This is a genomic window from Millisia brevis NBRC 105863 (assembly GCF_001552615.1).
Taxonomy (GTDB): Bacteria; Actinomycetota; Actinomycetes; order Mycobacteriales; family Mycobacteriaceae; genus Millisia; species Millisia brevis.
Window position 1 is genome coordinate 230,687 of the sequence record NZ_BCRN01000003.1, and the last position, 56,283, is coordinate 286,969.

The 56,283-nt window shown below is 69.6% G+C and carries 58 protein-coding genes and 1 tRNA gene (2 of these 59 only partly in view); 29 read left to right on the forward strand and 30 right to left on the reverse strand.

Features of this window, described 5'->3' with window-relative positions; genetic code table 11:
* The 6 genes from MB1_RS05830 to MB1_RS05855 form a co-directional block, all read right to left on the reverse strand.
* Positions 1-70 carry the start of a DUF8010 domain-containing protein gene (locus MB1_RS05830; RefSeq protein WP_157083922.1) on the reverse strand. It extends 569 nt beyond the left edge of the window, so 70 of the gene's 639 nt are visible here — the first part of the coding sequence; it begins with the start codon at positions 68-70; the stop codon falls past the left edge of the window.
* Positions 67-507 carry an acyl-CoA thioesterase gene (locus MB1_RS05835; RefSeq protein WP_066905017.1) on the reverse strand — a complete coding sequence of 147 codons (441 nt, stop codon included), beginning with the start codon at positions 505-507 and terminating at the stop codon, positions 67-69. Before MB1_RS05835 ends, MB1_RS05830 begins: the two co-directional genes overlap by 4 nt.
* A gap of 72 nt (positions 508-579) precedes the next feature.
* On the reverse strand, positions 580-5,460 hold the full coding sequence (locus MB1_RS05840) for an NAD-glutamate dehydrogenase (protein WP_066904711.1): 4,881 nt from the start codon (positions 5,458-5,460) through the stop codon (positions 580-582).
* A 137-nt stretch (positions 5,461-5,597) separates the two neighbouring features.
* Positions 5,598-7,271, reverse strand: a complete 1,674-nt coding sequence (ettA, locus tag MB1_RS05845; protein ID WP_066904713.1) for an energy-dependent translational throttle protein EttA — start codon at positions 7,269-7,271, stop codon at positions 5,598-5,600.
* 91 nt (positions 7,272-7,362) lie between these two features.
* A complete protein-coding gene (locus MB1_RS05850; RefSeq protein ID WP_084350978.1) occupies positions 7,363-7,788 on the reverse strand; it encodes a single-stranded DNA-binding protein in 426 nt (141 codons plus the stop codon).
* A 161-nt stretch (positions 7,789-7,949) separates the two neighbouring features.
* Positions 7,950-8,648, reverse strand: a complete 699-nt coding sequence (locus MB1_RS05855; protein ID WP_084350980.1) for a DUF305 domain-containing protein — start codon at positions 8,646-8,648, stop codon at positions 7,950-7,952.
* A 275-nt stretch (positions 8,649-8,923) separates the two neighbouring features.
* On the opposite strand from MB1_RS05855, the gene MB1_RS05860 reads away from it, so the two are divergent.
* A complete protein-coding gene (locus MB1_RS05860; RefSeq protein ID WP_066904717.1) occupies positions 8,924-9,361 on the forward strand; it encodes a hypothetical protein in 438 nt (145 codons plus the stop codon).
* Between the two features lie 22 nt (positions 9,362-9,383).
* On the opposite strand, the gene MB1_RS05865 is transcribed toward MB1_RS05860, so the two are convergent.
* From MB1_RS05865 to MB1_RS05880, 4 genes are read right to left on the reverse strand one after another with little or no spacing between them, the layout of a single operon-like run.
* Complete coding sequence (locus tag MB1_RS05865; protein ID WP_439646924.1) at positions 9,384-9,767, reverse strand: nuclear transport factor 2 family protein; 384 nt, start codon at positions 9,765-9,767, stop codon at positions 9,384-9,386.
* A gap of 47 nt (positions 9,768-9,814) precedes the next feature.
* The gene (locus MB1_RS05870; RefSeq protein ID WP_084350982.1) at positions 9,815-10,354 is read right to left on the reverse strand and encodes a P-loop nucleotide/nucleoside kinase family protein; all 540 of its coding nucleotides are present in this window, start codon (positions 10,352-10,354) and stop codon (positions 9,815-9,817) included.
* Positions 10,351-11,058, reverse strand: a complete 708-nt coding sequence (locus tag MB1_RS05875) for a CPBP family intramembrane glutamic endopeptidase (protein WP_066904720.1) — start codon at positions 11,056-11,058, stop codon at positions 10,351-10,353. Before MB1_RS05875 ends, MB1_RS05870 begins: the two co-directional genes overlap by 4 nt.
* A 47-nt stretch (positions 11,059-11,105) precedes the next feature.
* The gene (locus tag MB1_RS05880) at positions 11,106-12,920 is read right to left on the reverse strand and encodes an ABC transporter ATP-binding protein (protein WP_084350984.1); all 1,815 of its coding nucleotides are present in this window, start codon (positions 12,918-12,920) and stop codon (positions 11,106-11,108) included.
* 119 nt (positions 12,921-13,039) lie between these two features.
* Between MB1_RS05880 and MB1_RS05885 the strand changes: the two genes are divergently transcribed.
* The 3 genes from MB1_RS05885 (at position 13,040) to MB1_RS05895 (ending at position 15,652) form a co-directional block, all read left to right on the forward strand.
* On the forward strand, positions 13,040-13,540 hold the full coding sequence (locus tag MB1_RS05885) for a MarR family winged helix-turn-helix transcriptional regulator (RefSeq protein ID WP_084350986.1): 501 nt from the start codon (positions 13,040-13,042) through the stop codon (positions 13,538-13,540).
* Between the two features lie 169 nt (positions 13,541-13,709).
* Entirely contained in the window at positions 13,710-15,326 is a 1,617-nt protein-coding gene (locus tag MB1_RS05890) for an FAD-dependent oxidoreductase (RefSeq protein ID WP_066904721.1), read from the forward strand.
* The gene (locus MB1_RS05895; protein WP_066905024.1) at positions 15,323-15,652 is read left to right on the forward strand and encodes a 4Fe-4S dicluster domain-containing protein; all 330 of its coding nucleotides are present in this window, start codon (positions 15,323-15,325) and stop codon (positions 15,650-15,652) included. Before MB1_RS05890 ends, MB1_RS05895 begins: the two co-directional genes overlap by 4 nt.
* A 76-nt stretch (positions 15,653-15,728) precedes the next feature.
* Here the strand turns inward: MB1_RS05895 and MB1_RS05900 are convergent, their stop codons facing one another.
* The 4 genes from MB1_RS05900 to MB1_RS05915 form a co-directional block, all read right to left on the reverse strand.
* Complete coding sequence (locus tag MB1_RS05900; RefSeq protein ID WP_066904723.1) at positions 15,729-16,778, reverse strand: ABC transporter substrate-binding protein; 1,050 nt, start codon at positions 16,776-16,778, stop codon at positions 15,729-15,731.
* Positions 16,775-17,566: an ABC transporter ATP-binding protein gene (locus MB1_RS05905; RefSeq protein WP_066904725.1), complete on the reverse strand. Its 792-nt coding sequence runs from the start codon at positions 17,564-17,566 to the stop codon at positions 16,775-16,777. Before MB1_RS05905 ends, MB1_RS05900 begins: the two co-directional genes overlap by 4 nt.
* Positions 17,563-18,567, reverse strand: a complete 1,005-nt coding sequence (locus MB1_RS05910) for a FecCD family ABC transporter permease (RefSeq protein WP_066904727.1) — start codon at positions 18,565-18,567, stop codon at positions 17,563-17,565. The genes MB1_RS05905 and MB1_RS05910 overlap by 4 nt, the downstream gene beginning before the upstream one ends.
* A gap of 219 nt (positions 18,568-18,786) precedes the next feature.
* A complete protein-coding gene (locus MB1_RS05915) occupies positions 18,787-19,350 on the reverse strand; it encodes a CGNR zinc finger domain-containing protein (RefSeq protein ID WP_066904729.1) in 564 nt (187 codons plus the stop codon).
* 153 nt (positions 19,351-19,503) lie between these two features.
* On the opposite strand from MB1_RS05915, the gene MB1_RS05920 reads away from it, so the two are divergent.
* Entirely contained in the window at positions 19,504-20,004 is a 501-nt protein-coding gene (locus tag MB1_RS05920) for a VOC family protein (RefSeq protein ID WP_084350988.1), read from the forward strand.
* Between the two features lie 2 nt (positions 20,005-20,006).
* Positions 20,007-20,903 (forward strand): pyridoxamine 5'-phosphate oxidase family protein, encoded by an 897-nt coding sequence (locus MB1_RS05925; protein ID WP_066904731.1) that lies wholly within the window; start codon positions 20,007-20,009, stop codon positions 20,901-20,903.
* 19 nt (positions 20,904-20,922) lie between these two features.
* Here the strand turns inward: MB1_RS05925 and MB1_RS05930 are convergent, their stop codons facing one another.
* From MB1_RS05930 to MB1_RS05940, 3 genes are all read right to left on the reverse strand, one after another.
* Positions 20,923-22,599: an ABC-F family ATP-binding cassette domain-containing protein gene (locus tag MB1_RS05930; protein WP_066904733.1), complete on the reverse strand. Its 1,677-nt coding sequence runs from the start codon at positions 22,597-22,599 to the stop codon at positions 20,923-20,925.
* 63 nt (positions 22,600-22,662) lie between these two features.
* The gene (locus MB1_RS05935) at positions 22,663-23,964 is read right to left on the reverse strand and encodes a DUF3500 domain-containing protein (RefSeq protein WP_084350990.1); all 1,302 of its coding nucleotides are present in this window, start codon (positions 23,962-23,964) and stop codon (positions 22,663-22,665) included.
* Between the two features lie 76 nt (positions 23,965-24,040).
* Positions 24,041-26,044, reverse strand: a complete 2,004-nt coding sequence (locus MB1_RS05940) for a bifunctional copper resistance protein CopD/cytochrome c oxidase assembly protein (protein ID WP_066904735.1) — start codon at positions 26,042-26,044, stop codon at positions 24,041-24,043.
* Positions 26,045-26,152: 108 nt separating this feature from the next.
* On the opposite strand from MB1_RS05940, the gene MB1_RS05945 reads away from it, so the two are divergent.
* Positions 26,153-26,226: transfer RNA gene (locus MB1_RS05945), tRNA-Arg, on the forward strand.
* A gap of 131 nt (positions 26,227-26,357) precedes the next feature.
* Here MB1_RS05945 and MB1_RS05950 read toward each other — a convergent pair.
* Both MB1_RS05950 and MB1_RS05955 read right to left on the reverse strand, forming a co-directional pair.
* Complete coding sequence (locus tag MB1_RS05950) at positions 26,358-27,113, reverse strand: SDR family oxidoreductase (RefSeq protein ID WP_066904737.1); 756 nt, start codon at positions 27,111-27,113, stop codon at positions 26,358-26,360.
* The gene (locus MB1_RS05955) at positions 27,106-27,591 is read right to left on the reverse strand and encodes a MarR family winged helix-turn-helix transcriptional regulator (protein ID WP_066904739.1); all 486 of its coding nucleotides are present in this window, start codon (positions 27,589-27,591) and stop codon (positions 27,106-27,108) included. The genes MB1_RS05950 and MB1_RS05955 overlap by 8 nt, the downstream gene beginning before the upstream one ends.
* Before the next feature lie 81 nt (positions 27,592-27,672).
* Between MB1_RS05955 and MB1_RS05960 the strand changes: the two genes are divergently transcribed.
* Entirely contained in the window at positions 27,673-28,491 is an 819-nt protein-coding gene (locus MB1_RS05960; RefSeq protein WP_066904741.1) for a siderophore-interacting protein, read from the forward strand.
* Positions 28,492-28,507: 16 nt separating this feature from the next.
* Here MB1_RS05960 and MB1_RS05965 read toward each other — a convergent pair whose 3' ends face one another.
* Genes MB1_RS05965 through MB1_RS05980 form a run of 4 tightly spaced genes read right to left on the reverse strand, consistent with a single transcriptional unit; the run spans position 28,508 to position 32,897 of the window.
* Positions 28,508-29,713, reverse strand: a complete 1,206-nt coding sequence (locus tag MB1_RS05965; RefSeq protein ID WP_066904743.1) for a cytochrome P450 — start codon at positions 29,711-29,713, stop codon at positions 28,508-28,510.
* A 30-nt stretch (positions 29,714-29,743) separates the two neighbouring features.
* Positions 29,744-30,196, reverse strand: coding sequence for a flavodoxin domain-containing protein (locus MB1_RS05970; protein ID WP_066904745.1), 453 nt, complete (start codon positions 30,194-30,196; stop codon positions 29,744-29,746).
* Positions 30,193-31,461, reverse strand: coding sequence for an FAD-dependent oxidoreductase (locus tag MB1_RS05975; RefSeq protein WP_066904747.1), 1,269 nt, complete (start codon positions 31,459-31,461; stop codon positions 30,193-30,195). Before MB1_RS05975 ends, MB1_RS05970 begins: the two co-directional genes overlap by 4 nt.
* Positions 31,461-32,897, reverse strand: a complete 1,437-nt coding sequence (locus tag MB1_RS05980; RefSeq protein WP_066904749.1) for an APC family permease — start codon at positions 32,895-32,897, stop codon at positions 31,461-31,463. Before MB1_RS05980 ends, MB1_RS05975 begins: the two co-directional genes overlap by 1 nt.
* A 297-nt stretch (positions 32,898-33,194) precedes the next feature.
* On the opposite strand from MB1_RS05980, the gene MB1_RS05985 reads away from it, so the two are divergent.
* The 3 genes from MB1_RS05985 to MB1_RS26775 all read left to right on the forward strand — a co-directional run bounded on the left by MB1_RS05985 (position 33,195) and on the right by MB1_RS26775 (position 35,628).
* Positions 33,195-33,758 carry a TetR/AcrR family transcriptional regulator gene (locus MB1_RS05985; RefSeq protein WP_066904751.1) on the forward strand — a complete coding sequence of 188 codons (564 nt, stop codon included), beginning with the start codon at positions 33,195-33,197 and terminating at the stop codon, positions 33,756-33,758.
* 117 nt (positions 33,759-33,875) lie between these two features.
* Entirely contained in the window at positions 33,876-34,247 is a 372-nt protein-coding gene (locus tag MB1_RS05990; protein WP_066904753.1) for a cupin domain-containing protein, read from the forward strand.
* A gap of 76 nt (positions 34,248-34,323) precedes the next feature.
* Complete coding sequence (locus tag MB1_RS26775) at positions 34,324-35,628, forward strand: LuxR C-terminal-related transcriptional regulator (RefSeq protein WP_084350996.1); 1,305 nt, start codon at positions 34,324-34,326, stop codon at positions 35,626-35,628.
* A gap of 79 nt (positions 35,629-35,707) precedes the next feature.
* Here the strand turns inward: MB1_RS26775 and hxlA are convergent, their stop codons facing one another.
* The 3 genes from hxlA to MB1_RS25970 form a co-directional block, all read right to left on the reverse strand.
* The gene (hxlA, locus tag MB1_RS06000; RefSeq protein ID WP_066904754.1) at positions 35,708-36,334 is read right to left on the reverse strand and encodes a 3-hexulose-6-phosphate synthase; all 627 of its coding nucleotides are present in this window, start codon (positions 36,332-36,334) and stop codon (positions 35,708-35,710) included.
* A gap of 23 nt (positions 36,335-36,357) precedes the next feature.
* Complete coding sequence (hxlB, locus tag MB1_RS06005; protein WP_066904757.1) at positions 36,358-36,942, reverse strand: 6-phospho-3-hexuloisomerase; 585 nt, start codon at positions 36,940-36,942, stop codon at positions 36,358-36,360.
* A 90-nt stretch (positions 36,943-37,032) separates the two neighbouring features.
* A complete protein-coding gene (locus MB1_RS25970) occupies positions 37,033-37,185 on the reverse strand; it encodes a hypothetical protein (protein WP_169801603.1) in 153 nt (50 codons plus the stop codon).
* Between the two features lie 47 nt (positions 37,186-37,232).
* Between MB1_RS25970 and MB1_RS06010 the strand changes: the two genes are divergently transcribed.
* Entirely contained in the window at positions 37,233-37,892 is a 660-nt protein-coding gene (locus MB1_RS06010; protein ID WP_066904759.1) for a hypothetical protein, read from the forward strand.
* Between the two features lie 92 nt (positions 37,893-37,984).
* Here the strand turns inward: MB1_RS06010 and MB1_RS06015 are convergent, their stop codons facing one another.
* Positions 37,985-38,809, reverse strand: a complete 825-nt coding sequence (locus MB1_RS06015) for a dienelactone hydrolase family protein (RefSeq protein WP_066905032.1) — start codon at positions 38,807-38,809, stop codon at positions 37,985-37,987.
* Positions 38,810-38,947: 138 nt separating this feature from the next.
* On the opposite strand from MB1_RS06015, the gene MB1_RS06020 reads away from it, so the two are divergent.
* Genes MB1_RS06020 through MB1_RS25975 form a run of 5 tightly spaced genes read left to right on the forward strand, consistent with a single transcriptional unit; the run spans position 38,948 to position 41,510 of the window.
* Complete coding sequence (locus tag MB1_RS06020) at positions 38,948-39,322, forward strand: cupin domain-containing protein (protein ID WP_066904761.1); 375 nt, start codon at positions 38,948-38,950, stop codon at positions 39,320-39,322.
* Complete coding sequence (locus MB1_RS06025; RefSeq protein WP_066904763.1) at positions 39,319-40,158, forward strand: class I SAM-dependent methyltransferase; 840 nt, start codon at positions 39,319-39,321, stop codon at positions 40,156-40,158. Before MB1_RS06020 ends, MB1_RS06025 begins: the two co-directional genes overlap by 4 nt.
* Positions 40,158-40,580: a group III truncated hemoglobin gene (locus MB1_RS06030; RefSeq protein WP_066904765.1), complete on the forward strand. Its 423-nt coding sequence runs from the start codon at positions 40,158-40,160 to the stop codon at positions 40,578-40,580. The genes MB1_RS06025 and MB1_RS06030 overlap by 1 nt, the downstream gene beginning before the upstream one ends.
* A gap of 10 nt (positions 40,581-40,590) precedes the next feature.
* Positions 40,591-41,364 (forward strand): helix-turn-helix transcriptional regulator, encoded by a 774-nt coding sequence (locus tag MB1_RS06035; RefSeq protein ID WP_066904767.1) that lies wholly within the window; start codon positions 40,591-40,593, stop codon positions 41,362-41,364.
* Positions 41,361-41,510: a hypothetical protein gene (locus tag MB1_RS25975; protein ID WP_169801604.1), complete on the forward strand. Its 150-nt coding sequence runs from the start codon at positions 41,361-41,363 to the stop codon at positions 41,508-41,510. Before MB1_RS06035 ends, MB1_RS25975 begins: the two co-directional genes overlap by 4 nt.
* A gap of 3 nt (positions 41,511-41,513) precedes the next feature.
* Here the strand turns inward: MB1_RS25975 and MB1_RS06040 are convergent, their stop codons facing one another.
* On the reverse strand, positions 41,514-42,857 hold the full coding sequence (locus MB1_RS06040; RefSeq protein WP_084350997.1) for an aspartate aminotransferase family protein: 1,344 nt from the start codon (positions 42,855-42,857) through the stop codon (positions 41,514-41,516).
* Between the two features lie 83 nt (positions 42,858-42,940).
* On the opposite strand from MB1_RS06040, the gene MB1_RS06045 reads away from it, so the two are divergent.
* A complete protein-coding gene (locus MB1_RS06045) occupies positions 42,941-43,873 on the forward strand; it encodes a LysR family transcriptional regulator (protein WP_066904768.1) in 933 nt (310 codons plus the stop codon).
* Between the two features lie 64 nt (positions 43,874-43,937).
* Here MB1_RS06045 and MB1_RS06050 read toward each other — a convergent pair whose 3' ends face one another.
* On the reverse strand, positions 43,938-44,426 hold the full coding sequence (locus tag MB1_RS06050; protein ID WP_066904770.1) for a TetR/AcrR family transcriptional regulator: 489 nt from the start codon (positions 44,424-44,426) through the stop codon (positions 43,938-43,940).
* Between the two features lie 82 nt (positions 44,427-44,508).
* Here MB1_RS06050 and MB1_RS06055 point away from each other — a divergent pair, with 82 nt between their 5' ends.
* The 11 genes from MB1_RS06055 (at position 44,509) to MB1_RS06105 (ending at position 55,425) form a co-directional block, all read left to right on the forward strand.
* Entirely contained in the window at positions 44,509-45,642 is a 1,134-nt protein-coding gene (locus tag MB1_RS06055; RefSeq protein WP_084351065.1) for an FAD-dependent monooxygenase, read from the forward strand.
* 49 nt (positions 45,643-45,691) lie between these two features.
* Positions 45,692-46,714, forward strand: coding sequence for a FecCD family ABC transporter permease (locus MB1_RS06060; RefSeq protein ID WP_066904772.1), 1,023 nt, complete (start codon positions 45,692-45,694; stop codon positions 46,712-46,714).
* The gene (locus tag MB1_RS06065) at positions 46,711-47,763 is read left to right on the forward strand and encodes a FecCD family ABC transporter permease (protein ID WP_084350999.1); all 1,053 of its coding nucleotides are present in this window, start codon (positions 46,711-46,713) and stop codon (positions 47,761-47,763) included. Before MB1_RS06060 ends, MB1_RS06065 begins: the two co-directional genes overlap by 4 nt.
* Before the next feature lie 43 nt (positions 47,764-47,806).
* Positions 47,807-48,598, forward strand: coding sequence for an alpha/beta fold hydrolase (locus MB1_RS06070; RefSeq protein WP_066904774.1), 792 nt, complete (start codon positions 47,807-47,809; stop codon positions 48,596-48,598).
* Positions 48,599-49,111: 513 nt separating this feature from the next.
* Positions 49,112-49,639, forward strand: coding sequence for a hypothetical protein (locus MB1_RS06075; RefSeq protein WP_066904776.1), 528 nt, complete (start codon positions 49,112-49,114; stop codon positions 49,637-49,639).
* Between the two features lie 26 nt (positions 49,640-49,665).
* Positions 49,666-50,454: a hypothetical protein gene (locus tag MB1_RS06080; RefSeq protein WP_169801606.1), complete on the forward strand. Its 789-nt coding sequence runs from the start codon at positions 49,666-49,668 to the stop codon at positions 50,452-50,454.
* Positions 50,455-50,544: 90 nt separating this feature from the next.
* Complete coding sequence (locus tag MB1_RS06085) at positions 50,545-51,858, forward strand: HNH endonuclease (RefSeq protein WP_066904780.1); 1,314 nt, start codon at positions 50,545-50,547, stop codon at positions 51,856-51,858.
* Positions 51,859-51,958: 100 nt separating this feature from the next.
* Positions 51,959-53,026 carry a lactate/malate family dehydrogenase gene (locus tag MB1_RS06090; protein WP_066904781.1) on the forward strand — a complete coding sequence of 356 codons (1,068 nt, stop codon included), beginning with the start codon at positions 51,959-51,961 and terminating at the stop codon, positions 53,024-53,026.
* On the forward strand, positions 53,023-53,493 hold the full coding sequence (locus MB1_RS06095) for an ACT domain-containing protein (protein WP_066904783.1): 471 nt from the start codon (positions 53,023-53,025) through the stop codon (positions 53,491-53,493). Before MB1_RS06090 ends, MB1_RS06095 begins: the two co-directional genes overlap by 4 nt.
* 82 nt (positions 53,494-53,575) lie before the next feature.
* On the forward strand, positions 53,576-54,193 hold the full coding sequence (locus MB1_RS06100; RefSeq protein WP_066904785.1) for a hypothetical protein: 618 nt from the start codon (positions 53,576-53,578) through the stop codon (positions 54,191-54,193).
* Complete coding sequence (locus MB1_RS06105; protein ID WP_066904787.1) at positions 54,190-55,425, forward strand: flavin-dependent oxidoreductase; 1,236 nt, start codon at positions 54,190-54,192, stop codon at positions 55,423-55,425. The genes MB1_RS06100 and MB1_RS06105 overlap by 4 nt, the downstream gene beginning before the upstream one ends.
* Before the next feature lie 10 nt (positions 55,426-55,435).
* Here MB1_RS06105 and MB1_RS06110 read toward each other — a convergent pair whose 3' ends face one another.
* Positions 55,436-56,283, reverse strand: the final stretch of a protein-coding gene (locus MB1_RS06110; RefSeq protein WP_157083931.1) for a heavy metal translocating P-type ATPase. It continues 1,300 nt past the right edge of the window; the window shows 848 of its 2,148 coding nt (coding positions 1,301-2,148); its start codon lies off the right edge, out of view; its stop codon occupies positions 55,436-55,438.

Genomic DNA, 56,283 nt, shown 5'->3' on the forward strand with positions numbered 1-56,283 from the left:
GTTGGGCGAGGCCGAGGAAGGCGACCAGGTCGGCGCGCGACGCCGGGTCGAGCAGGCGCAGCGAACTCACGAGCGCTTCCACTGCCCCAGGTAGGCCCGTTCGTCGGGGGTGATGCGCCGCAGCCGCTGGGCGTCGATGTCGAAGGTCGCCAGCTGGGTCGATGCGGTCACCGCCGCCGGCCGGTCGAGGCCGACCCCGCGGGGTCGGACCTCGTAGCCGATCGTGAAGTCGACCGCGCGCAACCGCTCGACGAACAGCAGCACGTCGAGCGGCCCCTCGTCGTGCCGAATCTGCTCGCGGTAGCGCACGGTCGCCTCGACGACGACCAGACCCGTCCGCATCCCGGCGGTCGGCGCCCCGGCGACGAAGAGGAACGGGATCCGCGACTCCTCGATCAGCGTCACCATCCGGGCGTGGTTGATGTGCTGATAGGCGTCCATATCCGACCAGCGAACCTGCACCGGGGAGTGGAATCCGATCACTGTCGGATCCGCCCCCGTCGGCATTCCCTTGAACGGTTCGAACGGGTCGAACGGTTCGATCGTGCCGAGCTCGGTGTCGGGTTCCGGCCGGGTCATTCAGGCTCCTTCCGCGCTGCTCCCCGAGCCGCGCACCACACGTCGAATATTTCGCATCGCCACCGACAGCATCGCGAGGTCCGGCAGGTCCTCGCCGATCTTCCAGGCCGCGCGGGCCCGGTCGAGTTTGACCGAGTTGGTGGTCAGCCACTCGTCGATCATCTGCTGCGGGGTATCCCCCGGCTCGCGTCCCTCCAGGACGTTGAGCGTCAGCGTCCGCCACGCCCCGTAGAGGTCGTCGCGCAACGCCAACCGAGCGAGCGTCTGCCACCGGTCGCCGCGCGGCAGGTCGGTGATCCTGGTGAGCATACGGTCGAAGTCGAACATGCGGTTGAGTGCGAAGTACACGTTCGCGGCCTCCGCATCGGAGACCCCGGCGATGTCGGCGACGTCGATCACATCCAGCAGGGTGAACATGTCGAGCTTGGTCGCGACGGTGCGGGCGAGAGCGTCCGGCGCGCCGAGCGCGATCGCCTGCGAGGCCCGCCGATCGATGTCGTCGACGATCGGCCCGGACAGGTCCCGCACCACGTGCGATTCGAGCCGCCGGACCCGATCGCGGTATCGGTTGATCTCCGCGCCCACCGCCAACGGCTGGGGCCGACCCCCGGCGAGGAACCAGCGCGCCGCCCGGTCGAGCAGGCGATGCGATTCGAGGATCAACCGGTCGGCCGCGGCCGCCGGCATCGCCGTGCCGCGAATCGCCGCCCACAGCTCGTCGAGGCCGAAGACCGAGGTGGTCACGACGTAGGCGCGCACCGCGTCGGTGCCGCTCGCGCCGGCGTCCTCGCGCAGCCGGAACGGGAAGGTCATCCCGCCGTTGTCGATCGTCTCGTTGGTCAGCCGGTTCGCGACGATCTGGCGACGCAGCGTGTGCTGCCGGATCTGATCGGCGAAGCGCTCGCGCAGCGGCGCCGGGAAGTAGGCCAGCGCCCGATCGGCGAAGACGTCGTTGTCCGGCAGATCGGATTCGAGCAGTTCGTGGTTAAGGGCGAGCTTGATGTGCGCGCCGAGGGTAGACAGCTCGGGCGAGGTCAGCGGCGGCCCGGCGACCACCCGCTCGGCGATCTGCGCGTCGTCCGGCAGCACCTCGAGTTCGCGGTCGAGACCGGCACGCTCGACCAGGTCGTCCAGGACGCGACCGAAGACGCCGGTCAGCGCGGCGGACTCGGCGCGGGTGGCGCCGAGTTGCTCGTTCTGGGCGAAGTTGTGCGCGAGAACCAGCTCACCGACCTCGTCGGTCATCGACGCGAGCAGGTCGTTGCGCTCACCGGCGGGCAGCGATCCGTCGGTGACGGCGCCGTTGAGCAGGATCTTGATGTTGACCTCGTGGTCGGAGCTGTCGACACCGGCGGAGTTGTCGATCGCGTCGGTGTTGATGTGGCCGCCGTTGCCCTTCGGGCCGCCGATCTTCGCGAACTCGATGCGCCCGCGCCGGGTGACGCCGAGGTTGCCGCCCTCACCGATCACCCGGGCGCGCACCTCGCGCCCGTCGATGCGCACCGCGTCGTTCGACTTGTCGCCGACGTCGGCGTGCGTCTCGTCCGCGGCCTTGATGTAGGTGCCGATGCCGCCGTTCCACAGCAGATCGACCGGCGCGCGCAGGATGTACTTGATCAACTCCGGCGGGGCGAGGCGGTCGACGCCGGGCTCGATACCGAGCGCCTCGCGGATCTGCGGGCTGATCGGCACCGACTTGGCCGACCGCTCCCAGACCCCGCCGCCGGCGGAGATCAACGAGCGGTCGTAGTCGGCCCACGACGAGCGCGGCAGGCGGAACATCCGCCGACGCTCGATGAATCCGGCGGTCGCGTCGGGGTTCGGGTCGATGAAGATATGCCGATGGTCGAAGGCGGCGACCAGCCGGATATGCGGCGAGAGCAGCATGCCGTTACCGAAGACGTCGCCGCTCATGTCGCCGATACCCGCGACGGTGAAGTCCTCGCTGCGGGTGTCGTGGCCCAACTCCCGGAAATGCCGCTCGACGCTCTTCCACGCGCCGCGGGCGGTGATGCCCATCGCCTTGTGGTCGTAGCCGTGCGAACCGCCGGAGGCGAACGCGTCGCCGAGCCAGAATCCGTACTCGTCGGCGACCGAGTTCGCGAGGTCGGAGAAGGTCGCGGTGCCCTTGTCCGCGGCGACGACGAGGTAGCTGTCGTCCGCGTCGCGGCGCACGACCCCCGGCGGCGGCAGGATCGTGCCGTCGACGTCGATGTTGTCGGTGACGTCGAGCAGGCCGCGGATGAACCAGCGGTAGCTGCGCCGGGCCTCCTCGAGCTGGGCGGCGCGATCGGCGGCCGCGTCGCCGGTGGCGATCGGCGGCTGCTTGACCACGAAGCCGCCCTTCGCGCCGACCGGCACGATCACCGCGTTCTTGACCTCCTGGGCCTTGGCGAGGCCGAGCACCTCGGTGCGGAAGTCCTCGAGGCGATCCGACCAGCGCAGACCGCCGCGGGCGACCGCGCCGAACCGCAGGTGCACCCCTTCGACCCGCGGGCCGTAGACGAAGATTTCGAAGCGCGGCTTGGGGCGCGGCAGCTCGTTGATCCGGTGCGGGTCGAACTTGAACGAGATGACCTCGCGCTCACCGTCGATGTCGGTGCGGTAGACATTGGTGCGCAGGGTCGCATCGATCAGCCCGAACAGCGCGCGCAGGATGCGGTCGACGTCCAGGCTGACCACCGCGTCGATACGTTCGCGCAACCGGGTGCGCAGTTCCCCGGCCCGCCGCGTCGACTGCTCGCGCGGATCGAAGAGGGCGACGAAGAGGTCGACCAGCATGCGGGCGATATCGGGCTGCGCGAGCAGCACGCCCTCGATGTTGTATTGGCTGTACGCGAAACCCGCCTGGCGCAGGTACTTGGCGTAGGCGCGCAGAACGGCGGCCTGCCGCCAGTCGAGCCCGGCGCGCAGGACCAACTCGTTGAACCGGTCGACCTCGGCGCGACCGGACCACAGCGCGGTGAACGCCTCGCCGAAGCGGCGCCGCAGACTCTCTCCCGCCGGCAGTCCGATATCGGTATCGAGATCGGGGTCGATCGCGGTCGCGAGCAGGTCGCGCCCGACGTGTACGCCGAAGTCGTAGATGCGGTACGTAGGATGCTTGTCGCTCGCCGGTACGTGGTACGGCCGCTCGTCGAGGACCTCGACCCCGAGGCTGCTCAGGACCGGGAGCACCCGGCTGAGGGAGACCTCCTCGTCGCGCACGTAGAGCGTCAGTCGCCAGGCGCCGGTGGCGGCGTCATCCGGGCGATGGACCTGAAGGTCGATATCGCCGGGCTCCAGGGCGCGCAGCCGCGCCGCATCGGCGAGGGCGCGCACGGGGGTGAAGTCGGCCTTGTAGGCGGTCGGGAAAGCGTGCGCGACCGCCTCGGTGGCCTGTGGGTGGGCGCCGGTGTCGTGGGCGAGGGCGTGCAGCCCGTCGTCCCAGGTGCGGGTGGCACGGGTGACCGCCTCGCGGATGCGCTGCGCGTCCTCCGGCGAGAGCGCGGCCTTGGTCTTCGGCGGGGCGTAGCGCACCACGAAGTGGACCAGCGCGCGGTTCTGGTCGGAGACCCGGATGGTGAAGTAGGACTGGTCGCCGCCGAGTTCGTCGCGCAGCACCCGTTCGATATCGCGGACCACCTCGGTGGAGAACCGCTCGCGCGGCAGGTAGACCACCGCCGAGACGAAGCGACCGTAGATGTCGGACCGCAGGAAGGTCGGCACGCTGCCGGCGTGCACCCCGGTCACGACGGACACCGCGTCGGTGAGCATCTTCGGGCTCATCGCCATCAGTTCCGAACGCGGAAGCGCCTGAATGGATTCCAGCAGAACCTGGCCGGAGTAGGCGGAGGTCTCGTGGCCGGACTCGGCGATGACCCGGCGAACCCGATCACCGAGCAGCGGAATGTCGAGCACGAACTCGTGCCGCGCCCCGGTGCCCAGGACACCGACGAAGCGGTGCTCGCCGGTGGTGGCGCCGGCGTCGTCGAAGGTGCGCACCACGATGACATCCGGGTACTGCGAGCGCTGCACGCTGACGCGGGTGGCGGACTTGCTGACCAGCAGGGTGCGCTCGGGCAACGGCACCGGACTGTTCGGGACGTCGAAGGCCCGATCCTCGCCGATTCCGGCACCGAGGACGCCGAGCCCGGAGTCGGCCACCGGGACCATCGTCGCGGCGCCGTCCGCGGCGGGCTCGTAGGTGTACCGCCGGTAGCCGAGGATGCGGTAGCGGTCCTCGGAGAGCCAGCGCAGGAAGTCCGCGACGTCCTGGTGGACGCCGCGCGCGGATACCTCGTTGGAGACCGCCCGCAAGGTCTCGGCCATCGGGACCCGGTCGCGCACCTCGGCCTCGACCTCGCCGATGGCGACGAGCGCCGCGTCGCGAATCGGTTCGACGCGTTCGGCATCGATCGGCTCGGTCGGCAACAGCAGCAGCCAGGACTCCGCCTGATCGACGACATTCCTCGTCGCCGGACCGTCGGAGATCTCCTCCGCCGGCGATTCCCCCGGTACCGCGACCGATCGCAGCACCCCGTGTCCATCACGTTCGACCCGAACCACCGGGTGAACCACCTCCTCGACGTTGACCCCCACCCGCCGCAAGGCGGCCAGTACCGACTCGACCAGTGCCGGGGCATCGGCAGTCACGATCCGAATCGATCCGACCGCATCGTCGTCCCCCGGAGTGACCGCAACCAACGATTCGCCGGCCTTGCGCACGCGCGCCATCGCGCAATGCGAGGCGGCTGCCTCGTCCAGGCTGATCCCGGTGATGTCCCCGTGCCCCAGCGATTCCTCGGCTCGGGCGAATGCCCGCCGCACGAGTTTCTCCACGTCTGCGTCCGGGACCAGAACTCCGGTCGACCGGGACGCCGTGTCGCGCACTGACGCCATTGTCAATCCTCCACGCGCTCGGTGTTGTTCGAACCACGAGCGTAGTCGGAATCGAGGGCGGTTTTCCGACTACACGACCAAGCCCCGCCCGGAACGCATCCGAGCGGGGCTTGTTTCCGCAGCCTGTTCCGCAGTGTTCAGTCGCGGGTCAACTTGCGGTGGGTTACCCGATGCGGGCGAGCCGCATCCGCGCCCAGTCGCTCGATCTTGTTCTTCTCGTATCCCTCGAAATTGCCCTCGTACCAGAACCACGCACCCTCGGAGGTGTCGCCCTCCCACGCCAGGATGTGGGTACAGGTCCGGTCGAGGAACCACCGGTCGTGGGAGATGACCACGGCGCAGCCGGGGAAGACCTCGAGGGCGTTCTCCAGCGAACCGAGGGTCTCGACGTCGAGGTCGTTGGTCGGCTCGTCGAGCAGGATCAGGTTGCCGCCCTGCTTGAGGGTCAGCGCCAGGTTCAGGCGGTTCCGCTCACCACCGGAGAGCACCCCGGCCGGCTTCTGCTGGTCCGGCCCCTTGAAGCCGAAGGCGCTGACGTAGGCGCGCGACGGCACCTCGTTCTGCCCGACCTCGATGTAGTCGAGGCCGTCGGAGACGGTCTCCCACACGTTCTTCTTGGGGTCGATCCGCTCGCGCCCCTGGTCGACGTAGCTGAGCTTGACCGTCTCGCCGACCTTGACGGTGCCGGCGTCGGGCTTCTCGAGTCCGACGATCGTCTTGAACAGCGTCGACTTACCGACACCGTTCGGGCCGATCACCCCGACGATGCCGTTGCGCGGCAGGGTGAACGACAGGTCCTTGATCAGTACCCGGCCGTCGAAGCCCTTGTCGAGGTGGTCGACCTCGACCACGACGTTGCCCAGGCGCGGGCCGGTCGGGATCTGGATCTCCTCGAAGTCGAGCTTGCGGGTCTTCTCCGCCTCGGTGGCCATCTCCTCGTAGCGGTCGAGGCGGGCCTTGCTCTTGGCCTGGCGGGCCTTGGCGCCGGAGCGCACCCACTCGAGCTCCTGCTTGAGGCGCTTCTGCAGCTTCTGGTCCTTCTTGCCCTGGACCTCGAGCCGCTCGGCCTTCTTCTCCAGGTAGGTGGAGTAGTTGCCCTCGTACGGATAAAGCCGGCCGCGGTCGACCTCACAGATCCACTGCGCGACGTGATCGAGGAAGTACCGGTCGTGGGTGACCGCGAGCACGGCGCCCGGGTACGACGCGAGGAACTGCTCGAGCCACAGCACCGACTCGGCGTCGAGGTGGTTGGTCGGCTCGTCGAGCAGCAGCAGGTCGGGCTTGCTCAGCAGCAGCTTGCACAGCGCGACACGGCGCTGCTCGCCACCGGAGAGGTGGGTGACCTCCTCGTCGCCCGGCGGGCAACGCAGCGCGTCCATCGCCTGCTCGAGCTGGGAGTCGATCTCCCACGCGTCGGCGTGGTCGAGCTTCTCCTGCAGCTCGCCCATCTCCTCCATCAGCTCGTCGGAGTAGTCGGTGGCCATCAGCTCGGCGATCTCGTTGTACCGCTTGAGCTGGGTCATCGTTTCGCCGAGACCCTCCTCGACGTTCTCGCGAACCGTCTTGGTCGGGTCGAGCTTCGGTTCCTGCTCGAGGATGCCGACCGTGGCACCGGCGGCGAGGAACGCCTCTCCGTTACCGGGCTGATCGAGGCCGGCCATGATGCGCAGGATGCTCGACTTTCCCGCGCCGTTCGGACCGACAACGCCGATCTTGGCACCGGGATAGAAGCTCATGGTGACGTCGTCGAGAATGACCTTGTCACCGTGCGCCTTGCGCACCTTCTTCATCGTGTAAATGAACTCGGCCACGGATTCCTTCCCACGTAATGTGCTTGCGGTCGTCCCGACGGGAGGTGCGCGGCGACGATACGCGCGCCACGGACGGCCGGACCAGGCGATTTTAGCCCGCCGGGTCCTCGGCCCCCTCGACGGCCGCATCGACGGGGGCGGCGGCCTCCTCGGCGGCGGACCCCCGGTCCAGGTGGACGCGAACGCGAGCGACATCCGGTCCGACCGCATTTGCCCGCATCACCAGATCGCTGCGCCGTACCCCGTCCTTCGACATGTACTCGTCGGTGTGGATGCGGCCGTGCACGATCACCGGATCGCCCTTGTCGAGGATCCCGGCGACTCCGCCGACCAGGCGCCGGCGGCAGCCGACCGTCAGATAGAGCGTGTCGCCGTCGACCCATTCGCCGGAGCTGTCGGTACGGCGGACGTTGCCCGCCAACCGGAAGTTGAGGATCGGCTCGCCACCCTCGCCCATCGATCGAACAACCGGGCTGGTGACGATTGTTCCCACCACGGTCGCATAGGTCTCGTACATGGCACATCCTCCTGATCGCCGGCGTCCCACGGCTGTCGTGGGCGTCCGAGACCAGGCTGCGGTCCGACGGCCATCCCCGGGGCACCGATTTCGGACCCGGGGATAACGCGTTCGGGCTGTGGATGGCCGACTTGCGCAGGCGCTCGATCGGTGCTGTGCGGCTACTGCGGCAGGTTGGCGAGCAGCTCGCGCATCTGCGCGATCTCGGCGGTCTGGTCGGCGATGACCTTCTCCGACAGTTGCAGCGCGGCGGGGTTGAGCCCGTTGTCCAGGTGGTGTTGGGCCATCGTGACCGCGCCCTCGTGGTGGGCGATCATCTGCTCGAGGAAGAGGCGGGCTGCGGCCACGCCGTCGGCGGCACGCAGCTCGTCGAGGTCGGTAGCGCTCATCATTCCCATGCCGGGCGAGGTGGTGGTCGCGTCGCCGGTCGTGCCGTGGTCCATACCGTCGTGGTTCATCGTTCCCGCATCCGCGCCGGGGTCCTGGCCCCACGTCTGCAGCCAGGTGGTCATCTCCTGGATCTCGGGTTCCTGGGCGGCCTTGATGTTCTCGGCGAGGGTGGTGATCTGCGGGTCGATATCGGTCTTCGCCAGGATGATGTCCGACATCTCGACCGCCTGCTGGTGGTGGGCGATCATGCCGGTCGCATACATGACGTCCGCGTCGTTGAACTGCGACGACTGCGCATCGGTCGACTCCGCGGACGTCGCGTCGGTGGTACCGGTCCCCGCGGCGACGGCCGTGGTCGAGGTGGTGTCCGTCGACTCGGTCGCCCCGGAACAGCCGGCCAGTATCACCGCCGCGGCCGCCGCTGCGGCGATCGTGACCGTTGTCCTGCGTGCTCGCTGTGTTGTCCCCATAGCCTCGACCCTACATACCCCTACCCCGTATATGTATCCAAGGTTGCCCTCACCCCGAGTGCACACCACTTCCCCCGCCCGGCGGGTCGCCTAGTCTGACGTCGGGACCCAGACGCGTACGAAAGGGATCGGGGATGACAACACCGCCGCAGACGATCTGGATCATTCGGCACGGCGAGAAGCCGGAGGGAAGTATCGACGGCATCGACAGCGCCGGGCGGGTCAACAAGCACTCGCTGACCACCCGTGGGTGACAACGGGCGGGCGCTCTGGGCATGGTTTTCACCCGGCCGCCGAAGCCGGGCACCCCGCCGCTGTCGGAGCCGGACAGCCTGCTGTGCCCGACCTACGGCAGCGCGACCGATACCCAGATCCATCGGCCCTTCCAGACGCTGACCGGCCTGGCGGGGACCACGAATCAGAAGATCAAGACCCCGTTCTCGACCGGCCAGGAGAAGCAGCTTGGCGACGCGGTGGTGTCCGACTACTCCGGCACCGTCCTGATCTGCTGGGAGCACGACCACATCCCGGCGATCGCGCAGGCGCTGCCGACCACACCCGGGACGGTGCTGCCGGACGCCTGGCCGTCCGACCGGTACGACCTGATCTGGCAGTTCAGCCTGGACGGGCAGCGCTACAGCTTCGACATCCTCCCGCAGCACGCCCTCGGCGGCGACGGTCCGGCACCGGCGCTGCCCACCTCGGACCAGTAGACCGGGTGCCGGACGGGCGCGGTCACCCCTGCAGGAGCGCCGCCATCCGCGGCACAACCACCTGAATCCCCTTGATGGGACGCAACATCACCTTGAACGAGGTGATCCGGTCCGCGTCGTTCCAGTGGATCATGTCCACCCCGTTGACCTGCATACCGTCGACGGTGGTGACAAATTCGAGCACCGCGGACCGGTCGCCGAACCACTGCTCGACGTACCGGAAGTCGTCGCCGCCGAAGACCTCGATCGCCGCCGTGAGGTACCTCAGCGTCAACGCCTTGCCCTCCTGCGGGGAGAACACCACCGGGGAGACGAAGACCGCGTCGTCGGCGATCAGCGTGTCGAGGTCGTCGGCGCGGCGGTCGTGCAGGATGTCGATCCAACGCTGGATCACCGGCGGAGTCATGCGGGACAGTATCCCCCGAGTCATCCCCCCGAAGTCCTATATCCGTGTCATACCCCGGTGTCCTCCACCGAGGCGCGGATGGCCGCCACCAACGTGCCCACCGCCGTCTCGATGCCTGCGGAAGTGTCGACGCGCAGCACCGACAGCGCCCGCGGCTCGTACCGTCGCTGCACGACCTCGGCCCACGTCGGAACGGTCAATCCCTCGAGGTCGGAGACGCGTTCCTCGACGCGGCGGCGGTGCAGCGCCCGGTCGACGCAGGTCACCTCGACGTCGATGAGGTTCGCGTGCGCCGCGTCCGCGACCGCCGCCCAGGCCGTCCGGGTGATGCCCAGCGGATTGACGCTGTCCGCGACGACGTCGTGCCCGGCCCGCAGCAGATCGCCCGCGACCGCGTAGGCGACGCGGTATCCCGCATCGGGATTCGACTCCCAGCCGCCGGCCCGCTCGACGATGCCGGACGTGCTCAGCGCGGCTTCGATCGTGTCGATCCGCAGGTGCACCGCGCCGGTCTCCGCGCCCACCGCGCGGGCGATCGTCGTCTTGCCGACGCCGGGGAGCCCGGACAGCACGACCAGCGAGCTCACGATCCGGCGACGCCGTGGTAGATGATTCCGGCGCTGTTGTACACCACGTGCACCAGGATGCCGGGCCAGATGGAATCCGAAAAGCGCAGCAGCAGACCGGTGGCCAGTCCGATCACGAAGGCCAAGGGCATCACCGAATTGATGCCGTGGGCGACGGCGAAGATCGCCGCGCTGACCAGGACGCCGACCCACGGCCCCCACCGGAACAGGAAGTTCGCGAGGACCCCGCGGAAGAGCACCTCTTCACCGAACGGGGTCAGCAGGCCGCCGAGCGCGACCGCGACGATCAGGGACAGCGCCCCGGCGCTCGCGGCGTCGCGGTAGCCCTGCTGGACGCCCTCCGAGCCCGGGAAGAAGGGGTCGAAGACCGCCGACACAGGCCAGCTGAGCAGGAAGCAGGCAAAGCCGACGCCCGCGCCGAGCAGCAACCATCGCAGGTCGACGCGCCGGAACCCGAACGGGGCGAAGGCGCGCAGGCGCACGGCCACCGCCGCCAGGAACGCCAGCAGCGGGACCAGGCCGGAGATCAGGAAGTTGATGTGCCCCAACGAGACGGGGAAGTCCTCGGGCAACAGGACGGTGATCAGGCCCGCGGCAAGGTACAGCACGACCGCGACCACGATCGCGACACCCAGTTCGAGCCAACCGGGCCGAACGATGGTGTCCGGATCCCGGTCGGCCGACTGCTCATGCACACTGCTCATGCCGCGAAAACCTAGGCCGTGCCCCTGGGGCACGGTCAAGGGTCAGCTCAGGCGGAGACCAGAGCCCCGCTATCGGTGCTGGCCTCGAGCAGCCGCGCGTAGGCGCCGTCGGCTTCGACCAGCTGCTCGTGGCTGCCGATCTCGGCGATATGACCGTGATCGAGCACCAGGATGCGATCGGCATTTCGCACCGTCGAGAGCCGGTGGGCGACCACGATGGTGGTGCGCCCGGCCATCAGCGCGTCGAGCGCCTGCTGGACGGCGTGTTCGGTGCGGTTGTCGAGGGCGCTGGTCGCCTCGTCGAGCACCAGGACCGGCGGATTGCGCAGGACGGTGCGGGCGATCGCCAGGCGCTGCTTCTCGCCACCGGAGAACCGGTAGCCGCGCTCGCCGACCATCGTGTCGTAGCCGTCGTCCAATCCTTCGATGAAGTCGTGGATCTGCGCCACGCGGGCGGCTTCCTCGATCTCCTCGTCGGTGGCGTCGGGCTTGGCGAAGCGCAGGTTCTCGCGAATCGTCGCGTGGAAGAGGTAGGTCTCCTGGGAGACCACCCCGACGGTGTCCGCGACGGTCTGCAGGCTCAGCTCGCGCAGGTCGATGCCGTCGATGGTCACCGATCCCTCGGTCGGGTCGTACAACCGGGCGGCCAGGTAGCCGATCGTGGTCTTGCCGGCGCCGGTCGCACCGACGATCGCCAGGGTGTGCCCGGCGGGGATGGTCAGGTCGAGGTCGTCGAGAGCGGGGCGATCGGCGCCCGGGTAGCTGAATGCGACGTGGTTGAAGCCGACTTCGCGTCCGGCGGCCGGCGGCAACGCCTTGGCCTCGGCCGGGTCGTCGATGTCGATCGGCAGGTCGAGGTATTCGAAGACGCGGCCGAAGAGGGCCATCGAGCTCTGCACCTCGACGCCGACGCTCAGCAGCGACATCACCGGTCGGAAGAGCTGGGTCTGCAGGGTGGTCACGGCGACCAGAGTGCCGACGGTGACCGAATTGCCGTGGCCGATGGTGAATCCGGCGAACCAGTAGACCAGGGCGGGCATCGCGGCGAAGCTGATCGAGATCGTCGCCATCCGCCACTTTCCGGCCATCGTGGAGTCGAGTTCGGCCTTGGCGACCTCGCGGGAACGGTCGGCGAAACGGTCGATCAGCGCGCTCGACGCGCCGGCGGTCTTGCCGAGCAGGATGCCGCTGACCGACAGCGATTCCTCCACCTGCACCGACATCTGGCCGAGCAGCCGTTGCCGGCGACCGGTGATCTGGCGACGTTCGTCGCCGATACGGCGGGCGATGCGCACGAAGACCGGCAGGATCGCCAGGGAGAAGAGTGCGAGGCGCCAGTCGAGGACCAGCAGCGCGATCACGGTGGCGACGACGGTCGCGGCGTTCTGCGCGATCGTGGTGGCGGTATTGGTGACCACCGACTGCATGCCGCCGATGTCGTTGGCGATGCGCGACTGCACCTCACCGGTGCGGGTGCGCGCGAAGAAGGACAGCGACTGGCGCTGCAGGTGGCGGTAGACCCGCACGCGCAGGCCGTGCATGAGGTCCTGGCCGATCGTGTTCGACATCCAGGTCTGCACGACGCCGAGGCAGTTCGTGACGACGGCGATCGCGATCATGCCGCCGGCCAGGACCGTCACGAGACCGACGTTGGCCTCGGGGATCGCGTGGTCGAGCATGTCGCGCAGCAGCAGCGGCGAGCCGAGGGCGATGACCGCGGAGATCGCGATGATCAGGCAGACGACGGCGATGCGCGAGCGGTAGGGATGGAACAGGGCCAGGACACGGTGGAGCGGGGCCGGTGGGCCGTCCGGCCGATGAATGGATTCCCGACGTCCGGGTGATGTGGGTACCACTGTCATGGGCACCTCCTTATGAAGCTCGGGGGCCCGGTCTCTCGGGGCTGTGGTTCGAGGACCCGGCCGATATAGATGAGGTTACCTCACTATGAGGCCGACCGGTGTAACGCTAGACTTCGGCTGTGCATTCCCCCGACGCCGCACACGGTCCCGGACCTACCGGGACGCCCGACTCCGAGGCAGTCGACCTGGCCGACACGCTGCTGTCGGTGGCGTTGACCATCCGCCGCCGACACGCCGCGGCTCTCGAACCGCTCGGTCTGACGCCCTGGCACAGCCGGGCGCTGCGCACGATCGGGCGCTCGGACGAACCGCTGCGCCTCGGCGACCTCGCCGCACGATTGCGGATCGCGCCGCGGTCGACGACCGAGGTGGTCGACAGCCTCCAGGACGAGGGCCTGGTGCGCCGCACCCCCGATCCGGCCGATCGGCGGGCGACGCTGGTCGAGCTGACCGACGCCGGCCGCGACACCCTCGATGCGGTGGCCGCCGCCCAGGACGGCATCTCGAGCGAGATCTTCGGCCGCCTCGACCACGACGAGCGCGTCGAACTGCGCCGACTGCTCGATCGCGCCATCCCCGAAACCCAGCGCGTCCCCCGGCGGCGGCCCGCTCGATCGTGACCCCCGGCCGGCGGTTCGGCCGATCGTGACCTCAGGCCGGCGATTCGGCACAGGTATCCCAGACTCGCGATGATCCCAACCATGGTTCGGGTCCCACACGGGCACCTACCGTGACGATCGTCCGCTCGCTGCCGGGAATGGCCCGGGCCGGGGCGGGAGGAGGCCCGATATGGTCGACGATCCCACCCTGACCACCGATGTTCTGGTCATCGGCGGCGGACCCGCCGCGACGTGGGCGGCGTTGTACGCACGCGAGAACGGCGCCGAGGTGGTCCTGGTCGACAAGGGCTATTGCGGCACCTCGGGCGCGACCGCGCCGGCGGGCACCGGGGTCTGGTACGTCGCCCCCGATCCCGCGGCGCGGGAGGCGGCGAAGGCGAGCCGCGAACGTCCCGGCGGCAACCTCGCCGACCACAACTGGATGGACCGCGTCCTCGAGCGGACCTATCGCAATATGCACCGACTCGGCGACGAGGGTCGCTACCCGTACCCGGTCGATCCCGCGACCGGCGAGCCGATCCGCACCGGGGTCCAGGGACCCGAGTACATGCGGCGGATGCGCGCCTGGGTGCAGCGACGCGGGGTGCGCATCCTCGATCACTCCCCCGCGCTGGAGTTGCTGGTCGACACGCACGGCCGGGTGGCGGGCGCCGCCGGCTACCGCCGCCAGGAGGGTCGCGACTACCGCGTCCGGGCCGGTGCGGTGATTCTGGCGACCGGCGGCTGCGCCTTCCTGTCGCGGGCGTTGGGCACCAATGTCGACACCGGCGACGGCGCGTTGATGGCCGCCGAGGTCGGCGCGCACTTCTCCGGGATGGAGTTCTCCAACGCCTACGGGATCGCCCCCAAGGGCTCGACGATCACCAAGACCGCCTACTACGGCTACGCGAATTTCTACCGTGCCGACGGCTCGATCCTCGAGGGTGCGGGCTCGTTGGTCGGGCGTTCGGTGATCGCGAGGACCCTGCTGGACGAGAAGGTCTTCGCCCGGCTCGATCGCGCCGACGCGACGGTCGCCGCACAGATGCGCCTGGGGCAGCCGAACTTCTTCCTGCAGTTCGATCGACGCGGAATCGACCCGTTCACCGATCTGTTCGAGGTCGATCTGCTGGCCGAGGGCACGGTCCGCGGGACGGGCGGGATCGACCTTTTCGACGAGGATTGCCGCACCGGGGTGCCCGGTCTCTATGCGGCCGGCGACGCCGCCACCCGGGAGCGGATCTGCGGCGGATTCACCGGCGGCGGCAGCCACAATGCGGCCTGGGCGATGGCGTCCGGCAGCTTCGCCGGCGCCGCGGCCGCCCACGACGCGCTCGGTTCACGCATCCGGACGGCATCGAATCCGCGCGGCGCGGGGACGATCGCGATCGGGGTCCGGGCGCGGCCGGCGGGGACGCGGCCGGCGGAGGTGCTGGCGGCGGCGCAATCGCACCTGCTGCCCGTCGAGCGGAACTACCTGCGGTCGGGTGATCGCATGTCGGCGGCGCAGCGCGGGCTCGACGACGTGTGGGATGCGGTCTCGGACCCGGACTTCGGGGCCGGCGACGCGGCGGGCCGGGTCCGCGCCCGCGAGGTCGCGGCGATCACCGCCGTCGGCCGCTGGATGTACGCATCGGCGCTCGCGCGGACCGAGAGTCGCGGGATGAGCAAGCGCGAGGACTACCCGGACCTCGATCCGGCGCAGCGCGGACACGTTCTGACCGGGGGCCTCGACACGGTGTGGACGCGCCGAACGGCACCCTCCGATGCCTCGCGGGACCCGGGCATCGCGGCGCGCGTCGCATGATCGAGGTGGTGCTCGCCGATGCCTGCATCGGCTGCGACAAGTGTGTGCTCGCCTGCCCCACCAACGTCTTCGATCACGGCACCGACGGCATCCCGATCATCGCCCGCCAGTCGGACTGCCAGACCTGCTTCATGTGCGAGGCCTATTGCCCCGCCGACGCGCTCTACGTCAGTCCGGAATCGGGTCCGGATCCGCGGCCGCACCGCCGGCTCCCGACCGAGCAGATCGGGACCTACCGCGCACGGATCGGGTGGGGCAGGGGGCGCACACCCGGTTCGTCCGTCGCGATCGGCCCCGAACTGCCGACCGGTCGCCCGCGCGGTTGACCTCCGGCTCCCCGGCCGAGGGCCCGCATCCTCGGACGGTTGCGGGCCCTCGTCACGGTGGGGACGAACGGAACGATCAGGCGGGTACCGAGTCGTCGAACTTCGGAACGATGCCCGACTCGGGGACGAGCTGCCATTGCTCGAGCCGCGCTCGCACCTGCTCGGCGGCGTCGACATTGAGCGGCCCGGAGGTCCACAGCGCGTACGGCAGATTCAGGAAGCGTGAGTCGCGCACCGCCGGAAGGTCGGCAAAGCCGGGCCGAGTGCGCAGCAGCTCGATCTTCTCGGCGAAGGTCTGCGGCGGGTAGTCGACGAAGAGGAACGCGTCGGGGTTCGCCGCGGCGATCCGCTCCCAGGAGACCGCCACCCAGGTGTCGTCGATATCCGCCGTCGCGCTGACGGCGCCGGCTGCCTCGATGATCGCCTGTGGGGCACCGAACCGGCCGCTGGTGTAGACGGTGTCCGTCGCACTGTCGAACAGGAAGATCGTCGGCGGAGTCTGCGCCTGCGGCGCGGATTCGAGGGCTGCGAGCCGCTCGTCGACGTCGGCGATCACGTCCTGCGCGGTGTCGGCGCGGCCGGTGATCTCGCCGATATTGGTCAGGTCGGCGCGCAGTGCATCCCATGGCGGCACGGTGCCGCGGGCGCGCTCCCCGTCGGTCTGCCGGCAGCTCTCGGTGAGTGTGTAGGCGGGAATTCCGTCGGCGCGCAGGCTGTCCGGTGTGAGGTTCTTGTCCTCGGAGTAGCCGTAGTTCCAACCGGCGATCATCGTGTCGGGGTCCTGCGCCAGCACCGTCTCGCGCGACGGGTACTCCGGCGCCACCTGATTGAGCCCGTCGACCACATCCTGACCGTAATGGCGGGCCAACGTCTCGGCATCGCGCTGCATGCTCGACACCGCGACCACCTGATCCTGCGCGCCGAGCGCGAGGGCCATCGAGATCATGTTGCCGTCGTTGACGAAGAGGCGCTGGGCGGGCGAGGGGAATTCGAGGTCGGTATCGCAGTTGGTGATCGTGATCGTCTGCGCGTCGACCGCGGCGGTCTCGGAGCCGGACGAGCAGGCTGTGACGGTCGCGAGGACGACCGTCAGCAGCGCCGGCGCGGCGAGGGTGCTGCGTTTCATCGGTTGCCTTTCCTGGTGATGGGGGTGATGACGACGAGGTGCGGGGTACCCGTGGCGGGGTCGACCAGTTCGATCGCATGAACGTCGAAGACCTCGGCCAGGACGGGCGGACTGAGCGCTTCACCCGCAGGTGCGGGAGGTCGGGAGGTGCCGCCGGCGAGCACCACGATCCGGTCGCAGAAGCGCCGCGCGAGGGCGAGGTCGTGCAACGACACGACGACGGTGCGGGAGGTGGCGCGGATCAGTTCGAGCACCGCCATCGCGTGGGCGATGTCGAGATGGTTGGTCGGCTCGTCCAGCAGCAGCACCGCGGTGTCCTGGACGAGCGTGCGGGCCAGCAGGACCCGCCGCCGTTCGCCACCGGAGAGGGTGGTCACCGAGCGGAGGGCCGTCGCCTGCATCTCGACCATCGCCAATGCCCCGGCGATCGCGCGACGGTCGACCGGATCCGCCGAGCCGCCCCACGGCGGAAGGAACGGTGTGCGGCCCAGGGCGACAACCTGTTCCACGGTCAACTCCGCCTCCGGAACCTCCTCCTGGGCGAGCAAGGCCACCAACCGGGCGCGCCGCCGAGCTCCGACGGCGTGCACATCGACGTCGCCGACGTGAACCGTCCCCGCTGCGGGCGCGTCGAGACCGGCGATCGTCCGCAGCAATGTCGACTTGCCGACGCCGTTGGGCCCGACCAGGCCGAGAACCTCGCCGGGTTCGGCGACGAAGGACACCTCGTCGAGCAGCCGCCGCCGACCCGCGGTGCAGGAGAGCCCGGTAACGGTGAGCGTGGTCATGTCGTCCCGGCGAAGGAGTACCGGCGGCGGGACATCAGGATCAGGAAGACCGGCGCGCCGATGATGCCGGTCAGGACCGACACCGGGATCTCGACGGGCCGGGTCAGCACCCGGGTGCCCAGGTCGACCCACACCATGAACAGCGCGCCGGCCAGCATCGCGGCCGGCAGCAAGGCGCGGTGGCGGGGCCCGACCAGCAGGCGAGCGAGGTGCGGGACGACCAGACCGACGAAGCCGATTCCGCCGGACACCGCCACCAGCACCGAGACGACCAGCGCGAGCACGATCACCAGTGCCAGCCGCAACTGCGGGACCGGAACCCCGAGCGAGGCGGCGGTCGTCGGGCCGAGCATCAACGCGTCGAGCCAACCGGCGACGGCGAGCAGCGCGATCGCGCCGATGGCGACGACGATCGCCGGAGCGAGCAGTTTGGTTCGGTCGGCGCCCGCAAACGATCCGAGCAACCAGAACATCGCCGACTCCGCCGCCGACGGGTCTTTGCTGCGGAAGACCAGGAAGCTCGCGATCGAGGAGAAGGCGGCGGCGAGCACCGTCCCGGTCAGGATCAGCCGCAACGGCGTGATTCCGCCCGAGGCGAGCACGACGGTCAGGACGATCGCGCCCGCCGCCAGCGCCCCGAGCAGCGCGCCGCCGGACAGCGCCCAGGTCCCCGCGCCGGCGAGGAAACCGGTGGTCAATACGGCGACCGCGCCGACCGATGCGCCCGAGGAGATCCCCAACAGGTACGGATCGGCGAGCGGGTTGGTCACCAGGGTCTGCATCGCCGCGCCCGCGAGCGCGAGCCCGGCACCGACGATGATCGCCAGCAGGGTGCGCGGCATCCGCAACTCCCAGACGATCGTGTCGAGCCCGGGCGAGACGGCGGCGCCGGTGAAGCGAGCGGCCACGACATCGGCCACCGTGGCGAGCGGCAGCGGTTCGGCACCGAGCGTGACACCGATCAGCGCGCTCGGCACGAGTGCGGCGAGGAGCACCACCATCACGAGCGCCGAGCGCGTGGTACGGGCAGCCGTCACCGACAACTCCTCTGGGCAACTCGCGGCCCGGTGGGTGGATGTCACGACGGGTGAGGTCTGGCTCCCGGCCCGCACGGGCCGGTCACAGTGGCGCGACCGCTCCGAATTTCCATCGGATTCCCGCACCGTCGTGTGTGTCGGCGTGGAGCGTAGCCCGGGCACATCCGAATGTCCCGTTCGGACTCAGTCGGCCTGCCGACGGTAGTGCCGCGCGGCCTTCGCCCGGTTGCCGCAGATGCTCATCGAGCACCACCGTCGATTCCCCGACTTGCTGGTGTCCAGGTACCACAGCACGCATTCCGGATGTTGGCACCGACGAATCCGGTCCGCGGAGCGATCGAGCAGGTCGAGGTAGGTGTCGGCAATCGTCCAGGGCACCTCCCAGCCCGGTTCCGCGACCACCGTCGACAACGATCGCCCGCCGGCGCCCGGCTGGGGGGCCTCGGCGAGCCGACGACGACGGTGCCCGCGCGCCAGGATCGCGTTGAATGCCGAACGCGCATCCACCGATGCCGGGTGCTCGGCGACCGCCTGAATCGCCTCGCGGGTCTCGCACAATCGCAGCCGCAACTCCTCGCCGGCGGCCGGTCGCTCCGCCGCGGGAATCGACGACGACGCCAACCAGATGGCGACACCGTCGACCGTCTCCAGCAAGTCCTGCAGCTCGCCGCGCTCGATCCAATGCGTATTGAGCAGATCGAGCGGTAGGGGTTCACCGAGCAGCGGACGCGGGTCGACCCGTCTCATCGCACTCTCCCTTTCCCGCTCGAAGCTTCGCTCCCATCATCGCGCGAGGCCGATTCCGTCTGCCCTCTTGACCCCTGCGCTCGATAACCTACAAACTCTCTTTAGACGGTTATATTCCGATCCGATAGCCGCCACCGACGACGGGAGTCCCCCATGTCCGCACCTGCCGATACCGGAGCGTCCGCAGCCCCGGCGGCGACCGCGCCGATCACCGCGGCCCGCACCGGTCACGTCGCCTTGAACGTCAGCGACCTGGCCCGCTCGTTGACCTTCTACCGCGACGTCTTCGGATTCGACGTGATCGCCGAGAGCGGCGATCCGGACCACCGATACGCCTTCCTCGGTCGCGACTCGGTCCTGGTCCTGACGCTCTGGCAGCAGAGTTCGGGCGACTTCGCGCCCGGCGCTCCGGGACTGCACCATCTGGCCTTCGACGTGCCGACCCCGCAGGACGTCGAGACCGCCGTCGAGCGTCTGCGCGCCCTCGGCGTCCCCCTGATCTACGACGAGGTGCTCCCCCACATGCCCGGCCTCGAATCGGGCGGCATCTTCTGCACCGATCCCGACGGATTGCGCATCGAGATCTGCACGGCGTCGGGCCTCGGGGATCGGGAGCCGCTCACCCACGGACAGCCCAGCTGCGGCTTCTTCTGACGATGAGCTATCACGCCGGGGAGCTGGAGGTGCAGGCCCGGACCGGCCGGTCCGCCGAGGCGACGCGGGTCGGGGCCTCGATCCGGTCGTTCGTGCCGCCGCGGCTGGCGCAGTTCCTCGGCACCCAGCCGTGGATCGTGCTCGGGGCGATCGACTCCGCCGGCCGGGTCCGGGCGAGCGTGCGCACCGGCCCGCCCGGGTTTCTCGCGGCCCCCGATCCGTCGACGGTGTCGATCTCGGGGTCGCCCCTGCCCGGCGATCCGCTGGCCGGCCTGCGGGCTCCGGCGCCGCTGGCGCTGCTGGCGATCGATCCGGGACGCCGCTTCCGGGCGCGGATCAACGGCACCCTGACCGACGATCACGACGGCGCCGGGCTTCCCGGTCTGACGCTGACCGTGGCGCAGGCCTACCCGAACTGCATGAAGTACATCCAGCGCCGACTACCGCTCGAGTCGGTCGATGTCGCGACGGCCGCGGCATCGGCCGGCGAGCAGCTGTCGGATATCGACGCCGCGACCGTGGCGTCGGCCGACACATTCTTCCTGGCATCGACCGCACCGGACGGCGCCGATGTCAGCCATCGCGGCGGCGCACCCGGATGTGTCGAGGTGATCGACGCGGCGACGCTGCGGTTCCCCGACTACGCGGGCAACTCGATGTTCAACACCCTGGGCAATATCGACCTCGACCCGCGCATCGGCCTGCTGATCCCCCGCTTCGACAGCGGAGACCTGCTGCACATCTCCGGTCGGGCGACGGTCGACTACGCCACGCCCGATCCCGGCCGACATCCCGGGGCCGAGCGGCTGGTCACCGTCCGGATCGAGGACGTCCTGCGTCGTCCGGGCGCGCTGCCGCTGCGATTCGGCCCGCCGGAGTTCTCCCGGTTTCTGCCGTAGTCCCGCACGGCGGGGTGAGCTACCGCGTGCGCTCGACGCGCCGCTCGTCCCATACCGGCTCGTCCGATTCGTAGACCGACCCGTCGGAGCCGTAGACCAGGAAGCGGTCGAAGCCGCGGGCGAACCAGCGGTCGTGGGTGACGGCGATGACCGTTCCCTCGAACCGCTGCAATCCCTCCTCCAGCGCTTCGGCCGATTGCACGTCGAGGTTGTCGGTCGGCTCGTCGAGCAGCAACAGCGTCGCTCCGGACAGCTCGAGCAGCAGCAACTGGAACCGCGCCTGCTGTCCACCCGACAGCGACTCGAAGCGTTGCTCGGCCGAGCCCGCCAACTCGTAGCGGTCCAATCGGCGGGCGGCCTGCTCGCGTCCCATCCCGCTGCGGTGCTCGTCGCCGTGATGCAGGATCTCGAGCAGGGTGCGGCCGATCAGTTCGGGATGCTCGTGGGTCTGGACGAACCAGCCGGGCCGCACCCGCGCGCCCAGGCGAGCGACGCCGGCGTGCCGCACCGGCTCGATCGGCACGTCCCCCACCGGTTGATGTTCGATGTCCGGGTCCGACCCGCCGGCGGCCAGCAGCCGCAGGAAGTGCGACTTGCCGGAGCCGTTGGAGCCGAGCACCGCGACCCGTTCGCCGAACCACACCTCGAGGTCGAACGGCTTCATCAATCCGCTCAGCTCGAGCTGCTCGCAGACCACGGCGCGCTTTGCGGTCCGCCCACCCGCCAGCCGCACGTTGACCTGCTGCTCGCGCGGGATCTGTTGCGGCGGGCCGATCTCCTCGAACTTGCGCAGCCGAGTCTGGGCGGCCTGATAGCGGGACGCGAGACCGTCGTTGTACGCGGCCTTCTGCTTGTACATCATCACCAGGTCGCGCAGCTTCTGATGCTCCTCGTCCCAGCGGCGACGCAGTTCCTCGAGGCGGGCGAAGCGGTCCGCGCGCGCCTCGTGGTAGGTCGCGAAGCCGCCGGGATGCACCCACGCGGTGTTGCCCGCGGCGCCGAGTTCGACGGTCACCACGCGGGTGGCGGTGTTTGCCAACAGCTCCCGATCGTGGCTGACGTACAGGATCGTCTTGGGCGTCGCGTTGATGCGCTCCTCGAGCCACAGCTTGCCCGGTACGTCGAGGAAGTTGTCGGGCTCGTCGAGCAGCAGGACCTGATCCGTCCCGCGCAGCAGCGACTCGAGCACCAGGCGCTTCTGTTCGCCACCCGACAGGGTCGACAGGTCGCGCCACCGGGCGCGGTCGAACGGGATGTCGAGGGCCTCGGTGCAGCAGGCGTCCCAGATCACCTCCGCGTCGTAGCCGCCCGCGTCCCCGTACTCGGCGAGCGCGTTGGCGTAGCGCATCTGGGTGGCGTCGTCGTCGTTGTCCATCAGTTCCAGTTCGACGGCGTCGACCGCTTCGGCCGCCGCCCGCACCCGCGGCGGCGCCACCGACAGCAGCAGATCGCGCACGGTCTGGGAGCCGGCGGCGACCATCTGCCGCATCACCCCGAGACCACCGGATCGCACCACGGTCCCGTCGTGCGGGGAGATCTCCCCGGTGACGATCCGCAGCAGGGTGGTCTTGCCGGCGCCGTTCGCCCCGACGAGCGCCACCTTCGCGCCCTCCCCCACCCGGAACGACACGTCGTCGAGCAGGACGCGGCCATCGGGCAGCTCGTAGCGAATGCCGGAGAGCTCCACGTGACCCATGGGTCACCAGTCTGGGGTAGCCGACGCCGGGGTTCAATCGGGTTTCGCGCCGCGTCGGCACGATCAGCTGCCGCCGGCACCGGTCGGCCCGCCCGCGGGCGGAGTTCCACCGTCGGGGGCCGATCCACCATCGGGGCCGGCCCCGCCGCCCGGTCCGGACGCCGCCTGCTGCGTGACGCTGTTCGCGTAGTCGTTGGTCGGGTCGCGGTAGATCGTGTGGATGTGCCCCCATCCGGAGGTGATGTAGCCGTCGACGTCGGCGCCCGCGGAGCCCTGCTGGTTGGCGAATTCGATGTAGACGTTCGGGCCGGAGATCTGGAAGTGGATGCCGTCGCCCTGCGTCATGTCGTAGGTCGTCGCACCGGACCAGTTGACGTAGGTCTCGTCGAGGGTCGCCTCGATCGCGGCGAGCGCGGTCGCGGTGGTCTGCTCGTCGGACAGGCCGACCCAGTTGGCGATCACGTCGAGCAGCAGTTGCTTCTGTTCGTCGGTCAGGTCGGCTCCGGAGATGCCGGTGCCGGTCGGGTAGTCGCAGGTGCCGCCGGGCGCGCAGGTGAGGTTGGAGATGTCCTCGCCCTGGTAGAGCTGCTGCTTCTGGGCGTCGGTCAGGCTGTCGTAGAAGGCGAAGGCGCTGTCGTACATGCCGGCGAGCGGCTGGACCTCGTTGCCCGCGTCGTCGGTGTAGACGGCGGGCTGCGATCCGAGGTGGGTCGGCGCGAAGGTGATCGCGTCGTCGGCGCCGTCGAGGGTGGCGTTGATGCCGAGGTGGTGGCCGCCGAACTGGACCTCCCAGGCGCTGCTGTCGGAGGGGTCGCCGAAGAAGGCGATGTAGTACTGGCCGAGGGAGTCCTCGGTGCTGTTGCTGTAGTCGTGCAGGAACTGGTCGCCGCCGATGATGCCGGTGACCGTCTCGTAGCCGGCGTCGCTGAGCAGCGCCTCGAGCACGGTCATCGCCGCGGCCCGCTGTTCGTCGGTCAGGTCCGCGAGGTTCAGCCCGGCGCGTTCGACGAAGGTGACCGGGAAGTTCGACCAGGAGGTGGTCTTGGTCTCGTCGTCGTAGGCGTAGGTCACCTGTGCGATCTGCTCGTCGGAGAGGGTCGCCAGGAACGCCTGCGCGGCCGCCGCGGTATCGGTGATCGTCTCGGCCGTCGTAGAGGCCGAGGTCTCGACATCGCTCGACGTCTCGGCATCGGTGGTGTCGGTGGCGCTTGCGGATGTCGTCGACAGGTCGGTGTCGGTCGATGTGGTCGCGGTGGTGCACCCGGCCAACGCCAGGGTCGCCGCGAGGACGACGGCGCCGACCCATCCGGCGGTTCGGCGCGGGGCCCCGCGGTCGGTGTCGTCGATTGTCCGGGTTGTCTGCATGCGACCGACGTTAGGCAGCCCTACATCCGGGAGGCCGGCCGTTGCCCGGGAGGTTCCCGGGAGCCGATTCGGTCGGCTACCGTCCGCTCTGGCTCTCCCGATCCCGGCGGGCGAGCTCTCGATACATCGCGTTGTGGGCGGCGAGGTCGGCCTCGTCGTCCCGGTCGGCGGCGCGGTCGATCCGACGGGCCAATCGCTCGTCGCTGCGCACCCACTGGACCATCAGCGCGATGATCACCACCATCAGCGGGATCTCACCGGCCGCCCAGGCGATGCCGCCGCCGACGCGTTGATCCTCGAACAGATCGATCGCCCAGGGCAGTTGCAGGTTGGCGTAGTACTGCTCCGCCAGCACCTGACCGGCGCTCATCATCGCGACACCGAAGAAGGCGTGGAAGGGCAGCGACCCGATCACCATCGCCAGCTTCACCACCGGCGGGTACTGCTTCGGTGCCGGGTCCACACCGATGACCACCCAGTAGAAGAGGTACCCGGTGACCAGGAAGTGCGCATTCATCAGCAGATGCGCGAAGTGGCTGCCCGCGGTCGCCTCGAAAATGCCGCCGAGGTAGAGCGCGTAGAAGCCGCCGACGAAGAGGGTCGCGGCCACCAACGGCTGGGTGAGGAAGCGTGAGACCGGGCTGTGCACGGCGGCGAGGATCCACTCGCGCGGGCCGGGCGGGCCGCCACGACCGGCCGGCGGCAGTGCCCGCAGGGCGAGGGTGATCGGGCCACCGAGCACCAGCAGGACCGGCACCAGCATCGAGAGCATCATGTGGCTGATCATGTGGATGCTGAACATCAGCGGGGCGTAGACCCCGATCCCGGACGACGTCGTGAACAGCAGGAACCCGCAGCCCAGCAACCAGGCGACCGTCCGGCCGACCGGCCACGCGTCACCGCGCCGACGCAGCCGGCGCACCCCGATCAGGTACAGCACCGCCAGCAGGATCGCGAGCGTTCCGTAGATCAGATCGAAGCGCCAATCGAGCATCAACCGCGCGAAGGTCGGCGGACCGGAAACGGCGTATCCGACGACGGTCTCGAGCTGGGTGGGGATGCGCGCCGCCGACTCGGGCGGTGCGGTGCGTCCGAGACCGACCGCCAAGCCGATCACCGCGCCGAAGATCAGCACCTCGATGCCGGCCAGACGGGCCAGGGTCGACCGGTCGACTCGGCCGTCCTCGATCGTGTCGACGACGCGGCGGCGCTGTTGCCAACCGAGCACCGCGACCAGGATCAGCGCGGTCGCCTTGGCGATCACCAGGGCGCCGTAGGTCGACCCGAGAGCGCTGATCGGCAGGCGCACGAGCGCATTGATCACGCCGCTGGCGGCGAGCGCGACCACCGCCCACGCGGCGACGGTCGAGAAGCGGCGGACCGCCAACGCGACGTGGGTGCCGCCGCGGACGGCGTAGGCCAGGACGGCGACCAGCCCGCCGGCCCAGACGGCGGCGGCGACGAGGTGGATGATCAGCGAGTTGGTGGCGATGTCGTGCGCGCCGCCGGCCGAGGAGTGGCCGGTCAGCGCGAGCGGCAGCAGGCTCGCCAGACCGAAGGCGAACAGCACCGGGGTCCAGCCCCACCGCAGGATCGACCGGGCGGCGATCGCCAGGACGAAGGCCAGCACAGCGGTCTGGATCCAGGCGACCGTGGTCTCGACCCGACCGGCGCTCGCGACGAGGTTCTCCGGCAGGATCGCCACCGACAGCGGCTGCCCGCTGACGTCCGAGAGGGTCAGCGGGATCAGCAACAATGCACCGAGCGCCCAGAGCAGCGCGGCGACGCTGGCCATGCGCACCGCCCGGTAGCCGGCGACATCGAGCAGGCCGTTGCTCTGCGGCGGTACGAAGAAGGCGGCGAACATCAGGCAGCCGATCGCGATGGCCGCCGCCATCTCGGTCAACGCCCGCACGATCGGCAGGCCGTATTCGGTGAACGCGTCCGCTTCGGGCAGACCAACCACGGTCTGACCTGCTGTGATGACGGTCACCGCAGCCACGATCACCGCGGCGAGGACCGCGGCTCCGATCAGAAAGGGTCGCGCCCCGATGGTGGAGGGCTGGTCCGTTCGGGTCACCGATCCAGCTTATTCCGGGCCGCCCGGGTGGTCGGTTGCGGGAGTCGGTCGAGGTGACCACTCGGCCGGTGCGACCCGGCTATACTCTGCTCGCCCGTATCGGGCAAAGCCTCCGTAGCTCAGGTGGATAGAGCAAGGGCCTTCTAATCCCTAGGTCGCAGGTTCGAGTCCTGCCGGGGGCACCCCGGAAAGATGATGTCCGTCACCGAGCGAGACGTGGTCTCGACGAGGAGTGCGGATCTGCGCGCACCCAGATGGTCGACCGGGGAGGAAGCCTTCCACCGGCCGGACCTTCCCGCCTTCGGTGCAGCGGTCAGCCGCCGAGCATGATGCCGCCGTCGACGGCGATCTGCTGACCGGTGATGAAGGTGTTGTGGATGAGGAACAGATAGGCGTCGGCGAGTTCGTCGATCGTCGCGGTGCGACCGAGCGGAATGGCGCTCGCGAACCGCGCCTTGGTCGCGGCCAGCTCCGCCTCGGACACGTCCTTCCACAGCGGGGTCGGTGTCCAGGTTGGTGCGACGGCATTGACTCGGGCCCGCGGGGCGAGCTCGACGGCGAGACCTTCGACCAGCGCGTGGATGGCGAGGTTGCCGACGTAGCTGCCGGCGGCGTCCTGCGCCCGACCGCCGGTGCCGGAGGTGAACGTCAGTGAGCCACCGTCGCGGATGAGCGGGGCGGCCAGGCGCGCGATCGCGAGATTGGCGAAGAACTTCGACTCGATCGTGCGCCGAATCTCGGCGGCCGGGGCCGACAGGAAGCCGCCGCCCATCGGCACACCGATCGTCGACACCAGGTGATCGAACGGCCCGAGCGTCGCGAAGAACGACTCCCGTTGGTCCGGATCGTGCGCGTCGAGGCGCACCCCCTCGACGGCGGCGCCATGGGCCCGCAGCCCGTCGACGGCAGCATCCAGTCGCTGCGGATCGCGGCCGGCGATCACGATGTCCGCACCGCCCCCGGCCGCGAGCTCGGCGACCCGCAACCCGATGCCGGAGCTGCCGCCGATCACGACGATCCGCTCCCCGGCGGAGCCCGATCCCGCCGCTACCTCTCCTTGTTCACTCATCCCCATCCTCCTCCTCATCGTGATGCCGGGAGTCCGCCCGCAGGAGCGTAAGCAGGCGCCCCAGGGCGGGCAGCGCCGCTTCGATCGCGGCGCGCTCCGGTTCGTCGAGCCCGTCGATGGCCCGCTGCATCGCCGCGGCCCGGCCGGTGTCGACGTCGGAGAGGATCTGCCGCGCGGCGGACGACAGGCTGATCAGCACCATGCGCGAATCGTGCGGCGACAGCTCCCGTTCGACCATCCCTGCCGTGGCCAGCCCTTTCACCAGATTGCTCACCGTCGGCCGCGCGAGGTGCAGCCGCTGCGCCACCTCGTTCGTGGTCATCTGCCCGCCGGCCTGCAGACACCGCAGGAGTTCGATCTGGGCATCGCTGAGCCCGCCGGCTCGGGTCGGGGCCGGCGCGGCGCGCGTGACGGCCCGCCGCAGCGGTACGAGCAGGCTCCGCAGTTCGCGGCCGATCTCCGTCGACGTCCTCGCCATCGGCTCCCTCCACCTTCAGAATTAGGTTTGTGACAAACTTAGTCTAGTGACAAACCTAAATTACGCCACAGGAGGCACATCGTGACCAACGTCGAACCCGCCGGGATCACCCGGCAGCGCTACCCGGTGCGGGCACGGGTCCTCACCGTCGTGCGCACCGAGGACCTCTCCCCCGATATGCGACGCATCGTTCTCGGGGGCGATCAGCTGGAAGACACGCTGCCGCGCACCCGCATGGGCGTCGCGGACCACATCAAGCTCGTCGTCCCCGACGAGACGACCGGCGAGGTGACACTTCCCGAGGTCGGCGAGCGCGGCATCGTCCGACCCGAGGGTGTCGAACTCGCGATCCGCGACTACACGATCCGCACCTTCGATCCGATCGCGCGGGAGTTGACCCTCGATTTCGTCCTGCACGATCACGGACCCGCCGGCCGCTGGGCGCTGCGCGCGGCGCCGGGCGATGCCATCGGCGTGATGGGTCCGCGCGGCACCTCGACGTATCCGTCCGGATACGACCGCTACGTCGTCGGCGCGGACGAGACCGGCCTGCCCGCGATCGAGCGGTGGATCGAGGAGGCCCCCTACGACGCGGCGCTCGACGTCTTCGTCCTCGTCGAGGACGCCACTCGCGAGCGCGCGACGGTCGATCGGGCCGGGCTGCGGCTGCACTGGCTGCATCGCTCGGCCGGCTCCGATCTCGCCGCCGCCCTGATCGCCGCGCTTCCCGAGGACGACGGGCACACCTTCGTCTGGGCGGCCGGCGAGGCGACCGGCATGCGACCGCTGCAGACGCACGTGCGCGAGAAGGGATTCGACCGCCGCAGCTTCGACATCCGCGGCTATTGGAAGCTCGGCGAAGCCGGACACGAGGAAGGCCACGGACCCGGCGAACGGTAACACCGACAACCCGGCGTCACAGCGGGCGCGGGTCGGCGTCCGCGGTTCCGAGCGTGAGCGGAAGGTGAGAGATCGAGCGAATGAAATCGGTGTGCCCGTAGGTGACCGGGCCGGCCGGTCGCACCCCGTCGAATCGTTCGGTAATCGTGCGGAAGACGACCTCGGCCTCGGCACGGGCGAGGACCTGACCGGCGCAGCCGTGCAGCCCACCGCCGAACGCGAGGTGCTTGGCCTTGGAGTTGTCGCGCCGGAAATCGAAGACGTCCGGATCGGGGAAGACCTCGGGATCCTTGTTCGCCGCGGATATCAGCAGGATGAGGATCTCCCCCGCCGGGATGTCGACGTCACCGACGGTCACCGGCTGGGTCGTCATCCGGGTGATGAACTGTTCGGGCGTGTCGATGCGCAACGTCTCCTCGACGATCGCCGCCCGCACGCTCTCGTCGTCCCGGTAGGCCCGCGCGATCTCGGGGTGTTCGGCGAACAGGCGCAACCCGTGCACGATCAGATAGCCGATGTCGAGGTGTCCGACGGCGAAGATCAGCGTCAGCGTGCCGACAACCTCCTCGTGGGTCAGGTCCCCGGTCGCCTCCATCGCCAGCAACGACGACAGCAGGCCGTCCGGGGAGGCCGCGGTGTGCAGGGTCACGAGGTGCTCGGCGTGACCGACGAACCAGTCCATCGCCTCGACGACCCCCGCGAGTTCGTCCTCGGTGGGGTTGGTGCCCAGACCGGCGCCCAGATCGTAGGTGGCCGTGCGCACTCCGATGGCCTCGAGTGGGGGGATGCCGATCAGATCGCAGACGGTGCGGAAGGTCACCGGATAGGCGAGGTCCAGCACGGCGTCGAATGTGCCACCGCGGGAGACGATGTCGGCGAGTACGTCGTCGAGATGCCGTTGGGTGTGCGCACGCCAGGTCTGCACCGCCTTGGGGGTGAACCATTTGTTGAGCACGCGGCGCAGCGTCGTGTGGCGGGGGACGTCGGCGCCGAGGGCGCTGTCGTGCAGCGGGGCGGCGGGGCCGAAGTCGATCTGCTCGACCGACAGGCTGCGGTCGTAGGCGAGCTTCGCGACGTCCTCGTAGCGGGTCAGCACCCACATGCCGAGCGGGTGCCGGTAGACGGGCGCGAGGTCCCTGGCGCGCGCGTAGTAGGGGTACGGGTCGGCACGAAAGTCCGGGGAGTCGAACGGCAGCAGATTGTCGATCGGGTGGGTACTCACGGTGTGTCCTCTCGGAAAGGGGGCTGGTCGTCAGATCGCGGTGGGCAGCGTGACCGTCGCTTGCGCCCAGGCGGTCGCAAGTTCGGCGGCGTCGTCGAAGCCGGCGGCGTCGTGGCGGCCGTACTCGCCGATCCGGGTGGCGCCGAGGTCGTCGAGCAGCGCGACGAGATGCTCGCTGCCCTTGCTGTAGCTCTCGGCGTAGCCGCTGTCGCCGAGCCCGAAGATCGCGTAGCGAACGCCCGCGAGATCGGGCCGGTCGGAGGCGAGTTGGTCGACGAAGGGCTGCGCCGACGCGGGAAGCTCACCCTCGCCGTACGTGGAGCAGACAATCAGGTGCAGGTCGTCGCGGGAGAGCCCGGCGGGGTCGGTGTCCTGCAGATCGGCGACACTGACCTCGCCCGTATCGGTCAGGGCGCCGGCGATGTCGTCGGCGATCATCTCGGAGTTGCCGGATTCGGTGCCGTAGAGAATGCGGATGGTCATGCGGGCGGCCTTTCGGTCGGGACGATCGCTGTCGCATCGTCGAGGGTGGGATCTGTTGCCGCGGCGAGGAGTTCGCCGGCAGTCAGGAACTTCCGGCGGGCCCGATCGGAATCGGCGGCCGAGATCTCGGCCCGGTCGATGCGCCGCCACCGCTCGAAGTCGACGGGGGTGAACGGCAGCACGTCGCGCAGTGCGGCCAATCCGCCGCGATCCGGCCCCGTCTCGGATGCGAGGTGGGCATCGATCTCGGCTGCGACGCGCCTGCCGTCCGCGCGGGCGTCGGGCAGGGCGCCGCGCGGCCCGAAATGTGCCCAACCGGCGGTGAAGACACCGGGTGGGCGATCGACTCCCACCGGGTCGGACCCGCTACCGGCCGCGAACCCGATCGCGGTGATCACCGCGGTCGCCGGGATGACCACTACGCCGCCGTCGACATCGGCGACTCGGACGCCGGCGACCCGGTCATCGCCGACGAAGCCGAGCGGCGCAGCTCCGAACCGCAGTTCGACGGTGAGCCGATGATCGTCGGTGTGACAGCCGGGCAGTTCGGCGATCGCGCGGGCCGCGGCCGACCCCTGCGTACAGGTCTGCCCGGTCACCTCGAACCGCAGCCCGCCGATCCGACCGAGTTCGTTGATCATCGCCGCCGCGCAGCGCACCTCGGCCTGGGCGGAGCGGGCCAGCAGGGTGATGCGCTCGATGCCACCGGTCAACGTGGCCGCCTCGGTGTCCGGGTGCAGGTCGCTGCCGCGGCGATCCTCGGCCCGCCCGGCGAGCAGACGCACCACGTCGATCGCGACATTGCCGGCGCCGATCACCACCACATCGGTCCCCGGGTCGCACGCATCGAGGGCCTGGTCGGGATAGCCGTTGAGGTAGCGGGTGAACGCGCCGGAACCGTGCACGCCCACCAGGGATTCACCCGGGAGACCGAGAACTCGATCGGCCGGCAGTCCGGTGGCGATCACCACCGCGTCGAAGAGCTCCCGCAGCGTCTCCAGCGTGACATCCCGACCGACGGCGACATTCCCTGCGAAGCCGACCGCATCGCGTTCGAAGAGCCGGTCGAACTGCTTGGTGACGTTCTTCGTCCCCTGGTGATCGGCGGCGATCCCGTAGCGCACCAGCCCGTAGGGGACGGGCAGGCGCTCGATGACGGTGATCTTGGCATCCGGCCGCAGTCGGCGCAGGGCCTGCGCGGTATAGCAACCGGCCGGACCGCTGCCGACGATCGCCACCGACCCCGGCCGCCGGTCGGCGCCCATCAGGCGTCCTGTTCGCTGATCGCGGCCGGAGCGCGCACGGCCCCGGAGCGCAGCCGGGACACCAGACAACCGGCGAGGAACATCACCGGCACCGTTGCGAGCAGCAGCCATCCGGTGGGACCGGTACTGCCGGTGAGCATCCCGAACTGGGTGACGATCAGATAGAGCTCGCCGACCATCAGCACCGTCGCGGCGACCGGGGCGATCAGCGTCGTCCAGATGTTCGCCTCGACGCGGGTGCGGCGGAAGTAGACGACGATCGCCACCGAGGACAGCACGTAGAGCAACACCAGAGCCGCCACGGCGACGCCGCTGAACCACGCGAACAGTGTCCGCGACGGATCGAGTCCGGCGATCGCAAAGGGCATCACCAGGATCAGCGCGACCACGGTCTGCGCCAGCGACGCTGCCGCCGGAGCGTGCCGATCGTTGGTATGCGCAAGCCGCCGCGGCAGGTATCCGCGGTCGGCGAGCGAGTGCACGTAGCGGGTCACCATGTTGTGGAAGGCCAGCACGCCGGCCAACAGCGAGGTGCACAGCAGGATTTGCGCGGCGGTCGCGGCCCACGGACCCAGTACCGCTGTCAGCGGTTCGAGCACGAACATCGCCGGGTCGTCGGCCAGCGTCGCGAGAGCGGCGTCCTGCACATCGCCGGAGCCGTAGTAGGCGACGATCATCCACACGACGAAGGCGAAGAAGATCGCGATCGAGACGACCGACAGATAGGTCGCCCGCGGCACGGTCCGTCGGGGGTCCCGCGCTTCGCCGCTGTAGATCGCGGTCGATTCGAAGCCGAACATCGAGGCGATCGCGAACAGGATCGCCACGCCCGGGGTACCCACCGCAATCGCGGAGGGCGCGAAGCTCGCGCCGATGTCGAGATCACCCCAGCCGGTGGTGACCAGAACCACAAACGAAAATGCCAGCAGGATAGCCACTTCGGCGATAACGAGGACCGACAGGACGCGGGCCCCGAGTTCGATACCGCGGGTGCCGAGCGCCCAGACCACTGCGATCGCGGCGACCGCGTAGATCCACCAGGCCATCGCCGGGAACATTCCGGCCAGCGTGGCCCCGAGAAGCCCGTACATGGCGGCTTGGATCGTGTTGTAGGACCAGAGCGCGAGAAATGCTCCGCCGGTGCCGATCCCGCGCCCGAGGCCGGCCTGCACGATCGGGTAGAAACCGCCTCGGGTGTCGATATGCCGCGAGATCGTAGTGAAACCGACCGCGAACAGGATGATCACCAGGCCGACGAGCAGATAGGCGCCGGGTGCGCCGGCGCCGTTGCCGAGGGCCACCGAGTAGGCGACGGCGCCCACGATGCCGGTCAGCGGCGCCTGGGCGGAGAAGACGAAGAACAGGATGGCCGGGACTCCGAGCGTGTTGCGCTTCAACGTGATCGTCGGGGTCGCCGGCTCCGTGGAATTGGTCATGGGGTCTCCAGGAACGGATGCAGGTACTGCGGGACAGGAGGATTGCCGTCGGTTCGAGACCCTGCGGTGCACGTGGCGTCGAGCTGTGGCTCCAACAACTGTGCAAACGCATAGCCAAACTTGTCAATCGCATAGTTTCTCTCGCAACGAATCGTTTACCTGCGGCAATGGTTCCGAAACCGGCGAAGGCCCGCGGAAACCGGCTCGAAATGCGCGGCCGACGACCTTCCCGGGTACGACTGCGCGTCCGCGTAGCCTGACCGGAGGACATCACGGCCACGAGAGGCGGACGAGCGGATGGGCAGTCTTGCTTACGGCACGGGACGGCAGGCCCTCCTCGACGCGACGATCAGCATCGTCGCCACCGGGGGCCTGCGGAGCCTGACCTATCGGGCGGTCGCGGCGGAGGCGGGTGTCACACAGGGCCTCGTGCGCCATCACTTCGGGGACTGGGAGACCCTCGTCCACGAAGCCGCCGTCTATTCGGTCCGCAAAAGCCTCGACACCGCGGGCTTCGAGACCGATGAGCCCGGCTACCGACGCCTCTCCCCCGAGATGATCGACCTGGTCGCCGGCGACCGAGACCTCCAGGCCTTCCAATTCGAACTCGCCCTCGAGGCCCGACGGCGGCCGGAACTGCTGCCCGTCCTGACCAGCGTCTACGAGGTCTACCGCGAGGCCATGCGACGCGAACTGGCGCGCAACGGTATCGACGATCCCGATCTCGCCTGGGCGGCCTTCGCCGCTCTCGACGGCATCGTTTTCCAACTGACCGTCTTCGGCGACCACGAGGCGGCATCCCGCGCGCTCGGATCGCTGCGGGCACTGTTGATCTCCCGGTCGGAGGCCGGCGCCCGGTAGGTGCGCATCGCCGATCGGTGACGGGAATCTCGTCCGTTCGCGAAACTATGCGCTTGACAAGTTTCGTGGAATGCGCAGACACTGAAGCACTCCCCCTTCTTCACGAAAGGTCGCGCCGTGTCCGTCGCACCCGAAGCTCTTCTGAAATTTGATGTCGACCTCGTCGACGCTCTCGATGTACCGGTATCCACCGAGGCCCCGCCGCACGTCCACCCCTTCGGGTCGCCGACCTTCGGCCTGCTGCCGCTCGCGGGTCCCGAGGACGGGACCGGATTCGTGGCGATCTGGACCGCGGACCGGGACGGCTTCGACTACGACCCGATCCCCGAGCCGGAGGCCGCCTTCATCCTGTCGGGCGTCCTGCGCCTCACCCCGGTCGGCGGCGAGAGCGTCGACGTGACCGCGGGTGAGGGGTACCGGCTGCCGGAGGGCTGGGCCGGCAGGATCGAAGCCGTCGAGCCGGTCACGAAGGTGTACGTCCTGCTCTAGCTTCCACACCTCCGTTTTTCATACGCCGATGCGCCGATCGATGGTGAGGGACCGCCGCGTCCCTCACCATCGAAGGATGAGAAGAGGTGACGTGCCGGCCGTGCCACCGACCGCAGGCCCCGTCGACGGCCGGATCGACGGCCGGGACGCCGCGACGATCGCACGGCTGTCCCCGCTGGTCGCCGCCCCGCTCGACGACATCGCCGCCTGCCTGCGCGAGGTGGTCGTCGATGTCGTTCCGCATCGCGCGTTGCTGATCTTCACCGAGGACTGCACCGGCCGCCCCCAGAAGACGGCGGGCGATCCGACGATCATCGATCGGGCGACGCTGTCCGAGTTGGCGCAGATCCGCTCGACGCTGCAAGCGGGCACGGTGGATTCCGGGGCGGTCGGCGGCGCGGAACGGCCGATCCACGCCCTGCTCGCCGGGACCGGGGCGCTGCTGGTGCTCTGCGAACCGGGCCCGACCGCGCTCGACACGGACGCCGGGGCGTTCCTGCGGGCGGTCTGGGAGGTGGTCGCGGCGCGTATTCGGCACCGGGTCGCGGAGGCCGATCCGTCCTATCTGCGGAGGTCGCGCGCGGTCTCGGTCGAGCGGCAGCGGGCGACGGCGGAGTTGACCGAACGCCACGCCGCGGATCTCGAATCGGTGCTCGCCGTGCTGCGCAGTCGCGATCTCGACGACACCCGGGCACGGACGGTGGCGACCACCGTCGCGACCGACGCGCTGATCCTGGCGCGGGCGGCCAACGACCTGGTGGTGACGATCACCGAGGAACCCGTCTCGCGGGCCTTCGAACGACTTCGGCACGATCTGAGCCCGTTGGCGCGCTTCGGCAGGGTGCAGATGCAGTTCGTCGAGCCGCCGACCGATGGCCGGGCGTTGCCGGGCGAGGTCGCCCACGCGGCGCGCGCCATCGTGCGCACGGCGGTCCTGGCGATCAACGAACAGGACGATGTCGGTCGGGTCCGAGTCCAATGGGGTTGCGATGGAGCACGTTTGCTGATCGGACTGCGCGACGACGGGCCGGGTCGGCTCACCGCGAGCGATCCCGCGTTCCGGGAGCTCAACGCCCGGGTCAAGGCGCTCGGGGGCACGGCGGTCTTCGACATCGTGCCCGACTGGGGTACCGCGATCGACGTGAGCATCCCCTTGGACCCGCCGCAGAACGCCGAGGCGCCGGCGGAGTGGGACCTCGGGCCGCGGGAGGCCGACGTGCTGCGCCTGCTGGTCGCCGGGAAGCGCAACCGGCAGATCGCCGCCGAGTTGGGCATCAGCGAGAACACCGTCAAGACGCATGTCGGGCAGCTCTACCGCAAGCTCGGCGTCACCTCGCGGGCGGCCGCGATCGCCAAGGCGATCGGCGCGAACGAGCTCTGACCCCACCGGTTTCGGCGCAGGGCTCGGTTTCGGCGCGGGACGCGGTGGCGGCAGCCGGTCCCGCGCCGAAGCCGGTTCGTCACGCGATGGCGGCGCGCAGTTCGCGGGCAGCCGCGGAGGGGTCGGCGGCGCTGTAGATCGCGCCACCGACCACCGCGACGCGGGCGCCGGCCTTCTGCACGTCGGCGATCGTGTCGACGGTGACGCCGCCGGCGACCGAGAAGGGCACCTGCGCCGTCGATCCCGCGGTCAGCAGGGTCTCGAGGCTGAAGCCCGGCTGGGCCTGCTCGTCGAGCCCGGCGTGGAATTCGACGAAGTCGACACCGAGGGCGTGAACCTCGCGGGCGCGGGCGGCCTTGTCCTCGACGCCGATCAGGTCGACGACGATGCCCTTGCCCTTCTCCTTGGCGACGCCGACGGCCCCGACGATCGTGGAGTCGTCCGCGGAGCCGAGCACGGTCACCAGATCGGCGCCGGCGTCGAAGGCGATCCGCGCCTCGAGTGCGCCGGCGTCGGCGGTCTTCAGGTCGGCGAAGACGGTCTTGTCGGGATGCGCGCCCTTGATCGCGCGGATCACCGCCAGGCCTTCACTCTTGATCAGCGGGGTGCCCAGTTCGATGATGTCGACGTGCGGGGCCACCGCGGCGGCCAGCTCGAGGGCGGCGTCGGTGCTGAGCAGGTCGATCGCCACTTGCAGCTCGGTCATGGGAATTCCTTTCGGGGACGGGATCACTCGAGGTTCGCGTGCCGAGCCCAGAGCTCCTCGGCGGGCGCTCCGGTTCGGCGCCACAGGGTGTGGAAGAGCGCATCGCCGAGCACCAGCACGGACTGCTCGAAGAGCGAGCCCGCGTACTGCTGCGACGCCGCCGACGCCAGGTCGGTCTTGGCGGCCGCGGGCACGACGACCACCACCCGGGCGTCGCGTGCGGCGGGCGAGGTCGGGTCGGTGGTGAAGACGACGGTCGAGGCTCCGACCGCGGCGGCGGTGGTCGCCGCCCGCACGATCGAGGCGGTGGTGCCCGATCCGGAGGCGAGGACCAGGACGTCTCGGTCGCCGAGCGCCGGAGTTGTTGTCTCGCCGACGATGTGGACCTCGATGCCGAGATGCATCAGCCGCATCCCCAAGGCCCGCAACGCGATTCCGGATCGTCCGAGACCGAGGACGAAGACCCGCCGCGCTCCTTCGATCGCGTCGGCGGCCGCGGCCAGGTCGTCCGGCCGCACCGCCAGAACGGTGCGCGTGATCTCGTCCAGCACGAGTTCGGTGTGCGAACGAACGTGTGGGGCGATGGTCGGATCCAGCGTGGCGCTCATACCTGGAAAGTCTCCGGCGCGTCGCCGCTCCCTGTGCTCACCCGTTGGGATGAATCCGCTCATCCGATCCGGTCATCGGGACGATCCCCGTCAGGGTTCGAGGTTCTCCAGGTCCTCCAACAACTCGGGTGCACCGGCTGCCGGCCGAGCGCCGTGCACGGTGCGCGGCAGGCGGACCGACTCGGACACCGAACCCGGCGACGGATTGGAGGCTTCATTCCCGGCACGTGTGGGTGAACTCACCAGGTAACATGATCGTAACTCATAGAAAACTCGACTATCATGACTATATGAGTTTGCTTGCCACGTACTGGCTGGAGCTTCTCGGCTGGGGCGGCAGCGCACTTCTGGTGTACTCGCTGCTGCAGCGCCGAGTCCTCCGGTTCCGCATCCTGAATCTGCTCGGCGGATCGGTGCTGATCACGTTCAACGCCCTGATGGGCGTCTGGCCGATGGTCGCGCTGAACCTGGTCACGAGCCTGATCAACGTCTACTTCATCGTCCGACTGCGCCGCGAGGCGCACGACGAGGCCGCCTACGAGGTCTTCGAGGTCGGCGCCGACGACGCGTACCTGCGCCACACCCTGCGCAGCCACGCCTCGGACATCAACAAATTGCAGCCCACCTTCACCGGCGAGGTTCTGCCCGGCGAGGAGGCGTTCATCGTCGTCAAGGGTGACGAGACCGTCGGCGTCGTCGTCATCCGCCGCGACGGCACGATCGCGCGGGTCATGCTCGACTACGTCACCCCGAAGTTCCGCGACTTCACCCCCGGCGAGTTCGTCTGGCGGCGCAGCGATCTGCTCACCAGCCGCGGCTACCGCCACGTCATGACGCATCCGGCACAGGTCAACCCGTACTACGAGGAGATCGGCTTCCGCCGCAACGGCGACGCCTGGCTGCTCGACCTCGACGTCCGTTCGCGCAAGGACCTGATCCCGACCGCCTGATCCCACCACCGACTACCACAGGGAGCTCCGTCATCGACGGGGCTCCCTTGTCGTGCGCCGTCCCACTCACCCGAACGGGGTCACGGGCGGACTCAGGTGGCGGAGTCGACCAGCTTGGCGGAGAAGAAGTCCAGCACCCGGTCGAGGGCATCGCGCGTCGGCTGACCCGGTTCGTCGATCAGGTGCTCGGTCAGCACCGCGTGCGGCGGCATCGGCGGATCGGGGTTCGCGGCGGCATCGTCGAGTTCGATTCCGATGAAGGCATCGCCGAGCTGTTCGCGCAGAAACGCGAAGCGCTCCGCCGGGACGGCGCGGTCGCCGCAGAACCGCAGGCCCATCACCTGCAATCCGTCGTCACACCGCTCCTTGACCCGCGCCAGATCGGTCGGCGAGATGTCGATCGACCGGCGCCGACTCGGCGTCAGCGGGGCGGGCATCGACGGCTGGGAGAGCACCGGCGCCACCACGATGTCGTCGACGGCCATCGCCAGGGCGTAGCCGCCGGTGAAGCACATCCCGACGACACCGACGCCCGGCCCGCCGCAGCGCTGGTATTCGCGCGCGGCCAGCTGCCGCAACCACCCGACAACCGGCGAGCTCTTCCCCAACGCCCAGACGGTGAACTCGCGGCTGACGCACGCCGGACCCATCGACGACGCGACCGACCACAGATAGCCGGGCCACCCGCGCTGCTGGAGACTCGAATCGCGACCGGGGACACCGAACAGATGCGGCAGCACCGCGGTGCAGCCGAGCGCCGGCAGCCGCCGGGCGAACTCGAGCACCTTCGGGGTGATGCCGGGAATCTCGGCGATCACGATGACCGCCGGCCCCTCTCCGATCCGAAAGACCGTGCGGGTCTTGCCATCGAACTCGACTTCCTCGCGGGTGAAGTCGCTCATGTCGTCGTCGGCCACCACACGAGTGTTCACCGCGGCGGTCCGCACCTCAACCACCATCAGCCGAGTGACCTATAGAACGTATTTCTATCCTTTTAATTCGGTTAGGGTGGGGTTACCGGCCCATCGAGGCGCCGGTCGGACGGAGGTCGATCGATGTCGGAACAGACGGGTGTCAACGAGGTCACCGGGCTGACCGCGCTGGCCGAGGAGCTGTTGGAACGCGCCCGCGGCGGCAGCAGCGGCCGTGCCGCGCGGACCGTGCACGGCGGCAGGTTGCTGCGTCAGACCCTGCTGGCGTTGACCGCCGGGAGCGAACTCGCCGAGCACGACAGCCCGGCCGAGGCCACGGTGCAGGTGCTCACCGGGCGCATCCGACTGTCCGAGGGCGAGAGCAGCCGGGAGGTGGGGGCGGGCGACCTGGTCGCGATTCCCCCGCGGCGGCACGCGGTTTCCGCCCTGCAGGACAGCACCTTTCTGTTGACCATCCGACACGACGCACCCGACACCCCGAAGGACGATCACCGATGAACACCGACGACCCCACCGTCCTGCCGTACGAGGGCCGCCGCGCCGACAACGCCCCCGGGCACTGGCTGCTCGCCCGACTCGGCAAGCGGGTGCTGCGCCCCGGCGGCCTGGAACTGACCCGGGATCTGTTGCGGCATGCGGAGATCACCGGATCCGATGTCGTCGAACTCGCACCGGGCCTCGGCCGCACGGCGACCGACATCCTGGCCGCGGATCCGCGTTCCTATGTGGGTGTCGAGAAGGATCCCGACGCCGCGCGGCTGACCGAACGGGCCGTCGGCGCGCGCGGACGGGTGGTGACCGAGGACGCCGCGTCGACCGGGCTGCCCGATGCGTCGGCCGATGTGGTGCTCGCCGAGGCGATGTTGACGATGCAGTCGGACGCGTCCAAGCGGGCGATCATCGCCGAGGCGGCGCGGGTGCTGCGTCCCGGCGGCCGGTACGCGATCCACGAACTCGGCCTGGTTCCGGATGATCTCGACGCCGAGTTCACCACCGAGCTGCGCCGCGAGCTGGCCCGGGTGATCAAGGTCAACGCCCGACCGCTGACGGTGGCCGAGTGGCGCGCCCTGCTCGAAGAGGCGGGGCTGGTCGTCGAATGGACCTCGGTGGCGCCGATGGCGCTGCTGCAGGTGCGACGCAATATCGCCGACGAGGGGCCGCTCGGCGTGCTGCGGATCGTGCGCAATGTGCTGCGTGATGCCGATGCGCGGCGGCGGGTGCTGGCGATGCGCTCGTTGTTCCACCGGCACCGCGATACCCTGCGCGGGGTGGCGGTGGTGGCGCGCCGCGTCGATCGCGACCCCACGCGGGCGGACGTCGAACAGGAGGGCTGATGCGGGATCTGGCCGACCGGAACGACGTTCGCGTGCTGGTGGAGGCGTTCTACACCTCGGCCTTCGCCGATCCGTTGATCGGGCCGGTCTTCACCGACGTCGCGCACCTCGATCTGGACGCGCATCTGCCGGTCATCTGCGACTTCTGGGAGACGGTGCTGTTCACGGCCGGCAGCTACCGACGCAACATCCTGCAGGTGCACGTGGCGCTGCACGCCCAACATCCGCTGGGACCGGAGCACTTCGATCGCTGGCTCGCCGTGTGGGTGCGGACGGTCGACGGGCACTTTCACGGGCCGGTCGCCGATCGGGCGAAGCTGCAGGCGCAGCGGATCGCCGGGTCGATGCGGCGGCGGCTGGCAGGGCGTTCGGGCAGCGATTTCGAGACGATCGGCCGCCGCGAGCCCGCGGCGTCGCGGTAGGTCCGGACCGATGACCCGCGACGACGCCCCGTCCCCCGTCACCGCGGCGGGCGGGGCCGACGAGATCCGGGACCGCGCGGCGCTCACCTCGCGGGCGCGGCGCGAGGTACTCGACGCCCTGCGCGCCTCCCCGGTGCCGTTGGATGCCGCCGCGGTCGCCGACACCCTGGGCCTGCACGTCACCACCGCCCGCTTCCACCTCGATCATCTGGTGGACGCCGGGCTCGCCGGTCGCGCGACCGGCAACGAGAAGCGGCGGGGCCGACCGCGAATCCTCTACTCCCCCATCGCCTATTCGCCCGCGATCGATCACCGGGGGTCCGATTCACGGGGGTTCGATTCCCCGGAGCACGAGGCCCGCGACCAGCTGCTCGATCTGCTGATCGCCGGCCTAGCCGACACCTCCGACGGGCCCGCCCGCGCGATCCGCGCCGGCCGCCGATGGGTCGACGGCTTCACCGCGGTGGTCGACCATTCCGCCGACGCGGGGGCTCGACTGCTCGGCGTCCTCGATCGGCTCGGCTTCGATCCGCTCGTCGACGAGCACGATATCCGGTTGCGCGCCTGCCCCTTTCGGGCATCCGCCCGCGCGCACCCGGAGGTGGTGTGCTCGGTTCACCAGGGTTTGGTCGAGCAACTGAGCGACACCACCGTCACCCTGCTGCCCTTCGTCGAACCGGAATTGTGCCTGATCCGACTCGATTCCGCGGACGACCCACAGCCCACCGATACCCGGCCCATCGACACCCGGCCGCCCGACACCCGCGCTCCGGCGGCCCCGTGACCGACCGAGCGCCCGACGAACCGGACGAGATCGGCGATCCCGTCTGTTGGCTCTCGCGCGTCTGCCCCGAATGTGGGGCTTTCATCACCGGCGACCCTGCCGACGGCTGCCCGCGCTGCGGAGCGATCCCCGACGACGAGCGGTGACGCTCAGGCGGTGACGTCGCCGATCGCCGCGTCGAGAATGTCGATCCCCCGCTCGATTTCGGATTCGGACGCGGTCAGCGGCGGCGCGATCCGGAAGGTGCCGCCCATGCCCGGCAACTGCACGATGTTCATGTGCAGGCCCAACTCGGCGCAGCGGCGGGTCACCGCACTGCCCAGCGCGTCTGCGGCCGCGGCGTCGTCGCCGGCGACCAGTTCGAGCCCGACGAGCAGCCCGCGCCCGCGCACGTCGCCGATCACCGAGTGCTTCCCGGCGAGCGCCCACAGTCCGTCCTGCAGCAGCTTGCCCAAAACCCGGACCCGCTCGTCCATCCGGTCGCGGGTCAGCACGTCCATGACGGTATTGCCCACCGCCGCGGGCAGCGGATCGTTGAGGTGGGTGGTGAAGAAGAGGTAGCCGCGGTCGTGAGCCTGCTGCTCGATCTCCGCGCTGGTGACCACCGCGGCGAGCGGCAGTCCGGCGCCGAGGGTCTTCGACAACGTCAGGATGTCGGGCACGACGCCGTCGCGTTCGAAGGCGTACCAGTCGCCGGTACGACACAGGCCCGTCTGGGCCTCGTCGAGGATCAGCAGCATGCCGCGCTCGTGACACTTGTCGCGCAGCGCCGCGAGGTAGCCCGGCGGAAGGTCGATCACGCCACCGGAACTGAGGATCGGCTCGATCAGGCAGGCGGCGAGGTTGCCGGTCGACTGCGCGTCGATCAGATCGAATCCGAAATCGAGTTGCCGCTTCCAGTCGAGCTTTCCGTCGGCGTCGACGATGTCGGGGCGGAACCGGTCGGGCAGCGGCAGGGCGAAGTTGCCCGGGGCGACCGGGCCGTAACCGGCGCGGCCGGCGACGTAGGTGGCGCCGGCGGCCGCCTGGGTCATCCCGTGCCAGGACCGCACGAAGGAGACGACCTCGAACTTGCCGGTGACCAGCTTGGCCATCCGGATCGCCGCCTCGTTGGATTCGGCGCCGGTGCTGAGGAAGAAGGTGCGGTCGAGAGGCGCGGGCAGGCTCTCGACCAGCTTGCGCGCGAGGTCGACCACCGGCCGTGACAGCATGCCGCTGTAGATGTGGTCGAGCCGACCGATCTGCTCGCGCACGGTTTCGACGATCTCCGGATGCGAATGGCCGAGGATCGCGCTCATCTGCCCGGAGGTGAAGTCGAGCAGTTCGCGCCCGTCCTCGGAGTAGACGAAGCTGCCCGCGGCGCGGTCGAAAACGCCCGGGGTGTAGTCGCCGCGACCGGCACACCGGATGAGGTAACGGGCTTCGTCGGTGCCGGTGCCGGTGTCGGTGTCGAGGCCAGTGCCGGTGCCGCCGGGAACGCTGCGATCTGCCATGCCATCGACGCTAAGCGCCGCGTTTGTGCACGTCAATCACACAATTACGATCACGCTGTTCGATAGAACCGCACAATGGGAGCATGCTCAATCCCTGGCGACTGCGGATGCTCGGCCTGCTCGACGATCTCGGGACGGTGCGGGCGGTGGCCGAGGCCCTGCACCTGAGCCCGTCGACGGTCTCCCAGCAGCTGGCGCTGCTCGAATCCGAAACGCGCAGTCGACTTCTGGAGCGATCCGGCCGGCGGGTGCACCTCACCCGGGCGGGCGCCACGCTCGCGCGCCGCGGTCGGGAGATCCTCGACCGGATGGCGGAGGCCGAGGCGGAGTTGCGGTCGCTCAACAACGAGCCGATCGGCACGGTGCGGCTCGGCGTCTTCCAAAGTGCGATCCACACCCTCGCGGTTCCGGCCGCCACCCGGCTCGCGGGGACCCATCCGCATCTGCACGTCGAACTGATCGAGTCGGAGCCCCACGAGAGCGGGCCCGGGCTGGCCGCGGGTGAGCTGGACGTGGTGGTCACCACGACCGATCACATGGCCTTCCCCTGGGACCGCGACCTCGACATCGTGCCGCTCGGCGTCGACCAGGTGGTCCTCGTCCTCCCCGAGAACCACCCGTTGGCGCTGCGCCGCGTCGTCGATCTGGCGGCCTGTTCCGCCGAGACCTGGGCCTGCGACCGTTCGGGAACCTATATGGCGGACCTGACCCAACGACTCTGCCGGGAGGCGGGGTTCGAACCGCGGGTGGCCTGCCGCTTCGGCAACTATCTACTGATGGTGCAGCATGTCGCGGCCGGGCATTCGGTGGCGCTGCTGCCCGCGCTGGCCGTGCCCGCGCACGCCGACGTGATCACCCGCGAGCTGACCGGACCGGTGCGCCGTCATATCGCGGTCGTGACGCGCCGCGGCGGCGCGCCCCGATCGGCGGTGGAGGCCGTCGTCGGGGCGCTGCTCGACCACCCGGACATCCCGACGCTGACGAAGGCGAACTCGGCTACCCCGCAACGGCGCTGACCGAGTCTCTCGCCCGATGCCGCCGATTCACCCCGCGGCGGACGCAGCAGGCTTACCCCACCGATCACCGATCGACCGTGAGCATCGCGATCAGTGGCGTCGGATCCAGAGTGGTCTCACCGCGCAACAGCGCGTCGAGCACCAGTCCGTCCAGTGCGGCGACCAGACGGCGGGCGACGTCGGGAGCACATCCCGCGTCGATCAGCGTCGCCACAAAGACATCCCGGCCGGCGACGAGCCGGTCCGCCAACTCGGGGCGCCCGAACGCCAGCAGGGTCAACTCGTAGCGCGCACGGGTCACGGTTCGCTGCGGCCCGAGCCACCGCGCGCATACCTCGGCCGGGCTCTCTCCGGGCCGCGGGCGGTCGACGTCGACGAGATGAGCGACCAGCGCGTCGAGGAAGCCGTCGAACGAGCCGAAGTGATAACGCACGCTGCCGTGCGGAACCGCGGCCCGATCCTCCGCGGCCCTGGCGGACGCGCGCGCCGACCCGACAGTGCCGAGCAATTCCAGGCCGGCATCCAGCAAGCGTTCACGCGAGCTCTTCTCCACATGGAGAAGTTTAGCTACGCTATTTCTCCATGTGGAGAAATCGAGCGACCGGCGTGTGCGCCCCATCGCGGGAGGCGACGCCGTGAAGGTGGTGGTGATCGGCGCCGGCGTCGGCGGTCTTGCGGCCGCCATCGGCCTGCACCGGGTGGGTGCCGAGGTCCAGGTCCTGGAACGACGGGGCGGCCTGCCCGCCGAGGGGTCGGGGCTGACGCTGTTCGGGAACGGATTCACCGCCCTCGACACCATCGGCGCCGGCGACGCGGTTCGCGCCGTCTGCGCTGCCGAGGCGGCGGGGCGTATCGGCGGAATCCGGCGGCCGGACGGTACCTGGCTGATGCGCACCGAGGTACCCGCCGACTCCCCGATCCGGGTGGTCCATCGCCGGGATCTGAGCCGAGCGCTGGCCGGCGTGCTTCCGCCGGATTCCGTGCGGTGGTCGTTCGCGGTGGACAGCGTCACCGACACCGGCGATCGGGTGATCGTTGAAGGCGCGGACGGCAGCGCCGTGGACGCGGACCTGGTTATCGCCGCCGACGGTATCGACAGCGCGGTGCGACGGTCGTGGCCGAGTGACCCGCGGGTGATCGACGCGGGCTATGCGGCGTGGCGGGCGGTCACCGATCGGCCCGTCGACATCGGCGGCTCGGCCGGCGAAACCTGGGGCACCGGGCTGCGATTCGGATACGCGCCGCTCCGGCACGGTCGGGTGTACTGGTTCGCCGTTGTCGGCACTCGGCACGACACCGCCGATCCGGTCGAAGCGCTCGGTCGGTTCGCCGGCTGGCACGATCCGATCGGCGCGATCCTGGCGGCCACGGCCCCGGATGCACCGTTTCGACTCCCTATCCGGGCCCTCGATCGCCCCGCCCCGACCTTCGTTCGGGGTCGCACCGTCCTGCTCGGCGACGCCGCCCACGCGATGACCCCAAACCTCGGGCAGGGCGCCAATCAGGCCCTGGAGGACGCGGCCACCCTCTCGGTCCTGCTGCGAAAAGTCGTCGACGGGCCGGCCGCGCTGTCCGAGGTCCTGGCGCACTACAGCCACCTGCGTCGCCCGCGGGTGGCCGCGCTGACCCGGCAGGCCCGCCTGATCGGATCGGTGGCCCATGCGCCGTCGCCGCTGGTTCCGCTGCGCGACGCGGTGATGCGCCTGATTCCAGCCGATCGGGCCCAACGGCAGGCGGACGCCCTACAGGGGTGGCAGCCCCCGCGATAGACGCGCGGGCCACACCCCGCCGCCGCCGACAGTTGGTTAGCATCACCTAATGCTTACCGCTCGGTCCGGCCGGACCACGGTGACCCTTGTCGCCCTGCTCGTGGCTATCGGCTTCGCCGCGCTGCTCTCACTCGCCGTGGGCGCGCGGTCGATCCCGCTGGTCGACACCTGGAACGCCCTGATCGGGAACCCCACGCCGAATGTTCCCGACGCCGGAGAACTGATCTGGGGACAACGCTTTCTGCGCACCGCCCTCGCGATCGTGGTCGGTCTGGCGCTCGGCGCCGCCGGCGCGCTGACGCAGGGACATACCCGCAATCCGTTGGCCGACCCCGGATTGCTCGGGGTGAACGCCGGGGCGGCGCTGGCCGTGTGCGCGGCGACCTTCACCCTCGGCTTCAGTGACCCGGCGGTGCTGTCGATCGCCGCGTTCATCGGCGCCGGTCTGGCGGCGTCGGCGATCCTGGCGATCAGCGCCCGCACCTCCGGGTCCGCGCCGCTGGTGTTGCTGCTCGCCGGGGTGGGCCTCAACGCCGCGTTGATCGCCTTCACCTCCGCATTGGTGTTGTCGGACAACGCGACCCTGGAGACCTGGCGCTTCTGGACGGTCGGCTCGGTCAACGGCCGCACCACCGACACGCTGACCGTCGCGGCCATCCTGATCGCGTTCGGCCTGCTGGCCGCGCTGATCAACGCCGGTTCGCTCAACGCCTCCACCCTCGGCGACGACCTCGCCACCTCGCTCGGCGGCTCCCCCGCCGCCTCCCGCACGACCGGTCTGTTGACGATCACCCTGCTGACCGCGGCGGCCACCGCGGCATGCGGGCCGATCGCCTTCCTCGGCCTGGTCGCCCCCCACCTCGCCCGGCTCGTGTCGGGCCCCGACTACCGCACGATGGTGCTGCTCGCGGCGCCGATCGGAGCGCTGATGCTGCTGATCTGCGACGTCCTGGGCCGCATCGTGGCACCGCCCGGCGAGGTTGCGTCCGGGATCATGGTCGCCCTCATCGGCGCACCGTTCCTGATCGTCCTGCTCAACTCGACCCGCATGTTTGCGAGCGCCCGCCGATGACCACGCTCACCCCCGAGGGGTCCTTCGTTCGGCGCGGTCGCCGCGCCTCCGTGCGCTGGCACCGCCGCACCCTCGCCTGGGCCACCGGCCTGGGACTGGCCGTCGCCCTGATCGGCTACGCCGGCATCGGGATCAGCGAATTTCCGTTGAGTCCCGTCGATGTCGGGCGCATCCTGCTCGGTGGCGGCACCAAACCGGAGAACTACGTCGTCTTCGATGTGCAGGTACCCCGGGTGTTGTTGGCGGCACTCGCCGGCTTCGGCTTGGCGATGTCCGGGGCGCTGACCCGGACGGTGGCCCGCAACCCCCTGGCGACCCCCGATCTGATCGGCATCACCTCCGGGGCCACGGTCTTTGCCGTGCTGGCCATCGGCTTTCGCGATACCTGGGGCAGCGCGCTGGCGTCGATCGGCACCGTATCGTCCGCGTTGCTCGGTGCGGCATTGACCGGTTCGGCGGTCTTCGCGCTGGCCGCCCGACGCGGTTTCGACCCCTTCCGACTGGTGCTGACCGGCGTCGCGTTCACCTGGTTCTGTCAGGCGCTGGTGACCTACCTGCTCACCCGGGCGGATATCTACGACGTCGCCACCGCACAACGCTGGATGGTCGGCTCGGTCGCCAACGCGACGATGGACCGAGTGATTCCGGTTGCCGTGCTCGTCCCGTTGGCCGTGGTCGCGTGCATGCTGCTCGCCCGGCACCTGCGGGTCTACCCGCTGGGCGACGATTCCGCCGCTTCGCTGGGGACACAACCGAATCGCACCGCGGCGATCACCTTCGCGCTGGCGGTCGTGGTGGCCGCCGTGTGCACCGCGGTCGCCGGCCCGATCGCCTTCGTGGCACTGCTGGCGCCGCAGGTCGCGGTGATGGTGACCCGCTCCCCCACCCCGATTCCCTGCACCGCCGGCTGGGTGGGTGCGCTGCTGGTCGTCGCCGGGGATCTGTTGACCCGCACGCTGCTTCCGCCGGGGTTGGCGGTCGGCATCGTGACCGCCGCCATCGGTGGACCGGCGTTGGTGGCCCTGTTGTTGGTGCGGATACGGCGCTGAACCGGATCCCCCGTGGTTCGAAATACGCTGAAGGAGTGGTGACATGACGGTGCTCGAGATCGCGGGCGCGGACCTCGAGGTGGTGCGCTACGGCCGTGCCGGGAGCCGTCCGGTGCTGCTGCATCACGGCCTGGCCGGTTCGGCCGCCTTGCCCCCGCAGTGGTTGGAACTGGTGGCCGACGCCGACGTCGAGATCATCGCGATCGCCCGGCCGGGATACGGGCTGTCGGCACCACGCGAGATGGCGGATATCGCCGCCTGGGCGCCGATCGTCGGCGAACTATTGGATCGGTGGGCGCTCGATTCCGTGGGGACCCTGGGCATCTCGGCCGGTGCGCCGTACAGCTATGCGCTCGCCGCGTCGCTGCCGGATCGGGTAGCGCGGGTGGCGATCACCAGCGGCTTGGGCCTGGTGAACGAGCGGGAGACCCGCGCGCTCTATCCCGAGCCGTCGCCGACACTGTTCGAATGGTTCGGCACCGCATCGTTCGAGGAGGTCGCCCAGTTCTGGTCGAAGAACTTCTCCGCCGGGCTGGCCGATCTGCCCGACGATCATCCGTGGCGCACGGTGATCGGGGACTCCCTCGCCCACGACGCCGCCGGCCCGGCGCGCGAGGCGATCCTGCAGCAACGCCCGTGGGGATTCGCAGTCGAGGACGTCACTGTGCCGGTGCAGTTGTGGCATACCCGCCTCGACACCGACGTTCCGTTTGCGACCGCGGAGATCGTCGCCGCCCGCATTCCGGGGGCGATCCTGCACGAGCACGACGACCCCGCGCACATCCCCACCGAGAAGACCCTGCACACCGCCCTGACCTACGCGGCAGGCGGATAGCCGCCGAGCGGGAGCTAATATGACCCCCGTGCTGGAGGGGGGTCCGGATGGGTGAGCTCGATGTCGACCTCGATGTGCTCAGGTGACGTCTATGCGGCGAGTCAAACCGTCTCTTTCGCGAAGCCGACAGGGCGGTGTCCGTGTTGCACTATCGAACAGCTCGCATCAAAATTCGGGGCAATCCAAACAAGCTCAACGATGCGTACGAAGTGGCGAAAAGGGAACGATAGCCGGTTCGGATCGTTTCTGCGTCTCGGCAACTCTCGCCTTCGCACTTGTGGTCGGAGGATGCGGATCCCAGCAGCCGACCGACCAATCCGGTCCAAGCACTGTCGAAGCGTCGGATACTACCTACACCAACGTGTGGTCAACCGATGAGCACACTGACATTGGAAGCCGCCCGGCGGAGTTGATCCGCGCAGCCTACGAGGCGTCGAAACTCGCCTCCTACCGGGGAATATCCAACTCGTATCCCGGTTACGAGTCGGCGCTGGTTATACACAGCCGCGGGGCGTGGAGGGCCGGGAAATCACGGATATCTTTGTCGCGCCGTCACAGGTCACTAGCGCCTGGCCACCGGCACAGACCGAGTTCAACCACCTGGTAGAGCTCTCCGAATCCGACGCCACTGTTTCCGGGGTGGTCTGTACGTACAAGCTCTTCGAGGAGCCCCGCTACAACGCCACTCTCGAAGGCGGATCGATCGTTACGGCCATCACGTTGACCAGAGACGACGATCCCGATGGCGACTCCGGAGGCCGGGACGACGACCCGGAGCGGGCGCTGACGGACCATCGTCTCCCGTCGTGGAATGTCTTCACGGGGTGGAGAATCGATCAGTTGCACCTCGTGGGTCGGACGGCGCTTCGGGACGACCCGCAGGCCACATGCGCACGCTGGATGAGCCAGCAGTTCCCCGACCACGTCTATAACGACGTCGGCCTGCTCGTCCCACCGCGCACCTACGGCGACAACCCGCCCACCATGCCCGTGCAACCGCAGTACCCGGAGTGGATTCCCCCGGCGAGCGCGGATCGATGAGGATCTCCGGACTCGGTAGGAGCGGATTGCTCGTCGCCGTCTCGCTGGTCATGGCAGGGTGCGGTAGTTCCGGGCCGTCCGAACAGGCAGGCGAACGCAACGGCACTCCCACGCCGACGGATGTCACTTTTCACAACGTGTGGTCCGCCGGAGAGGGAATCGATCTGGGGAGTCGCTCCGCGGAATTGGTACGTGCCACCGCCGAGGCTGCCGATATGGCGTCCCTGCGGGGGATCGCGGCCTCCTACCCGGGCTACGAATCGGCCCTCGCGTCAACGGAACCCAGAGACAAGGTTGGTTGGCAGATCAGCGGCACCTACGTGCCCACAGGTGACGGGCGAAACACCTGGCCGTCCCCGCCGACGTCCTTTCAGCACCTCATGGACGTCTCGTCGTCCTCGGACGAAGTGACCGGCGTGGTCTGCACGTACAGCGTCCTCGAGGAGCCCCGATACAACCCCTCCCTCGAGGGCGGATACACAACAACCCTGATCCGATTGACCAGGAACGATCAGCCAGACGGCCCGGTCGGAACGCCCGACGACGACCCGAGTACAGCCCTCCCGGAACACCGCATCCCCTCGTGGAATGTCTTCGAGGGATGGACCATCGAGCAGTTGTACCTCGACGACAACTCCAGCCTGCACGACGAACCCCGAGCCGGGTGCGCACGCTGGATGAATCAACAGTTCCCCGACCACATCTACAACGACGCCGGCCTACTGGTCCCATCCCACACCTACAGCGACAACCCGCCCACCATGCCCATGCGACCGCAATATCCGGAGTGGATTCCCCCGGCATCCACGGCATAGGTACAGGCCAGCTATCCACAGCCCGTCGACTATCCCCAGTTCGGGATTCGAGTCCGTTTTGTGTCGGACCCCATCGATACAATCGAACACATGAGCGAATGGGGTGGCGATGGCGAGGCGACACCCGAGCGGGTGGCCGCCTGGACGGAGGCGATCATTCGTTCGGCGGGCCCCGGGGCGGATCCCGCATGCATCGACCTGATCCAGTCCCTCCGCCGGCTCACCTGCGCCGCCGAGGGCCTGATCGCCACGGCGACCGCCACCTTCGCCGCCGGTCAGCGCGGTGACGTGCCGCCATCGGATGAGCGGCGCGAACGAGTCGATCGGAACATCGCGACGCAGATCGGACTCGCTCGACGCGAATCCCCGCGCCGCGCCCGCATCCATGTCGGCCTCGCAACGGTGCTCACCACCGAGATGCCGCATACCTTCGCCGCCTTGCGCACCGGGCGGATCAGCGAGTGGCGCGCGACGATCATCGTGCGCGAGACCGCGTGCCTCACCCGCGAGGATCGCGGAAAGATCGATGCGCAGATCGGCGCCGACCCGGGGCACTGGGAGACGCTGTCGGACGGACGCACGATCGCCGAGCTGCGCGCCATGGCCTACGAGGCCGACAGGGAGCACTTCGTCCTCGCCCGCCAACGAGCGGTCAGGGATAGGCGCGTGACGTTGCGGCCGCTACCGGCCGGGATGGCGCGGCTGTCCGCGACGGTTCCGTTGGTCGACGCGGTCGCGGCGTACGCCGGACTGGAACATGCGGCCACCGGCGCCCGAGGCCGCGGGGACGATCGATCACGCGGGGCAATCATGGCGGACACCCTTCTGCATCACCTGACCGCGGGGAACGGTCCGGCCGAGCGCCCGGTCGTGCCGATAGCGGTGAACCTGTTGATCTCGGACACCGCCCTGCTGGGCGACGGTAACGAGCCGGCCCAGTGCGAACGTTTCGGACCGATCCCCGCCGATCTTGCCCGGGACCTGGTCGGGGTCGCGGCAGATGCGGATCTTGCCACCCTCCGCCGGGTGTACGGCAGTCCGAAGTCGCTGGTGGCGATGGAATCGAAGGCGCGCTGCTTCCCCGCCGGACTGGCCCGACTGATCCGGCTGCGTGATCGGACCTGCCGAATGCCGTTCTGCGACGCACCGATTCGCCACATCGACCATATCGTTCCCGCGGCGCGCGGGGGACCGACAAGTTATGGGAACGGCCAGGGACTGTGCGAGTCCTGCAATCACGCGAAGCAACCCCACGGTTGGTACAGCCACGTCCGTCACCGTCCGGACGGACGACATCAGGTGGAGACCACGACTCCGACCGGGCATGTGTACCGCAGCCCCGCACCGACACCGCCCCGTAGCGGCGTTCCCGCACCTCCGCGGGAGGAGCGGCGGTCGGCATGATGCGGAACGACGATCGGCGCCGCACCCGGGTGACGGGGCTCACCGGTCGACGGGAAGGACGGACACATCGTCGACACATGGCGCACGTAGCGTCGGAGCCATGGACGTCGCGATCCTCGGGGCGACCGGAGACGTGGGTCGCCAACTGTGCACCCAGCTCCTGCTTCGCCGAGTACTCCCCCACACCTCACGTCTGCAGCTTGTCGGGCGCAGCGGCGGATCGAGCGGCCGCGCCTGCGCCGGCCTGCGCAACGATCTCATCGACGCGTTCGACGAGATCGCCCCCTGGATCGATGTCGCGCTCTCCCCGGACGAGTTGGTCGCCGACGTCATCGTGATGACCGCCGGCGCCACGGTGGGTGTGGGCGGCGGGTCGGTCTCCCGCGAGCAGCTTGCCGAACGCAACGCCGAGGTGTTCAGCACCTACGCCGAGGCACTCGCGCGGCACGGCTCCGGGCAGGAGGTCGTGATCGTCGTCTCCAACCCTGTCGAGTTGGGGGTCGCGGTCTTCGCCGAACACCTCGGCCGCCACCGCGTCATCGGCATGGGCGCGTGGCTCGACACCCTGCGCTTCCGACGGGAGATCGCGACGACGACCGGGGTACACCGGCAGCAGGTCGGCGGATTTGCGGTCGGCCAGCACGGCGAGGACCTCGTCCCGCTGTGGTCGACGGTTCGACTGCAAGGCATGCACCCCGCCGAGTCGGCCGCATTGCTCGCCGAGGTCCGGGGCGACCGGGACCTGGAGGACTACGCCCGCGAATTCGACGTCGCCAAGAAGAAGCTCGCCAAGATGGAGGGCGGCGCTCCCGAAGCCTTCCGGTACGTCGAGAGCCTACCGCCGGATGTTCGAACATCGTTGCGGCCGTGGCTGACCCAGAATAGTGGCGCCAAGACCGCTTCGGCGACCGCCGCCGCCACGATCGACCTGATCGAGGTGGTGCTCGGCGGGCGCGAGATCGTCGTGGCCGGGCAGGTTGCCCTCGACGGGGAGATCGCACTCGGCGGAGCGCCCTTCACCGGAGTGCTCGGCGTTCCGGTCGTGGTCGGTCCGAACGGCTGGTCTTCGGTGCTGCTCGGCGATCTCGCCGACGACGAAACGCGGCGGCTCGAACGCACGGCCGCCCGCATCGGCGACGCGGTCCGCCCCTGGGTGGCTGCGGCATGATCGGCTCCTGGGTCGTGCAAATGGTGGGTATCGACCGGCCGGGCACGGTCACCGCGATCACCAACGTCTTCTCGTCGCGGGGCGTGTCGTTCGCCTCCCTGGTCACCGGCAGCGGTCCGCGCGACGACGGCACGGCGATCACGATGACCTTCCACGCCACCGAGGCGCGGGCCCGTCAACTCGCGCGCACCCTGTCCCGGTTGGCGCAGGTGGATGCGGTCGATCTGCGGACCGCGGACGACGAGGCGGTGCGGGCCACGGCGGTGGTGCTGATGCCGGCCGGCGAGGGTTTCCAGCCCGATCGACACGCCACCGTCAGCTGGTCCGGGGAGGCCGAGCTGGGGCAACCGGTGCTGGTCGAGGGCCAACTGCGTCAGGTCGAGGGAGTTGTCGCCGATGCCCGCAGGCGCGGCGCGGTCGCGACCGCCGTCGTGATCCTGCCGTTGGAGAGCTACCCGGTGACATGACCCCGCACATCCCCCTCCATCTCGGACGCTACTCTGGTTCACATGTAGGCGATCGAACCGGAACCAGGGGGGAGTTATCGGTGTGCAACAGGGGAATCAACGCCGGACGACGACCGGCGCAGCCGATTGGATAGCGCAACAGGCATCGGGGGCGTGCCTCGATTCTGTCGACATCGCCGACTTCGCCGACCCGATGACGCGGGTGCTGCTCGGCGGTGACGGTTCGACGACCCTCGCGCTGGAGGCCCTCCTGGGCGTCCGGCTCGAGGTACGAGTGCTGCATCAGGACGTCATGGATTCTGCCCGGCTCCCGGAGCCGATGGGCCGCCTCCTGCGCTCCGACGAAGACGCGACCGGCACCGTACTGATGCGGTGGTCACAGCTGATGGACACGCGCGGACGGGTGGTCTCGGCCAACTATGTGGCGGTCGGGGGCCCGACCACACCCACCGCGGAGGCGACCGACCCCGCGGGCATCGGGCGGCTCGACCGGCCGATCGGGCATTCGATTCGGGCGGCGGGCACCTCGCAACGCCGCGACATCGTCACCACCGGAACGGACCGCTGGCGCGACGGTCGGCGCTGCGCCACCCGGAGCTATCTGATGGACATCGCCGGAAGCCGCCGCTGCTTCATCCGCGAATCGTTCAACCCGCACCTGGTCCCGGCCGATCTCGCGGAAACGGAGCGTCCCGCATGACGGTGGTGATCGTCGGCGGCGGCATCGGCGGGCTGACCGCCGCACTGAGTCTGCATGCGGTCGGTGTCCCGGTGCGGGTCCTCGAGGCGACCGCGCAGTTGCGCCCCCTGGGCGTCGGGATCAATCTGCTGCCTCACGCCACCGCCCATCTGACCGAGCTCGGACTCGGAAAAGCCCTGGCGGATACCGCGATCGCCACGTCGGAGGTGGTGCACCTCGACCGCTTCGGCAACGAGATCTGGCGCGACCCTCGAGGCCGCGCGGCCGGGCACAACCACCCGCAGTATTCGGTGCACCGCGGGGATCTCCAGCAGATCCTGCTCGACGCGGTCCGCGAGCGGATCGGCCCCGGCACCCCGAGCCTCGGGATGCGCGTGCTCGATACCCGAAACGACACCCACCGCGCCGTCTGCCGGGTCCACAACCGCCGCACGGACACCATCGAAGAGATCTCCGGCACGGCGGTGATCGGCGCCGACGGGATCGCCTCCGCCATCCGCCGGACGCTGTATCCCCATGAGGGTGAACCGCTCTGGGGCGGTGTTCGCATGTGGCGCGGTACCGCCGCGGCGCGGCCCTTCCGCACCGGTTCGTCGATGGTGATCGCGGGCAGCAACCACGCCGCGAAGTTCGTGATGTACCCGGTCCGCCCCCGGGCCGGCGAAGATGGCAAGTCGCTGATCAACTGGGTCGCGGAGGTTCGCACCGATCGGCCGGGCGCGGCCCCGGAGTGGAACCGCACCGGCCGACTCGCCGACGTCGCACCACATTTCACCGGCTGGCACCCGGCGGGCGTGGACATCTGTGGATTGGTGGCGGCCACACAACACATCCTCGAGTATCCGATGGTCGACCGTGATCCGCTGCCGCGGTGGAGCTTCGGTCGCATCACCCTGCTCGGAGACGCAGCCCATCCGATGTATCCGGTCGGCTCCAACGGTGGCTCGCAGGCGATCCTCGACGCCCGCGCGCTGGCCGAATCCTTTGCGGCGACCCCGAACACCGGGGAGCCGGCGAGCATCGATGTGCCGAGTGTGCTCGCCGACTATCAGAGCAGGCGTCTCGACAGCGCGAACGCGGTAGCGACAGCCAACCGCGATATCCCGATGGACCGGGTCCTGCGCCTGGTCGCCGAACGGGCCCCGCACGGCTTCGACGCGATCACCGATGTGCTGACCGCCGCCGAGATCGAGGCCCTCGGCGGCAGCTACCGGCACACCAGCCGGGGGTGAGCGGCCCGAATCACCGGCCCGGGCGCAGGTTGACCCGGCGCAACAACTGGGCATTGACGGCCACGACCACCGTCGACACCGACATCAGGATCGCACCGACACTCATCGGCAGGATGAAGCCGATCGGCGCGAGCACACCGGCCGCCAACGGCACCGCAGCCAGGTTGTACCCCGCTGCCCACCACAGGTTTTGCACCATCTTGCGGTAGCTCGCCCGCGACAGTTCGATCGCCGAGACCACCGAGCGCGGGTCGGAGCCGGTCAGCACCACCCCGGCCGAGGCGATCGCCACGTCGGTACCCGCACCGATGGCGATTCCGACATCGGCCGCCGCCAGCGCGGGTGCGTCGTTGACGCCGTCGCCGACCATGGCGACCACCCGGCCCTCGGACTTCAGCTGCTCGACCACCCCGGCCTTGTCCTCGGGCCGCACCCCGGCGATCACCCGGTCGATGCCGATCTCCGCGGCGACCGTGTCGGCCACGGATTGCGCGTCGCCGGTGACCATCACGACCATGACGCCCTGATCGTGCAATTGCCGCACCGCTTCCGCCGATTCGGGGCGGATGCCGTCGACCACGCGCACCGCGCCGATCACCCGATCGTCGGCGACGACGTGCAGCACGCTCGCACCGGCATCACGCCACGGTTGGGTACCCGGAAGAGCGGCCGCGCCCACCTCGTCGAGCAGCCTCGGTCCCCCCACCCGCACCCGCACGCCGTCGACGGTCGCGGTGACCCCGACCGCGGGCGAGGAGGAGAAGTCGGTGGCGGCGGGCACGGTGATCGCCGGGCTGTGGTCGCTCGCGGCCCGCACGATCGCCCGGGCCAACGGATGCTCGCTGTCGGCTTCCGCCG

Coding starts and splice junctions, on each gene's coding strand:
- MB1_RS05875 (WP_066904720.1), bottom strand. CDS start 11,058: ATGAGCAGTGTGCATGAGCAGTCGGCCGACCGGGATCCGGACACCATC.
- MB1_RS05860 (WP_066904717.1), top strand. CDS start 8,924: ATGGTTTTCACCCGGCCGCCGAAGCCGGGCACCCCGCCGCTGTCGGAG.
- MB1_RS06035 (WP_066904767.1), top strand. CDS start 40,591: ATGACCCGCGACGACGCCCCGTCCCCCGTCACCGCGGCGGGCGGGGCC.
- MB1_RS05890 (WP_066904721.1), top strand. CDS start 13,710: ATGGTCGACGATCCCACCCTGACCACCGATGTTCTGGTCATCGGCGGC.
- MB1_RS05970 (WP_066904745.1), bottom strand. CDS start 30,196: ATGACCATCCGCATTCTCTACGGCACCGAATCCGGCAACTCCGAGATG.
- MB1_RS05855 (WP_084350980.1), bottom strand. CDS start 8,648: ATGGGGACAACACAGCGAGCACGCAGGACAACGGTCACGATCGCCGCA.
- MB1_RS05895 (WP_066905024.1), top strand. CDS start 15,323: ATGATCGAGGTGGTGCTCGCCGATGCCTGCATCGGCTGCGACAAGTGT.
- MB1_RS05865 (WP_439646924.1), bottom strand. CDS start 9,767: ATGACTCCGCCGGTGATCCAGCGTTGGATCGACATCCTGCACGACCGC.
- MB1_RS05915 (WP_066904729.1), bottom strand. CDS start 19,350: ATGAGACGGGTCGACCCGCGTCCGCTGCTCGGTGAACCCCTACCGCTC.
- MB1_RS05920 (WP_084350988.1), top strand. CDS start 19,504: ATGTCCGCACCTGCCGATACCGGAGCGTCCGCAGCCCCGGCGGCGACC.
- MB1_RS06025 (WP_066904763.1), top strand. CDS start 39,319: ATGAACACCGACGACCCCACCGTCCTGCCGTACGAGGGCCGCCGCGCC.
- MB1_RS06070 (WP_066904774.1), top strand. CDS start 47,807: ATGACGGTGCTCGAGATCGCGGGCGCGGACCTCGAGGTGGTGCGCTAC.
- MB1_RS05950 (WP_066904737.1), bottom strand. CDS start 27,113: ATGAGTGAACAAGGAGAGGTAGCGGCGGGATCGGGCTCCGCCGGGGAG.
- MB1_RS05900 (WP_066904723.1), bottom strand. CDS start 16,778: ATGAAACGCAGCACCCTCGCCGCGCCGGCGCTGCTGACGGTCGTCCTC.
- MB1_RS06095 (WP_066904783.1), top strand. CDS start 53,023: ATGATCGGCTCCTGGGTCGTGCAAATGGTGGGTATCGACCGGCCGGGC.
- MB1_RS06085 (WP_066904780.1), top strand. CDS start 50,545: ATGAGCGAATGGGGTGGCGATGGCGAGGCGACACCCGAGCGGGTGGCC.
- MB1_RS05905 (WP_066904725.1), bottom strand. CDS start 17,566: ATGACCACGCTCACCGTTACCGGGCTCTCCTGCACCGCGGGTCGGCGG.
- MB1_RS06010 (WP_066904759.1), top strand. CDS start 37,233: ATGAGTTTGCTTGCCACGTACTGGCTGGAGCTTCTCGGCTGGGGCGGC.
- MB1_RS06020 (WP_066904761.1), top strand. CDS start 38,948: ATGTCGGAACAGACGGGTGTCAACGAGGTCACCGGGCTGACCGCGCTG.
- MB1_RS05835 (WP_066905017.1), bottom strand. CDS start 507: ATGCCGACGGGGGCGGATCCGACAGTGATCGGATTCCACTCCCCGGTG.
- MB1_RS06090 (WP_066904781.1), top strand. CDS start 51,959: ATGGACGTCGCGATCCTCGGGGCGACCGGAGACGTGGGTCGCCAACTG.
- MB1_RS05840 (WP_066904711.1), bottom strand. CDS start 5,460: ATGGCGTCAGTGCGCGACACGGCGTCCCGGTCGACCGGAGTTCTGGTC.
- MB1_RS05985 (WP_066904751.1), top strand. CDS start 33,195: ATGGGCAGTCTTGCTTACGGCACGGGACGGCAGGCCCTCCTCGACGCG.
- MB1_RS05925 (WP_066904731.1), top strand. CDS start 20,007: ATGAGCTATCACGCCGGGGAGCTGGAGGTGCAGGCCCGGACCGGCCGG.
- MB1_RS05975 (WP_066904747.1), bottom strand. CDS start 31,461: ATGGGCGCCGACCGGCGGCCGGGGTCGGTGGCGATCGTCGGCAGCGGT.
- MB1_RS26775 (WP_084350996.1), top strand. CDS start 34,324: ATGAGAAGAGGTGACGTGCCGGCCGTGCCACCGACCGCAGGCCCCGTC.
- MB1_RS05930 (WP_066904733.1), bottom strand. CDS start 22,599: ATGGGTCACGTGGAGCTCTCCGGCATTCGCTACGAGCTGCCCGATGGC.
- MB1_RS06030 (WP_066904765.1), top strand. CDS start 40,158: ATGCGGGATCTGGCCGACCGGAACGACGTTCGCGTGCTGGTGGAGGCG.
- MB1_RS06040 (WP_084350997.1), bottom strand. CDS start 42,857: ATGGCAGATCGCAGCGTTCCCGGCGGCACCGGCACTGGCCTCGACACC.
- MB1_RS06045 (WP_066904768.1), top strand. CDS start 42,941: ATGCTCAATCCCTGGCGACTGCGGATGCTCGGCCTGCTCGACGATCTC.
- MB1_RS05880 (WP_084350984.1), bottom strand. CDS start 12,920: ATGACAGTGGTACCCACATCACCCGGACGTCGGGAATCCATTCATCGG.
- hxlA (WP_066904754.1), bottom strand. CDS start 36,334: ATGACCGAGCTGCAAGTGGCGATCGACCTGCTCAGCACCGACGCCGCC.
- MB1_RS05850 (WP_084350978.1), bottom strand. CDS start 7,788: ATGTACGAGACCTATGCGACCGTGGTGGGAACAATCGTCACCAGCCCG.
- MB1_RS06105 (WP_066904787.1), top strand. CDS start 54,190: ATGACGGTGGTGATCGTCGGCGGCGGCATCGGCGGGCTGACCGCCGCA.
- MB1_RS05935 (WP_084350990.1), bottom strand. CDS start 23,964: ATGCAGACAACCCGGACAATCGACGACACCGACCGCGGGGCCCCGCGC.
- MB1_RS05980 (WP_066904749.1), bottom strand. CDS start 32,897: ATGACCAATTCCACGGAGCCGGCGACCCCGACGATCACGTTGAAGCGC.
- MB1_RS06065 (WP_084350999.1), top strand. CDS start 46,711: ATGACCACGCTCACCCCCGAGGGGTCCTTCGTTCGGCGCGGTCGCCGC.
- MB1_RS06060 (WP_066904772.1), top strand. CDS start 45,692: ATGCTTACCGCTCGGTCCGGCCGGACCACGGTGACCCTTGTCGCCCTG.
- MB1_RS05910 (WP_066904727.1), bottom strand. CDS start 18,567: ATGGTGGTGCTCCTCGCCGCACTCGTGCCGAGCGCGCTGATCGGTGTC.
- MB1_RS05955 (WP_066904739.1), bottom strand. CDS start 27,591: ATGGCGAGGACGTCGACGGAGATCGGCCGCGAACTGCGGAGCCTGCTC.
- hxlB (WP_066904757.1), bottom strand. CDS start 36,942: ATGAGCGCCACGCTGGATCCGACCATCGCCCCACACGTTCGTTCGCAC.